This is a genomic window from Leucobacter chromiiresistens (genome assembly GCF_001477055.1).
Taxonomy (GTDB): domain Bacteria; phylum Actinomycetota; class Actinomycetes; order Actinomycetales; family Microbacteriaceae; genus Leucobacter; species Leucobacter chromiiresistens_A.
In genome coordinates, this window is sequence record NZ_LDRK01000038.1 from 1 (window position 1) to 47,843 (window position 47,843).

Genomic DNA, 47,843 nt, shown 5'->3' on the forward strand with positions numbered 1-47,843 from the left:
GTCGACAACACGGTGGCGAATACTGCGGTGAACGGTGCCGACAACTCGGCGGCGAACACCGCGGCGAACACCACGGTGAACGGCGCGAGCAACGCCACGGCGAATGCACAGGCCAACGGCCTCGCAAACGCCGGTGCCGGGGTCTACGACCCCAACGCGCTCGCCAATGCAGGCAACGGGTTCTACGACCCGAATGCCATGGGCAACGCAGGTCCCTCGGGAGCTGGTGCCGGCGCACCTCCGGCCTCGGGCCTGGCCGTCACCGGTTCGCAGCTGTTGCCCTGGATGGTGGCAGGCGGCGCCCTCGCCCTGCTGGGAGCCGCGGCCTTCGCGCTCAGCATGACGAAGCGCAGGAAGCACCTCGCTTCCCCAGCCGCCGATACCGGTTCAGTGGCGGAGTAACCACTTCGCGCAGCACGGTGGCTTGGGGTCGCGAAGACCTCAGGCCACCGTGCTGCGCGGCAGGCTCCCCGCTCAGGGGTGGCCACACAACACCAAACAACTCACCAACGAAACACACAGAAGGAACCCCTGAATGTCTATTCAGAAGAAGATCGCTCGGTTCGGTAAGCAAGCGCTCGGTGGAGCGATGCTTATCGCCGTAACAGCGGGCATGGTCGGCTGCAGCAACAGCGGTCCGACCGAGATCAAGCCAGCTGACCTCGAGACGAAGGTCGCCGCGCTGCTCAAGACCGAATGGAAGCCCGAAGTGACCTGCCCCGACGCCATCAAGGTCGAAGAAGGAGCGAGCACCGCGTGCTCGTTCGTGCGCAATGACGGCGAGGCGAAAGACGTGAAGTTCCCGCTCGACGTCGTCATCGTCTCCGTCGGAGACGACGGCGAACCCCGCTTCGACGTCGAGATCGGCTACCCCGACCAGGGTTGAACCCCGCGAGGGGTGCACCCGGCGACGGAAGTCAGCCGGGTGCGCCCCTCACCCCACCCCACCATCACCGACCTACCCACGAAAGGGCTGCCATGCACGAGACGCAAGATCGCTCGTCAGACACATCGGCGCAATCGCGTTCGACGGCGACTGCGACTTCCGTACCGCAGCGCATCATCACCTGGCTTCTCGTCGCATTCCTCGCGTGGAGCTCACTCGGCGTCATCCTCACCTCCACGAAACCCAACGTGCTGCAAGACGCCATCGGACTCGAGAAGTTCGACTACCTCTCGCCCCTGCTCGACCAGAACTGGGGCGTGTTCGCACCGAGCATCAACACCTCATCGACAGACCTCGTCGTGCGCATCCACTACACCGACGCCGACGGCAGCGAGGTGAGCGACTGGGTCAACACCTCCGAAGCGGAACGCGCGCTCCAGCTCAACCGGCCCGGCGCGACCAGACTCGCTCGCCTGAGCTCGCAGCTCGCGAACGATCTCAGGGCCGCCTACCGCGCGCTCACCCCGGAACAGCAGGCCGCGATCCGCACGGGCACCGGCGTCGACACCTCCGATGCCAATGTACGCGCCTACTTCACCATCGAGACGCGCACACTGCGCTACGCCACTCTCGTCGGCAGCACCATCCACTCCGGTGCCAACGTGGACGCCGTCGATCTCGGACTGCGCATCTGCTCCTCCGTCCCGTTCGAACAGCGCAACACCGGCGCCGACCCCACCTGCGACGAGCCGATCTCACTCGGAACCAAACGGCCCGCAGAACTCCCCGCATCGCAATCGCAAGAACGCTTCGCCGAAGTGTATGCAGACCTGTTCCAGGAGGAACGTTGAGCGCATCGAACACCGCACCAGTGCAGGAAGCCGCTGGCCTCTCGGCAGCGATCACCATCGAGCCCGAGCAACACCCTGAAGAGGCGGCGGCGTCGCGTCCACTCGCTCGACGCGCGTTCGATTGCGTCCTCAGCGTGCCCGCCTGGCTCGCAGAACGCCGACGCTCCGTCTACGGACTCGCAGTCGCGCGCTACATCCTGGGAATCGCGGCACTCGCGACCCTCCTCGCAAACCTGCCGTTCCGCTACGCGCTCTGGGGCTCCGGAGCCGCCTGGATGAACGAATACTACGCCGACAACGCATTCACCTCGCGATGGCTCTTCAGTGCCTTCGAAGACGCGCAGAGCGACTCCCAGTTCACCGCGCTGTACGTCCTCCTCATCGCCCTGACGGTGTGCTTCACCATCGGTCTGAAGTTCCGGATCGTCACCCCGGTGATGTGGGCGCTCTACGTCGGGCTGCTCTTCATGAACAAGCCCGTGATCGGCGAAGTGGGCGACGTCGCATGGCGCATCGCGGTCATGCTCCTCTGGTTCACCGACGCGAGCCAGGTCTGGAGCGTCGACGCGATGCTGCGACGCCGATTCGCCCGCATGTGGCCCGCCTACGCACCGCAGGGCGGCGGCCTGATCTCCCAGTGCTTCGGCAGATCGGAGACGCTCGGTCGGACGCGGAAGCCGGTGCAGATGCTCATCGACGGCCTGGCCCACAGCATGCCCTGGTTCACCGGCTGGCAGCGCGCCACCATCCACAACCTCGCCCTCGCGACGCTCATCGTGCAGATCTGCTGGATCTACTTCTCAGCCGGAACGTACAAAACCGGAGAGGCCTGGGTCGACGGCACCGCCGTCTACTACGCGACCCAGCTCACCGAGTTCCACACCTTCCCCTGGCTCAACGGACTGCTCGGCTCGAGCGCAATCATCGTCGCCCTGCTGACCTTCGGGTCCGTACTGGTGCAGCTCTTCTTCCCCGCGCTGATCATCCACCCGTACTCGCGCGCGGTCGCGCTCGCGGGCATCCTCGCATTCCACCTCGGCATCGGGATTCTCATGAACATCCTGTGGTTCTCGCTCGCCATGGTCGCCATCGACGCGGCGCTCGTCGACGACCGCACCTACCGCAAGCTCGCGGAGAAGTGCCGGGCGCTGTTCCGTCGACGACGAGCCTGAAGGTGAACACGGCGGCGGTCGCGCGCTCGGCTCTGAACGTCAGGTCGTGCGCGCGATCAGCACGTCGATGAGGTCGCCCGCGAGCTTCACGAGGCGCGCGATCTCGTTCTCGTCACGATCCACCCAGCGGCACTCCGGGTCGCCGACGGGCACGAAGTTCTCGTGGCGCTCCCACACCATCAGTGTGCGCTCCGCGCCCAGCACGTACTGCTGCCACCACACCTGACGCAGGTACTGCCGGGGGATCGAGCGCCACTCCTTGTTCGTCGTCTTGATCTCCGCGAGCTCGACGGCGCCGGTGCCGCGGAACGCCAGCCCGTCGGGCGTCGCGAGATGCCTGAGATCGGTCTCGGCGTGGAACAGCGCCTGGCTCGGTTCGATCTCGTACTCGCGCAGCACCCACGACGCGATCTCGGGCTCGCGGAGCTTGCCGTGCTCCGTGTAGACGTTGCCGGTGAACCGGCTTCCATGCAGCTTCTCGTGAGCTGCGGCTGCGATGGAGCGAGAAGTGGAGAGTTTCGCGACGTCGGTGGCGGTGATGCCGCGAGCGCGGGCTCGCATCCACGCCATGCGATCCGACCCGTCGGTCACGATGCGCTGGAGGTGGAGTGGGGCAGGCGCGAACACCCCTCCAGTTTCTCACGGCCCCGCACGCAGACGACGCAACTCGCTGAGAGGGAGCACGGCTGCGGTCTGCGACCGGTGCAGCGTGCGCGGTCGTCGCGGCGCAGACGCAGGGATCGCATAGCTGCTCCTTCGAAAAACGATGGTTTCAGAGGTTTGAATCATGGAAAACGCAGGTGACGTGGCTATTCTGAAGCCCGGAGTTATCGAGGTCGGCTGAGAGGATCATCCCGAGCGTATGGAAGCACAAGGACTGCAGCGCGCGGACGGAAGCAAGATCCGCGCCCTGGTCGTCGACGATGAGGAGTCGATCACCCAGCTCGTCGCGATGGCACTGCGCTATGAGGGGTGGGAGGTCGAAACCGCGGCGACTGGCCAGGAGGCGCTCGACGCGATGCGTGCGTTCACCCCCGACGTCGCGGTGCTCGACATCATGCTCCCCGACTTCGACGGCATGCAGCTGCTCGCCCGCCTGCGATCGGCGGGTCAGATGTTCCCGGTGCTGTTCCTCACCGCACTCGACTCCGTCGAGGATCGCGTCAACGGTTTGACCGCCGGGGGCGACGACTACGTGGTCAAGCCGTTCAGCCTCGAGGAGCTCATCGCCCGCCTGCGCGGTCTCGTGCGCCGCTCGCAGCTCACCCTTGCGCAGCACCCGGATCCGGTGCTGCGCGTCGGGGATCTGACGCTGAACGAGGACAGCTACGAGGTGGAGCGCGCGGGCGAGCCCATCACGGTGACCAACACGGAGTTCGAGCTGCTGCGGTACCTGATGCGCAACCCGAACCGCGTGCTGTCGAAGGCGCAGATTCTGGATCGCGTCTGGGCGTACGACTTCACCGGCAAGTCGACCGTCGTCGAGCTGTACATCTCGTACCTGCGCAAGAAGATCGACGCCGGCCGCGTTCCGATGCTGCACACGGTGCGGGGCGCGGGCTACATGCTCAAGCCCGTGGCTTGAGCATCGCAAGAGCATCGCTCTTGCGCAGCCCGCGGCGCGGCTTCGCCGCGGCTCACGGAGCGCAGCGAGGAGTGGCGGGCTACATGCTCAAGCCTGTGGCTTGAGCATCGCTTTCGTTGCAGCCCCGGTCCCGCCTTTGCGTTCCCGGAGGTGAACTGGTAGAGTCTTCCCTGGCCCAAGACCGCCGGTAGGATCCGCAAGGATCCCGGAACGTTCGCGAGAGCGAAGACCTGCGCAGGTGCAGAACTCCTTGAGTACGGGATCTCGATCCCGATCTTCTGAAGCTCCGTGCATGCGCGCCGGAGCTTTTTCTCGTTTTCGGGAGTCCCGAACGAATCGCTCCGAGCGGCGCGGCCCCCGAGCGGCATCCGCCGCGCGGGTACGACAAGTTAGGGAGCGCCATGGCTACGAAGGACGCTACGGTCACCGATCTTCAGCAGAAGTTTGAAGAGTCGAACGCCGTTCTGCTGACTGAGTACCGCGGTCTTTCGGTTGCTGAGCTGCGGGAACTCCGCGACAGCATCCGCGAGCACGCGACGTACGCTGTGGCGAAGAACACGCTGACGAAGATTGCGGCCAACAATGCCGGGATCACCGCTTTCGATGACGAGCTCGCCGGACCTTCGGCGCTCGCCTTCGTGCACGGTGACACCGTCGCGGTCGCAAAGTCGCTGCGTGACTTCGCCAAGGCACACCCTCTTTTGGTGGTGAAGGCGGGCTACTTCGATGGCAACGCCATGACCGCCGCTGAGGTAGGCAAGCTTGCCGATCTCGAGAGCCGCGAGGTGCTGCTGGCCAAGGCCGCAGGCGCCATGCAGGCTGCTCTGGTCGGTGCTGCACAGCTGTTCGCCGCCCTGCCCGCCAAGGCCGCCCGCGGCTTCGGTGCGCTGCAGGAGAAGCAGGACGCGTAAGACTCGGCTCACGCCGGATCGGTTATACAACCCCGCTCGCGCGCCTCGCGCGCGGGCACACATCAAGGAGAAACATTATGGCTAAGCTTTCCACCGAAGAGCTGCTCGAGCAGTTCAAGGAGCTCACCCTCATCGAGCTCTCCGAGTTCGTCAAGGCGTTCGAGGAGACCTTCGACGTCTCCGCCGCTGCTCCGGTCGCCGTTGCTGCTGCTCCGGCCGCCGCTGCTGAGGCCGTCGAGGAGAAGGACGAGTTCGACGTCGTCCTCGAGTCGGCTGGCGACAAGAAGATCCAGGTCATCAAGGTCGTGCGCGAGCTGACCGGCCTGGGCCTCGGCGAGGCGAAGTCGCTCGTGGAGGAGGCTCCCAAGAACGTGCTCGAGGGCGCGAAGAAGGAAGCCGCTGAAGAAGCGAAGGCGAAGCTCGAAGAGGCAGGCGCGGGCGTCAAGCTCGTCTGATTCGCTGTGATGGGGCTCACGCGCTGAGCCTCGTTTCCTGCGGGGGCAGGTTCACCGAGAGGTGAACCTGCCCTTGCTGTTTCTGCCGGGAGCAACGCTGGAGTTCGCCTCCCGGAAATGGTAACTTGAGGCGGCCGCGCCGGTCGACCCAGCTCTCGAGCGTCGACTGCGGCGCAGCTCGCAGAAAGGATCCACCCGTGGCCCTCATCGCCCTGACGCTTCGACATGCACGGCAGTACTGGCCGTTCATCGTCGCCGTGCTCGTGCTCCAACTGCTGTCGACGATCGCTGCGCTCTGGCTGCCGAGCCTGAACGCCCAGATCATCGATCAGGGCATCGCCCAGGGAGACACGGGGTTCATCTGGAGCACCGGCGGCACGATGCTGCTGGTATCGCTCGGGCAGGTCGCCACTGCAGTGACCGCCGTGTACTTCGGCGCGCGCACCTCGATGGGCGTCGGCCGCGACCTGCGCCGGGAGGTGTACCGCAAGGTCGACTCGCTGAGCACGCTCGAAGCCACGAAGTTCGGGGCGGGCACGCTGATCACCCGCGGCACGAACGATGTGCAGCAGATCCAGATGCTCGTGCTGATGACGCTCAACTTCATGGTCACGGCCCCCATCATGGCCGTCGGCGGCATCATCATGGCGCTCCGCGAAGACGCCGGGATGTCGTGGCTCGTCTGGGCGTCGGTGGCGATCCTCGCCGTCATCGTGGGGTTCCTGGTGTGGATCCTCCTCCCGCTCTTCCGCACCATGCAGACGCGGGTCGACGCCATCAACGGGGTGCTGCGCGAGCAGATCATGGGCATCCGCGTCGTGCGCGCGTTCGTCCGCGAGAACTTCGAGGCCGATCGCTACGAGCGGGCCAACCGCGACATCACCGAGGTGTCGGTGAAGGTCGGCAACGTCTTCGTGCTCATGTTCCCGGTCATCATGATGGTGCTGCACTTCGCGACGGCCGCCGTGCTGTGGTTCGGCGGGCATCGCGTCGACGACGGACTCGTGCAGGTCGGATCGCTCACCGCCTTCCTCCAGTACCTGCTGCAGATTCTCATGGCCGTGATGATGGGCGTCTTCATGACCATGATGATTCCGCGCGCCGTCGTCTGCGCCGAGCGCATCCGCGAACTGCTCGACACGCGCTCCACGCTCTCGTTCCCCGCCGAGCAGACCGTGGCCACCCCCGCATCGGGCCGCATCGAGTTCTCCGGGGTCACCTTCGGATTCCCCGGCGCCGAGAAGCCCGTGATCACGGGGGCGAGCTTCACCGCCGAGGCCGGCAAGACGACGGCCATCATCGGGTCGACCGGCGCCGGCAAGACCGTGCTGCTGAACCTGCTGCTCCGGCTCTACGACCCCCAGGAGGGGTCGATCACGATCGATGGGGCTCCGATCGATGCGCTCACCCGCGAGCAGCTCGCCGAGACCGTGAGCCTCGTGCCGCAGCGGCCGTATCTCTTCTCGGGCACGATCGCCTCGAACCTCCGCTTCGGCCGCACCGACGCGAGCGACGAGGAGCTGTGGGAGGCCCTCCGCATCGCGCAGGGCGCCGACTTCGTGCGCGAGAAGGAGCTCGGCCTCGACGAGCCCGTGTCGCAGGGCGGCACGAGCGTGTCGGGAGGGCAGCGGCAGCGCCTGTCGATCGCGCGTGCGCTCGTCGCCAAGCCGCGCGTGTACCTCTTCGACGACTCCTTCTCAGCGCTCGACGTCGCGACCGACGCGAAGCTGCGGGCAGCGCTGCCCGAGGCGACGGCCGGCGCGACCACCATCATCGTGGCGCAGCGCGTCTCGACCATCACCGAGGCCGACCAGATCCTCGTCGTCGAGGCCGGCGAGATCGTCGACCGCGGCACCCACACCCAACTGCTCGACACCAGCGAGGTCTATCGCGAGATCGTGCGGTCACAACTCGAATCGGCGGAGGCGGCGTAATGGCTCGAAAGCGATCCGCGGCTGAGGCGGCGCCGGCCGAAGACCTCGAGCTGCCCGACGACTACCAGCCCGACAACGACGACTGGACGGGCAGCCAGCCCGTGAAGAAGGCGAAGCACTTCTGGCCGTCGGCGAAGCGCCTCGTCGGTCTGCTCGCACCGCACAAGTGGCAGTTCGCGCTCGTCGTGCTGCTCGTGGTCGGGTCGGTCGTGCTGACCGTCATCGCGCCGAAGATCCTCGGCCAGGCGATGGACGTGATCTTCAACGGCATCCTGGGGAAGCAGCTGCCCGAGGGCATCACCCGCGAGCAGGCCGTCGAGGCGGCCCGCGCAGCGGGCAACGACCAGTTCGCCGAGGTGCTGGCGGGTGCCGACATCGTGCCGGGCGAGGGCATCGACTTCGGGCTGCTCGGGCGGCTGATCCTCATCGTGCTCGGCATGTACCTCGTCGCCTCGGTGCTCATGTGGCTGCAGGGCTTCGTCTTGAACCGGCTCGTGATGAACGTCGTGTACCGGCTGCGCGCCGACATCGAGGCGAAGATCAACCGCCTGCCGCTGAGCTACTTCGACGGGCGGCAGCGCGGCGACGTGCTCTCGCGCGTGACGAACGACGTCGACAACATCCAGCAGGCGCTGCAGCAGGCGCTCTCGCAGCTCGTGCAGTCGCTGCTCATGGTGATCGGCATCGCGGCGATGATGTTCATCGTGTCGTGGCAGCTCGCCCTGATCGCCCTGATCGCCCTGCCGCTCTCGGGCATCATCGCGGGTGTCGTCGGGGTGCGCGCGCAGAAGCTCTTCGTGGCCCAGTGGAAGCACACGGGCGACCTGAACGGGCACATCGAGGAGTCGTTCACGGGTCATGAGCTGGTGCGCATCTTCAACCGCGACGCCGACATGCTCGACGAGTTCGACCGCCGCAACGAGGGCCTCTTCGGCGCCGCGTACCGCGCACAGGCGCTCTCGGGCACCATCATGCCGGCGATGCAGTTCGTGCAGTACCTGAGCTACGTGCTCATCGCCGTGGTGGGCGCGCTCCGCGTGACGGGCGGCCAGATGACCCTCGGCGACGTCACCGCCTTCATCCAGTACTCGCGCGAGTTCTCGCAGCCGATCGCCGAGATGGCCGGCATGGCGAACATGCTGCAGTCGGGCGTCGCCTCGGCCGAGCGCACCTTCGAACTGCTCGACGCCGATGAGCAGGACGCCGACACGGCGTCGGAGCGCCTGCCCGAGCGCACGAGCGGCCACGTGCAGTTCGAGGGCGTAGCCTTCAGCTACGAGCCGTCGCAACCCTTGATCGAGGGGCTCTCGCTCGAGGCGCGCCCCGGGCACACGGTCGCGATCGTCGGGCCGACGGGGGCGGGCAAGACCACGCTCGTCAACCTCGTGATGCGGTTCTACGAGCTGAACCGCGGGCGCATCCTGCTCGACGGCGTCGACATCACCCACCTGTCGCGCGCCGAGCTGCGCAGTCAGGTCGGCATGGTGCTGCAGGATGCCTGGCTCTTCGAGGGCACCATCCGCGAGAACATCAGGTACGGCCGGCTCGACGCCACGGACGACGAGGTGGTCGCGGCCGCCGAGGCGACGATGGTGGATCGGTTCGTGCGCCAGCTGCCTGAGGGCTACGACACGGTCATCTCCGAGAACGGCTCCTCGCTGTCGGCGGGGGAGCGGCAGCTGCTCACGATCGCCCGCGCCTTCATCGCGAACCCGTCGCTGTTGATCCTCGACGAGGCCACCTCGTCGGTCGACACCCGCACGGAGGTGCTGGTGCAGCAGGCGATGCGCGCGCTGCGGGCCGATCGCACCTCGTTCGTGATCGCGCACCGGCTGTCGACCATTCGCGACGCCGACACCATTCTCATGATGGAGCGCGGCAGCATCGTCGAGCAGGGATCGCACGAGGAGCTGCTCGCGCGGCGGGGCGCGTACTACGCGCTGTACCAGGCGCAGTTCGCCGGTGAGGACGCCGAGGAGAGCGCCGGGCTCGACGCCGGCGTCGGATCCATCGCGTCGGCCGGGCACGAGGAGCCCGGCCGCTGAGCGGGCGCTGACCGGTCGACTCGCGGTCGGGGCACGGTCGGGGCGCGCGGTCGGCGTGCGGGAGCAGGAGTCGGCGCGCAGGCCGACGGGGCGCGTACCGAACGAGGTCGAACGTCGGGTAGACTGGTCGGGCTCCCCACGTGGCGCTATCTCAGGGAACTCCCCCAGGTCGGAAACGAAGCAAGGGTACCTGGGCTCTGGCGGGTGCGTGGGGAGTATTTTCGTCTCTCCGGGCGCCGGTGGGAGCGCTCCGAGGCGCGAGCCCGTGAGCGGAGAGTACGATCGGTGCATGCACTCTTCTGAGGGAGCGGCCGTCGTCGGTGCGGGCCCGAACGGGCTCGCCGCTGCCGTGACGCTCGCACGCGCCGGGGTTCCGGTGACGGTGTTCGAAGCCGCCGAGACGATCGGCGGGGGCACGCGCACGACGGAGCTCGTCGAGCCGGGCGTGCTGCACGACGTCTGCTCGGCGATCCACCCGATGGCGCTGGCGACCGGGTTCTTCCGCGCATTCGAGATCGAGCGGCGCATGGAGTTCGTGGTGCCCGAGGCCTCGTTCGCGAACCCGCTCGACGGCCGTGCCGGGGGCGGATCGGATCGCGCGGCGATCGCCTACCACGACCTCGACCGCACCGTGGCCGAACTGGGCCGCGACGGCAGCGCCTACGGGCGCTTCTACCGTCCGCTCCTCGCCCGCATGCCCGAGGTGCTCGACTTCGCGCTGGGCGGCGGCATGCTGCGCTGGCCGGCCCATCCGATCGCCGCCGCCCTCACCGGGCTGCGCGCGCTCGAGCAGGGCACTCCGCTGTGGAACCTGCGGTTCCGAGAGTCGGCGGCGCCGGCACTGCTCTCCGGCGTCGCGGCGCACAGCATCGGGCGGCTGCCGAACCTGGCGACCGCGGGGGTCGGACTGGTGCTCGGGGCCCTCGCCCACACGGTGGGGTGGCCGGTGCCGGTCGGGGGATCCCGCGCCATCACCGATGCGCTCGCCGCCGATCTGCTGGCGCACGGCGGCCGCATCGAGACCGGGCATCCGATCGACGACATCCGCGAGCTCGGCGCGTACCGCGTGCGCCTCTTCGACACCTCCGCCCGCGGGCTGGAGCGCATCGCCGGGTCGGCGCTGCCGGCGCGATACCGGCGGGCGCTGCGACGCTTCTCGTACGGCGACGCCGCGACGAAGGTCGACTTCGTGCTCGACGGGCCGATTCCGTGGAGCGACCCGCGGGTCTCCCAGGCGCCCACCGTGCACGTCGGCGGCAGCCGACCCGAGCTCGCCGCCTCGGAGCGGATCGTCGCCTCGGGAGGGCACCCGGCGCGCCCGTACGTGCTGCTCGCCCAGACCGCCGAGTTCGATCCCGGGCGGAATGCGCCCGGCGTCAACGCCGTCTGGTCGTACACGCACGTGCCCAGCGGATCGACCGTCGACATGGCGGAGCCGGTGATCCGGCAGATCGAGCGCTTCGCTCCCGGTTTCCGCGACCGGATCCGCGCCGTGCGGGTGACGACGGCCGACGAGATGTCGCGCTACAACCGCAATTACCACGGCGGCGACTTCAGCGCGGGGGCCATCACGCTGCCCCAGTTGATCGCGAGGCCCACGGTGTCGGCCGATCCGTGGCGCACCCCCGGGCGCGGCATCTACCTCGCCTCGTCGTCCACGCCTCCGGGCCCCGGGGTGCACGGATTGAGCGGCTGGTACGCGGCGAAATCGGCGCTGCGGCACGAGTACGGGCTGGCGGAGCCGGATCTGCGTCTGCGCTAGCTCCGGCCCCAGCCGGAATGTCGGAGGCCGCCGGTAGCATGGTGTCGTGGTTGCCGCACTCTATCGCCGATACCGGCCAGAAGCCTTCTCCGAGATGATCGGGCAGTCGCAGGTCACCGATCCCCTGATGACGGCCCTGCGCACCGGTCGCATCGGTCACGCGTACCTGTTCAGCGGGCCGCGCGGGTGCGGCAAGACGACCTCGGCGCGCATCCTGGCCCGCTGCCTGAACTGCGCCGAGGGGCCGACCGACTCACCGTGCGGAGTGTGCGAGAGCTGCGTCGAGCTGAGCCGAGACGGGGGCGGATCGCTCGACGTCGTCGAGATCGACGCGGCGAGTCACGGCGGCGTCGACGACGCCCGTGACCTGCGCGAGCGCGCGGTCTTCGCCCCGGCCCGGGATCGCTTCAAGATCTTCATCATCGACGAGGCGCACATGGTGACGCCCGGCGGGTTCAACGCGCTGCTCAAGATCGTCGAGGAACCGCCGCCGCACGTGAAGTTCGTCTTCGCGACGACCGAGCCCGAGAAGGTCATCGGCACGATCCGCTCGCGCACCCATCACTACCCGTTCCGCCTCATCGCACCCGGCACGCTCATCGACTACGTGCAGTCGCTCTGCGACAGCGAAGGGGTGCAGGTCGAGCCCGGGGTGCTCCCGCTCGTCGTCCGCGCGGGCGGGGGCTCGGTGCGCGACACGCTCTCCATCCTCGATCAGCTCATCGCGGGGTCAGAGACCGCGCTCGTCACGGCGGAGCGCGCCGCAGGGCTGCTCGGCTTCACCCACGCCGAGCTGCTCGACGACGCGGTCGCGGCGCTCGGCGCTCATGATGCCGCAGCGGCGTTCCGGGCCGCCGACCGGGTGGTGCAGACCGGGCAGGATCCGCGGCGCTTCGTTGAGGATCTGCTCGAGCGTCTCCGCGACCTCATCGTGGTGAACGCGACGACCGTGGACGGCGCGGCCGCGATCTTCCGCGGTGTGCCGCAGGACCAGCTCAGCCGCATGTTCGAGCAGGCCCGCGCCTTCGGGCGGGGCGAGCTGTCGCGCGTCGCCGACGTGGTGAGCGGGGCGCTCGACAAGATGGCGGGCGCCACCGCGCCGCGGCTGCAGCTCGAGCTCATGATCGCCCGTGCGCTGGTGCACGCTCCGGAGGCCGTCGCGGGCGCGGACTCCGCCGCCCCGCGAATCGCCGCGGCCCCGGCGGGCGCGACGCCGGGAGCGGGCAACGCGAGTGCGGACAACGCGGGCCCGCGCCCTTCGGCTCCCGGCAGCGCGGGCCCGCGCCCTTCGGCTCCCGGCAGCGCGGGCCCGGGCGCTTCGACTGCAGGCAGTGCAGGGCCGGGCGCTTCGGCTCACGGGCCGCAGAGCCAGTCAGATCCGCTCGCCGCCCTCGCTGCGGCCCGGAGCGCCGCCGCGGAGCACACCGCGCCGGCCGCACCGACGCCGACCGTTCCGGCCGCGCCGGTGCCGGCCGCTCCTGCCGGTGACGACTCGAACGGCTCACCGGCCTCGGCGGGGGGCCAGTCGGCACCGAATGCGGCCCAGACCGCAGCCTCGATCCGCGAGTTCCTGACGCAGGACGACGCTGCTGCGCACGCAGCGCCGGGGGGAGCAGCATCGCAAAGCGGCCCCGGAGCAGCTTCCGATGCGCAGCCGGGCCCGCCCGCGTCCCGACCAGGTGCCGACCACGCCGCCGCGAGCGCCGGTGCGCCGCACCCGAACGAGGGCGCGGCGAAGTTCGGTCGACCGATCTCGGCGGTGCTGAGCTCGGCGCAGATCGAGAGCATCGGCAGCGATGCACCCGCTCCACCACCCGAGACTCCGGCAGGCCCGGTTTCCGCGGTGCCGGGTGCTGCCGCAGCGGGTGCTGCCGCAGCGGGTGCTGCCGCAGGGGGTGCTGCCGCACCGCAGGGCGGAGCGGCGGCACCCGCGACGGCCGCCGCCGGTTCGCCCGGAACACCATCGGCGGGAGCGGTGCCGAGCCCCGACTCCGCCGCCGCACCGGCAACCGATGCCGAGGCGACCGGCGTCGACGGTGCCGAGACGGATGCCTCGACGGGCGGGTACGAAGACCTCTTGGAGGTGTGGCCCGACCTGCTCGAAGAGCTGCTCGAGCTCGACCGCGATGCCTGGAACGCCGTGCGCGTCGTCGCACCGCTCGCGCTCGACGGCGACGTGCTCACCGTCGGGCTCTCCTCCGAATCCGATCTCGCCGCCTTCAAATCGACCGGTGCGGGGCCGCTGCGCGAGACCATCCTCTCCGCGGTCGGCATCAGCGTGAAGTACAAGCCCAAGCGCATGCCCGCCGGCGAGGCCGCAGCGGGGCGCGGGGCCGCGCGCGAACCATCCGCCGCCGCCGACGCAGAGGAGCCCCACCAAGCGGGGTCCGCACACGTCCCCACCGAAGCATCAGCGACGGCGCAGGCCGACACAGCGGTGGACGCCGCACGGGCGGCCGAGGCGGCACCGGACGACGACCCGATGGTGCGCGCAGCCGCCCGTCTGAGCGGCCTCGGCCCCGCACTCGCCGCACCCGCCTGGGCAGACCCGCAGCCCGACGCAGCGACGTCGACCGCGAACGGCGGCGCCGCAGCTCCCGCGTCCTCCCCGGAGGAACCGGAACAGGTGAGCAGCGGCGCGCACCCCAGCGCCCCGCACCCGGGCGGGGCCGCGCCCCATGCCGGCCCGCACGCCGCTGGAGCGCCGGACGCGCCGGCACCGGTGCCGAGCGGGGCGGGCGAGCCGGAGGCCGCGGTGTCGCCAAGCAGTACGGGTGCGCTCGACACCGCCGCAGCGTCGAGCGGGGCCGAACCGGGGGAGGCCGCGCCGCGATTCCCCGATCCGGCCGCATTCGGCGACCCGTACGCCGACGACCCCGGCGACGGCCCCGACGACGCGGGGGAGGGGGATCCGTACGCGGATGCCCCCGGAATCGCCGCCCCGGCGGGGCTCGCTCCGACCTCCGGGCCCGCTCCGACCTCCGGGCCCGCTCCGACCGCGGCACCGCACGCGCCTGCACCGAACGCGGCATCGGAACCCGTGGAACCGGCGACATCGCCCGTGTCCTCTGGCACCCCTGGCACCCCTGCCACCCCTGCTCCTCCAGCGGCCCGACCCGCTTTCACGCGGTACGGCGAGGCCATCGTGCGCGAGGTGCTCGGCGCGCGATTCGTCGAGGAGCGTCCGCTCCCGCAGCGATGAGCGGCCCAGCAGTCCCGCGACTAAGGTGTGTGCTGAACGGCGCATGTCACGTCGTCAATCCGAGGAGGACCCAGCGTGTACGACGGCATCGTCCAAGACCTGATCGATGAGTTCGGCCGCCTGCCGGGCATCGGCCCGAAATCGGCGCAGCGCATCGCGTTCCACATTCTGCAGACGCAGAACTTCGACGTCTCGAGACTCGCCGAACTGCTGAGCGAGGTGCGCGAGAAGGTGCGCTTCTGCGAAGTGTGCGGCAACCTCACCGAGCACGAGCGCTGCTCGATCTGCCGCGACCCGCGCCGCGATGAGAGCCTCATCTGCGTCGTCGAGGAGCCGAAAGACGTCGTCGCGATCGAGCGCACCCGGCAGTTCCGCGGGCTCTACCACGTGCTCGGCGGGGCGATCAGCCCGATCGACGGCATCGGCCCCGATGATCTCAGCATCCCCGCGCTCATGCGCCGCATCGGCGAATCGCAGGTGCAGGAGGTGATCATCGCGACCGACCCCAACCTGGAGGGGGAGGCCACTGCCGCGTACCTCTCGCGCCTGCTGACGTCCATCGAGGTGCCGGTCTCGCGACTCGCATCCGGGCTGCCGGTGGGCGGAGACCTCGAGTTCGCCGACGAGGTGACGCTCGGCCGCGCCTTCGAGGGCCGCCGTAAAGTGGAGTAACCCGGTGACATCAGCCGAATACCGGTTCCGGTAGACTGAGCGTTCGGCTCGGAAATTCAGGAGGAACCCGCGTGGCGTTGATCGTGCAGAAATTCGGGGGCTCGTCCGTAGCCGACGCTGAGAGCATCAAGCGCGTCGCCAAGCGCATCGTCGAAGCCCGCCGCGGGGGCAATGAGGTCGTCGTCGCCGTCAGCGCGATGGGCGACACCACCGACGAACTGCTCGAACTCGCCGACGCCTGCACCCCGATCCCGGCGCCCCGAGAGCTCGACATGCTCCTCACTGCGGGCGAGCGCATCTCCATGGCGCTGCTCGCCATGACGATCAAGGGCATGGGCATCGAAGCCCTCTCGTTCACCGGCAGTCAGGCCGGCATGATCACCACGGCCGAGCACGGGTCGGCCAAGATCGTCGACGTCACCCCCGGTCGAGTGCGCGAAGCCCTCGACCAGGGAGCGGTGGCCATTGTCGCCGGCTTCCAGGGCTTCAGCCGAGATTCGCGCGACATCACCACGCTGGGCCGCGGCGGATCCGACACCACCGCCGTCGCACTCGCCGCCGCCCTCGGAGCCGACGTGTGCGAGATCTACACCGACGTCGACGGCATCTTCACGACCGACCCCCGCGTCGTGCCGCTCGCGCGCAAGATCGACGCGATCACCGCGGAGGAGATGCTCGAACTCGCGGCCTCCGGCGCGAAGGTGCTGCACCTGCGCGCCGTCGAGTACGCCCGCCGCCACGGGGTCGTGCTGCACGTCCGCTCCTCGTTCTCAGACGAGCCGGGCACCATCGTCTACGACCCCGCAAAGGGGCATCCGAAGGGAGATCAGGTGGAAGAGCCGATCATCACTGGAATCGCCGCAGAGAAGAGCGAAGCGAAGGTCACCGTCGGCGGCGTCCCCGACATCCCGGGCAAGGCCGCTCAGATCTTCGAGATCGTTGCGAAGACCCATGCCAACATCGACATGATCGTGCAGAACGTCTCAGCCGCGCAGACGAACCGCACCGACATCTCCTTCACCGTGCCGCTCGGCGACGGCCGCAAGGTGATCGAGGCGCTCGAGGCGGAGCGCGAGCAGCTCGGCTTCGAGAGCCTCCAGTACGACGATCAGATCGCGAAGCTCGCGGTCGTCGGCGCAGGCATGCGCACGAGCACCGGAGTGTCGGCGCAGCTCTTCCGCGCGCTGTACGAGGCCGACATCAACATCGAGATGATCTCGACCTCCGAGATCCGCATCTCGGTCGTCACCCGCGCCGACCTCCTCGACAAAGCGGTCCGCGTGCTCCACACCGCATTCGGGCTCGACGCGGAAACCGAAGCGACCGTGTACGCCGGCACCGGCCGGTAACCCCTCGACGAGACACAGAACAGGATTTCGACACACATGGCTGCACAGCAGGGACTCTCGGTCGCCGTCGTCGGCGCCACCGGTCAGGTGGGCGCAGTGATGCGCCGCTTGCTCGAGGAGCGCGACTTCCCGATCGCGAGCATCCGATTCTTCTCAAGCGCCCGCTCGGCCGGGTCGACGCTCGCCTTCCGGGGAGAGGACGTCATCGTCGAAGACGTGGCGACCGCGGATAAGAGCGGCATCGACATCGCGCTCTTCTCCGCGGGCGGAGCCGCGTCGAAGCAGTACTCGCCCGAGTTCGCAGCCGCCGGCGCGATCGTCATCGACAACTCGAGCGCCTGGCGGCTCGACCCCGATGTGCCGCTGGTGGTCAGCGAGGTGAACCCCCACGCGATCGCCGAGGCCCGGAAGGGCATCATCGCGAACCCGAACTGCACCACGATGGCCGCGATGCCCGTCATGAAGGCGCTCGACGCCGAGGCGGGCCTCGAACGGCTCATCGTCACGACCTTCCAGGCCGTCTCCGGCTCGGGTCTCGTCGGGGCACGAGAACTCGCCGGCCAGGCGGAGGCCGCAGTGCGCTCGGGCGAGCTCGAGCAGCTCGTCCACGACGGCACCGCCGTCGACTTCCCGGCCCCGGAGGTCTACACGAAGACGATCGCGTTCAATGTGCTCCCGCTCGCCGGGTCCATCGTCGACGACGGCGAGGGCGAGACCGATGAGGAGAAGAAGCTCCGCAACGAGAGCCGCAAGATCCTCGAACTCCCCGATCTTCGGGTCGCGGGCACCTGCGTGCGCGTGCCCGTGTTCACCGGCCACTCCCTGTCGATCAGCGCCGAATTCGAGCGGCGGATCACGCCGGATCGCGCACGCGAGGTGCTCGAGGCCGCTCCCGGCGTCGAACTCAGCGATGTGCCCACACCTCTCGAAGCGGCCGGCAGGGATCCGTCGTTCGTGGGCCGCATCCGCGCTGACCAGTCGGCCCCGGAGGGCCGCGGGCTGACGCTGTTCATCTCGAACGACAACCTGCGCAAGGGTGCCGCACTGAACGCGGTGCAGATCGCGGAACTCGTCGCGGAGCAGCGCTCGGCCTGACGCGCGCGAGCACAGCGGAACGGCCCCGGGAATCGGTGTTACCGAATCCCGGGGCCGTTCGCGCTTCCCGCGTTCATGCGCGCGCTGCGCCGATGCGCGCTACGCCGATTCGAGGGTGAGCAGAGACGCCTCCGGCCGGCACGCGAAGCGCACCGGGGCGTAGATCGAGTTGCCGAGGCCGGCGCTCACGTTCAGGAAGGCGGCCCGGTGCGCGTCGAACCAGACGCTCAGACCCCGCGCCTGCTCCGTGGGGAGATCGCAGTTCGCGGTGAGCGCCCCGACGCCCGGCACGCGCACCTGGCCGCCGTGGGTGTGTCCGGCGAGGATCACGTCTGAACCGGCCGTCAGCAGGGCGCCCAGCGCCTCCTGGTAGGGCGCGTGCACCACTCCCAGGCGCACGGAGGCCGATTCAGCGGCGGCGACCTCAGCGGCACCGGCGGCACCGTCAGCGGCACCGGCGGCGCCAAGACCGGCGGAGGGCGTCTCCGAGAACGTCCGCGCCGCCGCAGCGCGCATGCGGTCGACGTCGTCGTACCTGATGTGCGGGTCGTTCAGGCCGAGGCACTCGAAGCGCGTGCCGCGGATGGTGAGTTCCGCCGCGCTGTTGTTGAGATCGATGGCGCCGAGGCCGGTGAGCCCCCGCGTGATCGCCGCGTTGTCGAGGTCGGGGGTGCGCGTGCTGCGCCGGCTCGATTCGACGAGGTACTTGAGCGGGTTCTTGAACAGCGGCCCGTAGTAGTCGTTCGACCCGTGCACGAACAGGGTCGGCGTGCCCTCGACGACGGGGCGCAGGGCGTGCAGCAGCGCCGGAAGGGCTTCGCGGTGCCCCATAAGGTCGCCGGTGAGCACCACGAGATCGGGGCGCAGCTCCGCCAAGGACCGTACCCAGTCGACCTTCTGCGCCTGCCAGGGGGCGAGGTGCAGATCGGAGAGCTGCAGCACCCGCACCGGGGTGCGCGACTCCGGCAGCACCGGCAGCGTGTGGCGACGGAGCGTGAAGAGTCTGCGCTCGATCAGGGTGGACCAGGTCAGTACGCCGACGGCGGCCGCTCCGAGAACGGCCGCCGTCGTGCGTGCGGGATGCTGTGCCAAGCTCAATCCTTCTTGCTGCAGGCCAGGGTGAGCGTGACGGTGTCGCTGCGGTTCGCTTCGCTGCCACTGTCGGGGCTCACCGAGACCACCTTGTTCGACTTGGGGTTCGAACTGCTGCCCGTGCCGCAGGCGAACTCCACGCTGCCGAAGCCGGCCCCGTTCAACGCCGACTTCGCGTTGTTGCCCGTCTGGCCGACGAGCCCGTCCGGAATCTTCGAGGCCTTGCCGTTGCTGCGGTAGAGCGTCACGCCCGCACCGAGACCGGCCGACGCGCCCGCCTCCGGGTCCGTGCGGGCCGCGCGGCCCTCGGCCTCGCTGGAGTCGACCTCGCCGCCGTCGCTCACCGAGAAGCCGAGCTGCGTCAGCATGCCCGTCGCCTCCTCGAACGTCTTGCCCTTCACGTCGGGCACGGTGACCATCGTCTGGCGGATCGCGGCCTCATCGGGCTGCGGGAACGGATCCCCGCCGTACTTCGCGTCGGCGGTGTTCATGATCGCGGGCCAGATCGTCTGGTCCGCGTACATGAGGTTGCCGAAGCCCATCGTCGAGACGCGGGCGCAGCTGTCGGGGTTGTTCGGGTCGGAGCAGTACGGGTCGGCGTTGCCCACCCACGTCGCGGTCGCGACCTTCGTGCTCGCCCCGACGGTCCAGTTGTCGATGACGTCGTCGGTGGTACCCGTCTTCGCGAGGTGCGGTACACCGGTCGACGACAGCGCGTGGTCCGCGAGACCGCGGGTCACCGCGTTCTCGAGCGCGAAGGCGACACCGGCGGCCACCTCGGGCGCGATGGCCTGCGAGCACTCGCTCTTCGTGAAGGGCACCTGATTGCCCGCGTCGTCGACGATCGACTCGATCGGCACGGGCGTGCAGACGGTGCCGTCGCCGGCGAACGCGCCGTACGCCGCGGCCATCGTGATGGGGGCGATCTCGTCGACGCCGCCATACGTGTTCGAGGGCACCATCGAGAGGTCGCGCGGGCTGTTGGTCAGCGTGGGCACCTTCGTCTTGCCGAGCTGATCCGGTGCGGCCATTCCCTGATCGATCTCCTCCTGCGACCACACGGGCAGGTCGGAGGCGCGGTGGATGCCGAGCGCGCGGGCCGTCTCGAAGGTGCCGCACAGATCCATCTTCTGCTGCATCGAGACGATACCGCCGTTGATGGAGTTCGCGATCGTCGTCAGCACCGACTGGTTGCCCTTGATGCCCTCGTTGTCGTTCGAGAAGTCGAACGTGCCGTAGCTGTAGACGCCGTCGGGCATGCAGCTCGCCTGGAACGACTGCAGGGGCACGCCCTTGCGGCTGTTCACGTTGACGATGTCGCGCACCGAATGCCCGGTGCGGATCCATTCGGCGAGGGTGATCGGCTTGAACGTCGATCCGACCTGGAAGCCGCTGGAGCCGCCGAGCTCCTCATCCGTGTTGTAGTTCACGGTGGTGTACTCGGGGTGCTCCTTCAAGAACGACTCGGCGTTGTTGAACGGCCGGTTCTGCACCATGGCGCGCACCTTGCCGGTGCCCACCTCGACGCTGCTCGACGCCGAACCGACCTTGATGCCCTCCATGAGCGCGGGCACCGTGTTGCGGGTCGCCTCGTTGCCGGCCGCCTGCATGTCGAGGTCGATCGTCGTGTAGATCTTGTACCCGCCGCGGCTGAAGTTGAACTCGCGCTCGGTGGGGGTGTCGCCGAAGTTGGGGTCGGCCTTGATGTACCGCTGCACGTAGTCGCAGAACGCTCCGAGCCCGTGGTTCTGCTCGGCGACGTTGCAGCCCTGCACGCGCGGGGTGATGTTCGGGGTGACGGCTGTCGCGACGGCCTCGTCGTGCTGCGCCTCGGTGATCTTCCCGTGGCTGAGCATGCTGTCGAGGATCTTGTTGCGGCGCTCCGTGTTCGCCGGAATGTTCTCCTCGACGTCGATCTGCAGCTCCGACGGGTTGTTCACGATCGCGACGAGGCTCGCGGACTCCGCGAGCGTCAGGTCGGCCGAGGTCTTGCCGTAGTAGTACTTCGCCGCCGACTCGATGCCGTAGATCTGACGGCCGAACAGCGCGATGTTCAGGTACCCGAGCAGGATCTCGTCCTTCGGGTACTTCTTCTCGATGGAGATCGCGTACTTCATCTCCTTGAGCTTGCGATCCACATCCTGGCGCATCGCATCCTCGTAGGCCTCCTTCTGCGCCTCCTTGTCGGGGATCGCGATGGCCTCCTGGATGAGCACGTTGCGCACGTACTGCATGGTGATGGTCGAGGCGCCCGAGAGGTTCTGGCCCGCCGCGTTCTGCAGCACCGCTCGCGCCGTCGCGAGCACGTCGACTCCGCCGTGGGTGTAGAAGCGCGGATCCTCCTCGGCGACCGCGGCATCCTTCACGAACTGCGGAATCTGATCCCAGCTCAGCGTCTCGCGATCCTGATCGTAGAACGTCGCGATCTCGATCTGCTTGCCGTCGTTCGCCGTCGCGTAGATCGTCGACGGCTCCGCGAGCTTGCCGGGATCGAGATGGTCGGGGAGGCTCTCGAAGATGCCGACCGCCGATTTCGTGGCGGTGCCGCTCAGGGCCACGACCGGAGTCACCGCTGCGGTGAGGAGCACGCCGGCGATCACGCTCATGGCGAGCGCGCCGAGGAGCCCCGCGAGGGCCCCTCCTGCGGTGCGCGGTTTCTGCGAGCGCACGCGCGAAGACTGAGATGTCTGACGGGTCATAGAATCAAGGGTAAGCGACGTAGCTGACAAAACAGCAACGCGCCCGTCCGCGCTGCGTCGACGCCGATCGTCGGCATGCGCGCAAGAACGCCAACCGAGGGAGATCCGCACGTGAGTGAATCCACCGAAGCCGCCCCGACCTGGGAGTACTTCGTGACGCCCCTGCTGCTGCACAACGAGGCGCAGATTCTGAACAACTGGGGCTCCCAGGGCTGGGAGCTCGTGCAGATCATCGAGGGGCCCGCCGGCGGCAACGTCGCATACATGAAGAAGAGGAAGGCCTGACATGTCATCTGTGATCGAGGATCGGCTGCGCGAACTGGGGCACGAGGTTCCCGAGGTTCCGGCCGCCGTCGCCGCCTATGTGCCGGCGCTGCGCGACGGCGACTACGTCTACACCGCCGGTCAGCTCCCGTTCGTGAACGGCGCACTGCCCGAGACGGGCAAGGTGGGCGCCGGCGACGGGCTCGTGTCGCCCGAGCGGGCCGAGGAGCTCGCGCAGCTCTGCGCGCTGAACGCCCTCGCGGCGGCCCGCGGCGTGATCGGGTCGCTCGACAAGATCTCGCAGGTCGTGAAGGTGACCGCCTTCATCGCGTCAGACCCGTCGTTCACCGGCCAGCCCGCCGTGGCGAACGGAGCCTCGATGTTCCTGGGCCGCGTGTTCGGCGACCTCGGCATCCACGTGCGCTCCGCCGTCGGCGTCGCGGTGCTCCCGCTCGACGCCCCCGTCGAGATCGAGTTCGTCTTCAAGATCGAGGAGTGACGGGCAGCGCGCAGCGCTGACGCCGCGACCGCGCCGGCGTCCGCCCGCGCCGCGTCGACACGGCAGAGGCCGGGCACCCCATCCGGGTGCCCGGCCTCCGCCGTGCGAGCGGCGTGCGACTCGGCGCCGCGCCGCCCGATCAGGCGCCGCGTTCGCTGCGCACGCGATCCGAGATCGTCTGCATCACCGCGGTGTCGGCGAGCGTGGTCGTATCGCCCACATCGCGTCCCTCCGCGGCGTCCTTCAGGAGCCGGCGCATGATCTTGCCCGAGCGGGTCTTCGGCAGCTCGGAGACGATGAAGATCTGCCGGGGCCGTGCGATCGCCCCGATCTGCGCGGCGACGTGCTTCTTCAGCTCGGGCTCCGCGTCCTCGAGCGACAGGATGCTCTGCTGCGTCTTCAGGATCACGAACGCGACCACGGCCTGACCGGTCGTCTCATCGTCCGCGCCGACGACCGCCGACTCGGCGACGGCGTGGTGCTCGACCAGCGCCGACTCGATCTCCGCGGTGGAGAGGCGGTGGCCCGACACGTTCATGACGTCGTCGACGCGGCCCAGCAGCCAGACATCGCCGTCGTCGTCGAGCCGGGCGCCGTCGCCGGCGAAGTAGCGGTCGCCGAACTTCGCCCAGTACGTGTCGATGAACCGCTGATCGTCGCCCCAGATGGTGCGCACCATCGACGGCCAGGGGCGCTGCACCACCAGCAGGCCGCCCTGCCCGTTGTCCACGGGCTCGCCGTCCTCCCCGACGACCGCCACCGAGATGCCCGGCTGCGGCACCTGCGCGCTGCCCGGCTTCAAGTGCGTGAGGCCGGGCAGCGGCGAGATCATGATCGCGCCCGTCTCGGTCTGCCACCAGGTGTCGACGATGGGCGCCGAACCGGCGCCGATGACCTCCCGGTACCAGCGCCAGGCCTCCGGGTTGATCGGTTCGCCGACCGAGCCGAGCACGCGGATCGACGAGAGATCGTACTGCTCGGGCACCTGGCGGCCGACCTTCATGCAGGCGCGGATCGCGGTCGGCGCGGTGTAGAAGATCGTGACGCCGTACTTCTGGATGATGGACCACCAGCGCCCCCAGTCGGGCGTCTCGGGGGTGCCCTCGTAGATGACCTGCGTCGCGCCGTTCGCGAGCGGCCCGTAGACGACGTAGCTGTGTCCCGTGATCCAGCCGATGTCGGCCGTGCACCAGTACACGTCGGTCTCGGGTTTCAGATCGAACACGTCGCGGTGCGTGGTGGAGACCTGGGTCAGATAGCCGCCGGAGGTGTGGAGGATGCCCTTCGGCTTGCCGGTGGTTCCCGAGGTGTAGAGGATGAAGAGCGGGTTCTCGGCCGGGAAGCCCTGGGGCTCGTGCTCGCCGTCGAACGCCGTGATCTCGCGGTGCCACCACAGGTCGCGATCCTCGTCGAAGGCCACCTCGTTGCCGGCGCGCTCGACGACCAGCACTCGGGTGACGGTGCTGCCGCCGCCGTTGAGCGCGAGCGCATCGTCGACCGTGGGCTTCAGTGCCGAGACGCGGCCCTTGCGCCACCCGCCGTCGGCCGTGATCACGAGCCGCGCCTCCGCGTCGTCGATGCGGGCGCGGAGGCTCTCCGCACTGAACCCGCCGAACACGACGGAGTGCGCGGCGCCCAGCCGCGCGACGGCGAGCATCGCGATGACGGTCTCGGGGATCATCGGCATGTAGATGGCGACGCGGTCGCCCGCCTCGACGCCGAGGCTCGTGAGCATGTTCGCGGCCCGCTTCACCTCGTGGGTGAGCTCTGCGTAGGTGAGGGTGCGGGTGTCGCCCGGTTCGCCCTCGAAGTGCAGTGCGACGCGGTCGCCGTTGCCGGCGGCGACGTGACGGTCGAGGCAGTTCGCCGCGACGTTCAGCTCGCCGTCCTGGAACCACTTCGCGAACGGCGGGTTCGTCCAGTCGAGCACCTCGGTGAACGGTCTCGTCCACTGCAGGTTCTGCGCCTGCTCCGCCCAGTACCCCTCGGGATCCTGTGCGGCCCTCCAGTAGACGGACGAGTCGGCGACATTCGCCTGGTCGCGGAACTCGGGACTCGGAGCATAGGTCTCCGGGGTCGCTCCCTCGGGGAGGTGGTGGCTTTCGATACTGCCGGTCTGATCGCTCATTGACGCCCTTATCTTCGATCGATTTCCGGGGCGATCGCTCGCACCCGGCCCCCTTCAGTCGCGCACGGGGTCCGTAACACTCCCGAAACGCAGATCCAGGCTATACCTTCTGTGCGGCTCGCTTCACGTCGGGCCCCGATCGCGGTGGGTCGCGGGGTGGCGGAAGTCGCGGGGTCGCGGGAGTCGCGGGGTGGCTGGCGTCGCGGTGCCGTGCCGTTCAGACGTCCGCTCACATCGTCGGGGATCGCGGCGGGCCGCCGCGTTGCGCACAGATTCCGCGACGCGTCCCCGCGAGGCGGGGCGTGCCTGCTCGAATGGCCGCATGGCTCCAGACGAGAACACGGATCACCCGCCGTCGAGCGGCTCGGCGCACGCGGTCGCCAGCCGATCCGCCGCGCTCAGCCGTGCGGCGAGGCGCTCGTTCGGCGGGCTCCTGCCCCTGCTCGACGACCCCGAGCTGCGGGACCTCGTGGTGCAGGTGCGCGAGGGGGTCGGCCGGTTGTGGCTCGATCGCACCGGCTCCCTCCACGAGGTGCGCGAGTGGCGGGCGGAGCCCGACGCCGTGCATCGACTCGCCACCGGCCTGATCGCTGCGGGCGGGCGGCACCTCGATGAGCTGCACCCCTGCGCGGACGTGCGGCTGGGCGACGGAATGCGCGTGCACGCGGTGCTGCCCCCGATCGCAGTCGGGGGCGCCGCAGTCTCGATCCGGCTGCCGCGCATCTCGCCCCCGAGCTTCGACGAACTCGTCGCGGCAGGCCTGTGCGCGGCGCGCACCGCCTCGATGCTGCGCGAACTGATCGTCGACCGCCGCAACGTGCTCATCACGGGAGGCACGGGGAGCGGCAAGACCACGGTGCTCGCAGCTCTGCTCGACCTCGCACCGCCGCACGAGCGCATCCTGACGATCGAGGACGTCGCCGAGCTGAGACTGCGGCACCGCCACTCGGTCGCCCTGGAGACGCGCCAGGCGAGCGCCGAGGGCATCGGCGAGGTGTCGATCGACCGTCTGCTGCGCGAGGCGCTGCGCATGCGCCCCGATCGCATCGTGCTCGGCGAATGTCGGGGTGCTGAGATCTCGACACTGCTCGCCGCGCTCAACACGGGACACGACGGTGGGGCCGGCACGCTCCACGCGAGCCGCTTGGAGGAGGTTCCGGCTCGCCTCGAAGCCCTCGGAGCGCTCGCCGGGTGGACGCCCGAGGCGCTCGCCCGGCAGGCGGTCGGGGCGCTCCACGCCGTCGTGCAGGTCGAGCGCACCCGTCGCGGCCCGCGAGTGCGTGCGATCGGGGCACTCGAACTGACCGACGATCGGCTGCTGGGCGTGCGCAGGGTGGTGGCCTAGCGCATGGGTGCGAGCCTCGGCGAACGACTGCGCGCACGGGTTCCCGGCCTCACGCCGGCTGCGGCCGCGGAGCAGCGCTCCGAGGCGGCGGTGGCCGCAGAGCGCGCCGCGGCGCTGCTGCGCGGGGGAGTGCCTGCTGCTCGAGCCGTCGCCCTGATCTCCGCGGACGCATCGCCGACCTCCGCGACCGGCATCATCGGCGGGCGAGTCGCCGACGGCGTCCCGATCCCCTCCGCGCTCGCCGCCGCGGAGGAGCCGGAATGGCGGGTGCTCGCGGTCGCGTGGCGCATCGCCGAGGTCTGCGGAGCGCCCCTCGCCCCCGCACTGCAGCGCATCGCGGAGGCCCTGCGCGAACTGGATCAGATGCGCGCACGCCGGTCGGTGCTGCTGGCGGGGCCGCGAGCGACGGTGCGGATGGTGGCGGCCCTGCCGATCCTGGCACTGCTCCTCGGCCTGCTGCTCGGCTTCGACCCGGTGCCGGTGCTGATCGGCCCTGCGGGAGCGGTGATCGCCGCGGTCGGCGCCGGGCTGCTCGGCATCGGGGTGCACTGGTCGCGCCTGCTGCAGCGCCGCGCGGCGCGCGAGGACACGATCGCGGGGCTGCCGAGCGAACTGCTCTGGGTAGCGCTCGGAGGCGGCGCACCGCCCGTCGTCGCGATGCGGATCGTGGTGGACCGCGTCGACGAGTTCGGGGCGGAGTGGGTGCCGTTCGGCGGCTTCTGCGCCGGAAGCCCGCTGCTCGCGACGGTCGCCGCCGCCGAGTCCGCCGGGGTGCCGATGCGCCCGCTGCTGCTGGAGCAGGCCGATGCGGAGCGCGCCGCCGCCGCCGCGCGCCTCGAGCGCGAGGCGGAGCGTCTCGGCGTGCGGGTGCTGCTGCCCCTCGGGGTCTGCGTGCTGCCGTCGTTCATCGTGCTCGGGGTGCTCCCCGTCGTGCTGTCGATGTTCGGGGCCGTGTGACGCGCTTCCCAGCTCAGGCGAGCACGGATGAGGGGCGTTGTGCGCGCTGCTCAGCCGACATGGTGCCTCCCGATGGGCGTCACCAGCGGCTTGCCCGAAACCGGGTCCGCGGTGACCCGGTTGGCGAGGCCGAACACCTCTTCGACGTGCTCGACGGTCACCACCTCCTGCGGAGTGCCGGTGATGTGCACGCGGCCGTTCTTCATGGCGACGAGCCGATCGGAGTACCGTGCTGCAAGATTGAGGTCGTGCAGCACCATGACGATCGTCGTGCCGTGCGCAGCGTTCAGATCGGTGAGCAGATCGAGCACTTCGACCTGGTGCGCGACATCGAGGAAGGTCGTGGGCTCATCGAGCAGGAGAACGTCGGTCTCCTGAGCCAGTGCCATAGCGATCCACACGCGTTGACGCTGCCCTCCCGAGAGCTCGTCCACGCTCCGATCCGCCAGCTCTGCGATTCCGGTCGCCTCGAGCGCGTCGGCCACCACCTCGTAGTCGCGCGGGCTCCACCGCGAGAACATCGTCTGGTGAGGGTGCCGACCGCGCCCCACGAGGTCGGCCACCGCGATGCCCTCGGGAGCGACGGGCGATTGCGGCAGCAGCCCGATGATCCGCGCCACCTCCTTCGTGGGTCTCGCGTGCACCGAGGCGCCGTCGAGCACGATCTGTCCTGAGGAGGGCCTGAGCAGGCGGGCGAGCGAGCGCAGGAGCGTCGACTTGCCGCAGCCGTTGGCTCCGACGATGGTGGTGATGCGGCCCGGAGCGATGTCGAGATCCAGGTCTCGAACAACGGTGCGATCGCCGTATCCGAGGGTGACGGCATTCGCCTGCAGCGCGTGCGCTTCGGTCACAGTGAGCCTCCCGAGCGGTTGGTGCGGATGAGGAGATAGATCAGATAGGGAGCTCCGAGCACGCCCGTGATCACGCCCACCGGGTAGCGCTCTCCGAAGGCGAACTGGCCGATGAGGTCGCTGCTCAGCACCAGCGCGGCACCCACGAGGGCAGTCGGCGCCAGCAGATTCGCTCCCGGGCCGGTGAGCCGAGCCGCGATGGGGCCGGCCATGAACGCGACGAACGCGATCGGTCCGGTGGCCGCGGTCGCACAGGCCAGGAGCGTCACCGCGCCGAGGATGAGGAGCACACGGGTCGGGTTCACGCGAACCCCGAGGCCGGCGGCCGAGTCGTCGCCCAGGCGGAGCGCGCCGAGTGCGCGACCCTGCGAGAGCATCAGAGGAACGATGCAGATCACAGCGAGGAGGAGGGGCGCTGCACGCTCCCACGACGCATTGTTCAGGCTGCCGGCGAGCCACTGCATGGCCGTCTGGATATCCCAGGCCGCGGCGCGCGACAGCAGGTAGGAGATGATGCTCTGCAGCATCGCCGCGATCCCGATCCCGATGAGGATGAGTCGGGTGCCGGCGAAGCCGCCCTTCATCGACAAGAGGTAGATCGCACCCGCTGTGAGCAGAGCACCGCCGAGTGCCAGCAGAGAGACCAGCGGCCCGTCTGCGGAGAGCACGATGATGCCGATGACGGCAGCGGCCCCGGCGCCATTCGAGACGCCGATGATGTCGGGCGACGCGAGCGGGTTGCGCAGCAGCGTCTGGAAGGTCACACCGGCGATGCCGAACGACCCGCCGGCCAGGATGGCGAGCACGGCGCGCGGCAGTCGCAGCTCTCCGACCGTGAACGAGGCCCCCGGGACCGTTTCGCCGAAGAGCACTCGGACGACCTCGTCCAGCGGGTAGAACGTGTTCCCGACCATGAGGGCGACGGTGAAGAGGGCGACGAGCAGCGCACCGAGCAGGATCGTCACTCTCGCGTGACGTCTGCGCCGCGATCGACGACCGGAGATGATCGCGGCCGTGCTGTCGCAGGGCGGGGCCTCGTGCAGGCGGGCGGTCCGGCTCATCGCGTTCACAGTTCTCGAACTCTCTGGCGCCGCACGATCCAGATGAAGAACGGTGCGCCGATGATCGCAGTGATGATGCCGACCTGGATCTCCTCCGAGCCCGGCGACACGACCCGGCCGATGATGTCGCTCGCCAGGAGCAGCCCCGCGCCGGCCAGAGCGGAGAAGGGGAGCAGCCAGCGATGATCGGTGCCGATCAGCAACCGGCAGGCGTGCGGGATGACGAGGCCCACGAATCCGATCGGTCCGGCGATCGCCGTCGCAGCACCCGCGAGGATCACCGCCCCGAGTGCCGAGACCAGGCGCGTGCGGAAGACCTGCTCGCCGAGCCCGCGGGCCATCTCGTCGCCGAGCGCGAGGGAGTTCATCCCTTTCGCGCTCGCGAAGCAGATCAGCGCTCCCAGAGCGAGCACCGGCGCCGTGATCGCGATCCGGGGCCACTCCGCACCGCCGACACCGCCGATCTGCCACGACTGGAATGCGGGCAGGGCGTCGACGCGCGGCAGCATCACGGCGCTGATCAGCGAGGCGAACGCCGCCGACGTCGCAGCTCCCGCCAGGGCGAGCTTCAGCGGAGTCGCGCCGCCGCGGCCGAGCGAACCCACGGTGTACACGAATGCCGCGGCGAGGGCGGCCCCGACGATCGCGAGCGTCATCTGGCCGTAGGGATTCCTGATGCTGAAGAAGGCGATCCCGCAGACCACGGCGAGCGATGCTCCATTGGAGACGCCGAGGATGCCGGGATCCGCTACTGGATTGCGCGTGACGGCCTGCATCGTCGCACCCGAGAGCGCGAGGCTCGCGCCGACGAGCAGCGCGAGCACCGTGCGCGGAATCCGCTTGATCACGGCAGCCTGCGCAAGCGTGTCGTCGTGACCTCCGAGCGCGGCGACGATGTCGCCGAACCCGACCTCACGGACGCCGAAGCTCACCGAGAGCGCGCACAGCACGACCAGTACGGCGGAACCGACGAGCAGCCAAGAGGCGCGGGCCCATGCCGGTCGCTGCAGACTCGCGACGACCGGCATGGGTGAGATGAGAGCGGACACCATGTCAGAGCGAGAACCCGACGCCGAGCGTCACTGCTCGAGCGGAGCTGCGAGCATCCCGAGGTAGTCGTCGAGCCCCCAGGGAATCGACAGCGGAGACGGGTTGGCGGAGGCGGCGATCGGCGTCGCATCCGGCAGGATCGCGATGCGTCCCTCGGCGATCGCGGGAATCTTCGACAGCAGCGGGTCGGCCTGGAGGGTGGCGATCAGCGAGTCGTCGCCGTACGTCACGAACACATCGACATCGGAGAACTTATCGGCGTCCTCCGCACTCGCGGTGAGATAGAACTCCTCGCTGTCCGCGTTCTCCTCGACGATCGAGGGGAGCGGCAGGCCGAGATCGTCGTGCAGATAGCCGGGGCGCGTGTCGGCCGCCGTGTAGTAGCCCACCTGGCTGAGATCGGAGGGGTCGATGTAGGCGAACAGGATCTTCTTGTCCTTCAGGACGCTGTGCGCTTCGAGCGCTGCGTCCGCGTCGGAATCGAGCTGCTCGATCAGGGCATCGCCTTCGGCGCCGAGGCCGAGAGCCGCGGAGTTCATCTCGATCATCTCGTCGACCGGAGTGCCCCAGGCGACGTCGGGGTAGGCCACGACGGGAGCGATCTTCGAGAGCGTGTCGTACTCCTCGCGGGTCAGCCCGGAGTATGCCGCGAGAATGACGTCGGGCTGCGTGTCTGCCACGGCTTCGTAGTCGATGCCGTCGGTCTCGTCGAAGAGGGCGGGCTCATCGGCTCCGAGCTCGTCGAGCTTCTCCTCGACCCACGGCAGAATCCCGTTGTCGTCATCATCGCCCCAGGTCGCCTTGCTCATGCCGACGGGCACGATGCCGAGGGCGAGCGGAACCTCGTGATTCGCCCACGCGATGCTGGCGACGCGCTCGGGCTTCTCGGTGATCGTCGTCTCGCCGTAGGCGTGCTCGATCGTGACGGGGAAGGCGCTGTCGTCAGCGGGATTGCCCGCTGCGGATGAGGCGGGGTCGGAGGAGGAGGGGCTGCAAGCGGTGAGCCCGATTGCGAGGGCCGCGGCGACGCCGGCGGCGGCGAGGAGACGGGAAGTGCGCACAAGCGCTCCCTTCGTGTGGGAGTAGGGTCATGGCGCCGAAAAGCGCCAGCGGCTGAGAAGGCCTCCGTCAATCTAGCAGAAAGTTAGGCAAGCCTCATCTAGATCAGTTCATTCGCTGCGGTGCCGGTGTGCTACGGGTGCGGCGCGAACTGCGCGCCCGTGCCCACGGCGCGACTGCCGAGGATCCGGGAGTCGCGTGCATTCTCCACAGGCAGTGAACCACGCGCGTCGTCCGGACTTCTCCACAGTTCTCGGTTGCCGGGCGCTGCGCCTTGCTGCATTCGGTGAGGATGAGTGCACCGGCGACCGCCGGGGCCGTGCGAGGTCAAGGAGAGTTCCGATGCAGCCCACACTTCAGCTCGTGTCCGACCGAGGAATGACATCCGAGCGCACCGATCGACGGCTGCGACGAGCGCGCTCGACGCGTCGTCGCCGCGCAGCCCGGGGCGGGGGCCGCGCGTACGCTCCCGTTTCCGGGATGCGAGCACTCGTCGACGACGAGCGCGGAGCCGTGACGGCGGAGTACGCGATCGTCATCATGGCGGCGGTGGCCTTCGCCGGCCTGCTCGTCGCGATCATGCGTTCGAGCGAGATCCGCGCGATGCTCGTCCAGCTCGTCGAGAACGCCCTCGGCACGGCATCCTGATGCTCGCGGCACTGCGGCACGACGATCGCGGCACGGTGACAGCTGAATTCGCGATCGTCGTGCCCGCCGTGCTCGCCGTGCTCGGGCTCGTGATCGGCGGGATCCTCCTCGCTGCGCACCGGATCGCACTCGTCTCCGTCTCGGCCGAGATCGCGCGGTTCGAGGCGCGCGGAGACCGGGATCTCGCCGAGGCGCGACTGGACGGGCTCGGCGGGCGGGTGGAGGTCGAACGCGAGGACGACGGCGCGCTGCACTGCGTCACCCTGCGTTCGAGGCCGGCCGGAGGACTGCTGACTCACGTGACGATCACGTCGCGCTCGTGCGCCGCGCGTTCCACTGAGGGCGCGCACGCGTGAGCGCCCCCGCCACCCTCGTCTGCGCGGCCGCCGCCCTCTGCCTCGGTATTCCCGTGATCACAGCGTCATCGCACCTCGAAGCCGGACATCGCGCGGCCGCGACGGCCGACGCGGCTGCGCTCGCCGCAGCCGATGCCGCAGCGGGATTCATCTCCGGCGAGCCCTGTGCGCTGGCCCAGGAGATCGCAGCATCCGCGAACACCGAGATCGCGAGCTGCGAGCTCGACGCAGCGCTCGCCGACGCGCGGGTCGACGTGACGGCGGGCGGCCCGTTCGGCGCGGTGAGCGCCTCCGCGCACGCCGGACCGCCGCCGGCCGCCGAGGCTCCGGGCGGCGCAGTCGGTGCGAACGGATGGGCGTGGCCGAGCGCGGAGCCCGGCATCACGCAGGGGTTCCACGACGGGTACTCCATCGATCTCCGCACCACCGAGGGCTCCCCGCTCTACGCGCCTTACGACGGCGTGGTCGTTCTCGCCGGAGCCGACGGGGCCGGGCCGCCAGCGAAGTGCATCGCCGAGCCGACCTGGTGGCGCGGACCGAACTACACCGTGCTGATCCGGCACGAATACCGCGGCCGGGTGCTCTACAGCTCGCACAACCACGTGGCCCCGGGTTCCCCCGCGGCCCTCGGAGTCGCGCCGGGCACCTCGGTGCGCGCCGGCCAGACCGTCGCGCTGGCCGGCATGAGCGGGTGCACCTCCGGGCCCCACTCCCACTTCACGCTTTCGACCCGCCCCTCCAACGCGTACCCCGACGTGAATCCGTACCTCTACATCGGCGGCGGCGAGGGCGCATGAACGGGTGCGGCAGCGGTCGATGCGAGAAGTCATCGGAACGACGGACATAATGAGAGGAGAACGCGCGTGGAATCCGGGAGGTGGATTCTCACGCGAGAATGTGTATCGTGTCGGAGCAGAACCCTCGGCCGGTCCTGGCGGAGCAGCCCTGCACTGCGTGAAGCAACGAAGGAGACCCGTGAAGGGTACGAAGAAACTCGTGATCGTCGAGTCGCCGACCAAGGCGAAGACGATCGGCGGCTACCTCGGAGACGAGTACGAGGTCATCGCCTCGGTCGGCCACGTGCGCGACCTCGCGGAGCCGTCGGCGCTGCCCGCGGAGCTGAAGAAGGGCGCCTTCGGCAAGTTCGCGGTCGATGTCGAGAACGACTTCGCACCGTACTACGTGGTGAACGACAACAAGCGCAAGACCGTCTCCGAGTTGAAGCGAGCGCTGAAGGGAGCCGACGAGCTCTGGCTCGCAACCGATGAGGACCGCGAGGGCGAGGCCATCGCATGGCACCTCCTCGAGGTGCTCCAGCCGAAGGTTCCCGTGCACCGCATGGTGTTCCACGAGATCACGCAGGATGCGATCGAGCAGGCGAAGCAGAATACGCGCGACCTCGACACGGCTCTCGTGGATGCGCAGGAGACCCGGCGCATTCTCGACCGCCTCTACGGCTACGACATCTCACCCGTGCTCTGGCGCAAGGTCGCCCCGAAGCTCTCCGCCGGTCGCGTGCAGTCGGCGGCGACACGGCTCGTGGTCGACCGCGAGCGCGAGCGCCAGGCGTTCCGCGCCGCGGAGTACTGGGACCTCACGGCCACGTTCCGGCCGGAGGCGGACGCAGCGGACAGCACGGCGTTCGAAGCGCGACTCGTGCGGCTGGACGCGCAGCGCGTCGCGACGGGCGGCGATTTCGGCGACGACGGCAAGCTGACGGCGCGCGCGGCGAAGGCCGGGGTCATCCCGCTCGAGCAGGACCGCGCGGAGCGCATCGCCGCCCTCCTCGCCGAGCATGCGCGCGGCAAGGTGGTGTCGGTCGAGACGAAGCCGCACACCCGCCGCCCGGCGGCCCCCTTCACGACGTCGACGCTGCAGCAGGAGGCCTCCCGCAAGCTCCGGTACAGCTCGCGGCAGACCATGTCGTTCGCGCAGTCGCTGTACGAGAACGGCTACATCACCTATATGCGCACCGACTCGCCCTCGCTCTCGAAGCAGGCCGTGCAGGCCGCGCGTGCGCAGGCCTCCGAGCTGTACGGCGCCCACACGCTGCCCGAGAAGCCGCGCGTCTACACGGGAAAGGCGAAAGGGGCGCAGGAGGCCCACGAGGCCATCCGCCCCGCGGGCGAGGTGTTCCAGCGGCCGACCGCGCTGAAGGGGAAGCTGACGCAGGGCGAGCACGCGCTGTACGAGCTGATCTGGAAGCGCACCGTCGCCAGCCAGATGGCCGATGCCAAGGGATCGACCGATACGGTGACGCTCGCCGCTCAGGTGCCCGAGAACGCGAACGCGGCGCCCACCGCAGCGGAATTCACGACCAGCGGAACGGTCATCACCTTCCCCGGCTTCCTGCTCGCGTACGAGGAGGGGCGCGACGAGAACCGCGGCGACAAGAGCGGCGATCAGAACGCGAAGCTGCCGCAGCTCACCTCCGGCCAGGCGCTCGGCATCGAGGCGCCGTCGGCGAAGGGCCACGAGACGAGCCCGCCGCCGCGGTACACCGAGGCGAGCCTCACGAAGCGCCTCGAGGAGCTCGGCATCGGCCGACCCTCGACGTACGCGGCGATCATCAGCACCATCATGGATCGCGGCTACGTCGCGAAGAAGGGCCAGGCCCTCGTTCCGAGCTGGATCGCATTCTCCGTAGTGCGTCTGCTCGAGGAGCACTTCAGCGAGCTCGTCGACTACGACTTCACCGCCGAGATGGAGAACGACCTCGACCGCATCGCCTCGGGCGAGGCGGATCGCGGCAAGTGGCTCGGCGAGTTCTACTTCGGCACCGACGCCCACCCCGGGCTGCGCGGCGTCGTCGACAACCTCGGCGAGATCGATGCCCGAGCGATCAACACGATCAAGATCGATGACGAGATCTCGCTCCGCAACGGCAAGTACGGCCCGTACCTGGAGGTCGTCGACGACAAGTGCGAGGTCGGAGACGACGGCGTGGTGAAGCCCCGCAGCGTCAACATACCCGACGGCCTCGCGCCCGACGAGCTGACGCCCGCGAAGGCGCACGAGCTCGCCGACGCGGAGCCCGCCGAGGATCGCGTCGTCGGTCTGCATCCCGAGACCTCGAAGCGCATCGTCGCGAAGAACGGAAGATTCGGTCCGTACGTCACCGAGCTCCCCGACGAAGGTGAAGAACTGCCCAAGGGGCAGAAGCCGCGCACCGCCTCGCTGTTCAAGAGCATGGACCCGGCCACCATCGACCTCGACACGGCAGTGGCCCTGCTGGGGCTTCCCCGCGTCGTCGGCTTCGACCCCGAGTCCGAGGCCGAGATCACCGCGCAGAACGGGCGCTACGGCCCGTACCTCAAGAAGGGGAGCGACACCCGATCCCTGCCGAGCGAAGACGCGATCTTCTCCATCGACCTCGCAGGAGCGCAGGAGCTGTTCGCGCAGCCGAAGTACGGGGCGAAGCGCGCTTCGAGCGCGCTCAAGGAGTTCGAAGCCGATCCGGTCAGCGGCAAGCCGATCAAGGTGAAGGACGGGCGCTTCGGCCCGTACGTCACGGACGGCGAGACGAACGCCACCATTCCGCGCGGCGACAGCGTCGAAGACGTCGACTTCGCGCGAGCCGTCGAACTGCTGGCGATCAAGCGAGCGAAGGGGCCGGCGAAGAAGAAGGCGCCCGCCCGCAAGGCCGCCGCGAAGAAGCCTGCTGCGAAGAAGACGACCGCCAAGAAACCAGCCGCCAAGAAACCCGCAGCTAAGACGTCGGCAGCCAAGACGTCGACGTCTGCATCGAAGACGGTCGACCCGGCGCGATCGGCGGCGGCGAAGAAGGCCGCCGCGACGCGAGCCGCCAACCGAGCAGCCGCAGAAGCGCAGGCGTAGTACGAGCGCGGCTCCGGCCGCTGAGGAGCAAATGAGCGGGACCTTCATCACCCTCGAAGGGGGAGACGGCGCGGGCAAGACCACGCAGGCCGACATGCTCGGGCAGTGGCTCGACGGGCGCGGCCTCGAGGTCGTGCGCACCCGAGAACCCGGCGGTACGCGGCTCGGCGCCGAACTGCGACGCCTGCTGCTGCACGGCGGCGACGAGATCGGTGACGTCGACGCGCGCGCCGAAGCACTGCTCTACGCCGCCGACCGCGCTCAGCACGTCGCGAAGGTGGTGCGCCCGGCCCTGGAGCGCGACGCGGTCGTGGTCCAGGATCGCTACATCGACTCATCGCTCGCCTACCAGGGCGCCGGTCGCGTGCTCGACGTCGAAGAGGTGCGCCGCATCAGCGAGTGGGCGGCCGGTGGACTCTGGCCGCACCTCACCATCCTGCTCGACCTCGATCCCGAGACGAGCGCGGGCCGCCGCCGAGCCCGCGGAGGATCAGCAGACCGGCTCGAAGCCGAGGACACCGCATTCCACGTCGCGGTGCGCGAGGGTTTCCGGGCACTCGCCGCAGCCGACCCGCACCGGTACTTCACCGTGGACGCCACGCTGCCGGTCGACGAGATCCACACCCGCATCATCGGCCGCGTATCGGGGTACCTCACGCGCTGACGAGCACCCGCTCCAGCCGGCTCCGGCGCGCCCGCGGTCACGCACGCGCTCGCGCCGCGCACGCGCACGCGCCCGCGTTCGCGCCGCTCCTCAGTACGAGATCGGGCTTCGGTGAGAAGAATTCCGCAGAAACCCTCTCACCGAAGCCCGATCTCTCACCGAAGCCGGCCGGCACCGAAGCCGGCCGGCACCGGAGCCCTCTCCGGCTAGGCGGATTCGCCGATCACCGCGCCGAAGCGCTCCGGAAGGGTCGCGCGCGACGCAGCCCCGAGCTCGGAGAGGGGCAGCGTGAAGCGATCCTGCACCTCGATCGCGGCGTCGGCGCCGGAGCCGTCGGTCACGCCGATGCGCAGCACGGGGAAGTCGCGACCCGAGCAGAGCCCGCGGAACTTGACCTCTTCCTCGTGCGGCACGGCGACGAGCACGCGCGCCTGCGACTCCGAGAAGAGCGCCGCGGTCGCGTCGACCCCGTCGCGCGAGATGATCTCCTCGATCCACACGCGAGCCCCCACGCCGAAGCGCAGCGCGCCGTCGGTGAGCGCCTGCGCGAGGCCGCCCTCGGAGAGGTCGACGGCGCCCGAGATGAGCCCGCCCTGCGCGCCCGCGTGGAGCAGCTCGGCGAGCGCCCGCTCGTCGGCGAGCGAGGCGATCGGGGGGCGGCCGCCGAGGTGCTCGTGCACGGTCTCGGCCCAGGCCGATCCGTCGAGCTCGTCGCGGGTGACGCCGAGCAGGTAGAGGTGCTCGCCCTCGTCCTGCCAGCCGCTCGGAACGCGCCGGGCGACGTCGTCGATGATGCCGAGCACGCCCACGACGGGCGTCGGGTGGATGGGGGTGTCACCGGTCTGGTTGTACAACGAGACGTTGCCGCCGGTGACGGGAACCTCGAGCTCGAGGCAGGCGTCGGAGAGCCCCTCCACGGCGCGCGAGAACTGCCACATGACCTCGGGGTTCTCGGGGCTGCCGAAGTTCAGGCAGTCGGTGACCGCGGTCGGCACCGCACCCGACGTGGCGACGTTGCGGTACGCCTCGGCGAGCGCGAGCTGCGAGCCGACGTACGGGTCGAGCTGGCAGTAGCGGCCGTTCGCGTCCGTCGCGATCGCGACGCCGAGGCCGCTCTCCTCATCGACGCGGATCATGCCGGCGCCGTCGGGGAACGCGAGGGCGGTGTTGCCGAGCACGTACTTGTCGTACTGGTTGGTGACCCACGACACGTCGGCCTGGTTCGGCGACGCGGCCACGGCGATCATCTGCGCGCGCAGGTCGTCGCCGCTCGCGGAGCGGGCGAGGCCCGAGGCGTTGACGCCCGATGCCTGCAGCTCGTCGATCCAGGAGGGGTACGCGACGGGGCGCTCGTAGACCGGGCCGTCGACGGCGACCGTCGAGGGGTCGACGTTCACGATCTCCTCGCCGCGCCAGTTGATGACGAGGCGGCCGGTGTCGGTGACCTCGCCGAGCACGCTCGTCTCGACGTCCCACTTCGCGGTGACGGCGAGGAACGCGTCGAGCTTGTCGGGGTGCACGACCGCCATCATGCGCTCCTGGCTCTCCGACATGAGGATCTCCTCGGCGGTGAGCGAGGGATCGCGCAGCAGCACGCTGTCGAGCTCGATGAACATGCCGCCGTCGCCGTTCGCGGCGAGCTCCGACGTGGCGCAGGAGATGCCCGCGGCCCCGAGATCCTGAATGCCCTCGACGAGTTCGTCGCGGAAGAGCTCGAGGCAGCACTCGATGAGCACCTTCTCGGCGAAGGGATCGCCCACCTGCACGGCGGGGCGCTTCGTGGGCCCGCCCTCGCTGAAGCTGTCGGAGGCGAGGATCGACGCGCCGCCGATGCCGTCGCCGCCGGTGCGGGCGCCGAAGAGCACGACCTTGTTGCCGGTGCCCGAGGCGTTGGCGAGGTGCAGATCCTCGTGGCGCAGCACTCCCACGCCGAGCGCGTTCACGAGCGGGTTCGCCTGGTACACGCCGTCGAAGACGGTCTCGCCGCCGAGGTTCGGCAGGCCGAGGCAGTTCGCGTACGACGAGATGCCCGAGACGACGCCGTGCACCACGCGCGCCGTGTCGGGATCGTCGATGGCGCCGAATCGCAGCTGATCCATCACGGCGACGGGACGGGCGCCCATCGAGATGATGTCGCGGATGATGCCGCCGACGCCGGTGGCGGCGCCCTGGAACGGCTCGATGTAGGAGGGGTGGTTGTGGCTCTCGACCTTGAAGGTCACGGCCCAGCCCTCGCCGATGTCGATGACGCCGGCGTTCTCGCCCATGCCCACGAGCAGGCGCTCGCGCATCTTGTCGTTGACCTTCTTGCCGAATTGGCGCAGGTAGACCTTCGACGACTTGTAGGAGCAGTGCTCGGACCACATGACCGAGTACATGGCCAGCTCGCCCGAGGTGGGGCGGCGGCCGAGGATCTCGCGGATCCGCTCGTACTCGTCGGGCTTCAGCCCGAGCGCGCCGTAGGGCTGCTCCTTCTCGGGCGTCGCGATCGCATCGGCGACCGTGTCGGGGCGGGGACCGCTCTGGGTGGCGTCGATGTCTGTCACGCTCGATGTGCTCCGTGGCTCGGGGGCGATTTCGGCGCACGGGAGCGCCGAACGTACGGGCTTCAGTCTACGCGGTCGCGTGGCGCGCCCGGTGCCGGTGCGCTCCGACCGCGGCGGCTTTCCCAGGGGTCTGCGCGCTGACGGTCTAGGCTGGTGATCGTCAACAGATCAGGGGAGACTGAACGCCATGAGCGATCCGAACACTCACGCATCAGACCAGACGCCCGCGCCGCGGCAGAGCGAGCAGGCCTCGGCCCCGTCGTACTCGCCGGACGGCGCGCGCCAGACGCCGCAGCAGGGCCAGCAGCGGCCCGCTCGGCAGGCCGATCGGGCGGGTGCCCCGCAGCGCAAGCTCTCGACCTTCCTGAAGGTCAGCATCATCCTGCTCGCCGGGCTCACCGTGGCCTCCATCTCCCTGCTCTTCATCGGCGACTTCCAGGGCAAGTTCGAGCGCGTGTTCTCGACGTTCGCGCTGTTCGCCGTCTTCGTGATCTTCACGGCGCTCGATACGCGACGCGAGCAGAAGTCGGACTGGTACGCGCCGGTCGCGCTCATCGCCAACGCCTACATTCTGGGCCTCCTGATGATCGTCATCTGGATGACTCCCTACAGCCCGTACTCGCTGCTCTGGGAGATCTTCTGGAAGTCGCTGTTCGTGATCGTCGTGACGCGCCTCGTGATCCTCTGCGCGCAGCTCCTGCTGCGGGTCGGCGCGCAGCACTCCGAGACCGTCACGCGCTTCGCGTTCGTGACGAGCGTGCTGGCGGTGCTCTCGGGCATCCTGTTCACCGCGCCCGTCGGCATCGACGCCTTCGAGCTGAACGTGCCCGACATGTACTGGAAGATCGCCACCGCGATTCTGATCCTGACGGCACTGGGCCTCTCGATCACGCTCCTGCTCCGCTGGTTCTTCGGCGCAGACGAGCGGGAGGCCGCCCGCGCCGCCCGCGGCGCGCGCCAGGTCGGCCCCGCTCCGTACGTCGCGCAGCAGTCGCGCGGTCGCGCCGAGCAGCACCCGCAGGCGCTCGCGCAGCACCCCGCGCCCGCGCAGCAGCAGCCCGCGCCCGCGCCCGCGCCGCAGCCCGCGCCCGCGCAGCAGCAGCAGCAGCCCGCGCCCGCGCCGCGGCAGGGGCTGCCCCCGCAGGGTCAGGCGGGCGGGGCCTCAGGTCTGCTGCCCTGGCCGACCTTCGCCGACGGCCGCCCGATTCCGGCGGGCCCCGATGGGCAGCCCGATTTCTCGGTGCCCGGCGCCCCGCGTCCGCCGCATCTGCAGTAGCCGATCGCAATCGCACGATCGCAGTCGCACGATCCACGCGCATCTCCCGGGTCCGCTGTTCGGATCCGGGAGATGCGCGCGTATGGAGTGCGTAAACGACCGCTTCGACTACTGCATTTCGCGCTTCGGCATGCGCAAAATCGCTCGGGCGCTACTGAACGAGCCTCGATTCTTGAACATCAGATGAAAGGATGGCTAGGCTAACTCGGGGCAGTCGGCATACGCCGCGGCCCTGCGCCACGCTGACCTGCGCGGCGCAGATCGATGAGACCCGAGACGAAATGAGCAGCCACGTGTCCACCCTGAAGCTCCGCAGTGCAGCCCTCACGGCCCTCGCTGCGACCGCCGCATTCGCGCTCTCCGCGTGCGCCCCCGCCGCGGAGGCGGAATCCGAGCCGGCCGCGTCCGGCGCGACCGCCGTGACCATCACCGACAATCACGGCGAGGTCGAGGTGCCGGTGAACCCCGAGCGCGTCGTCGCACTCGACAACCACGTGTTCGAGACCCTCGACGAGTGGGACGTGCCGCTCGTCGCCGCCCCGAAGGGCATCATGGGCACGGCGTGGCCCGACTACACCGACGACCCCGAGATCGCGGACGTCGGCACGCACCGCGAGCCGAACCTCGAGGCGATCGTCGCGGCGCAGCCAGACCTCATCATCGGCGGCTACCGGTTCTCCGAGTCGTACGACACCATCGTCGAGCAGAACCCCGACGCGACCGTCATCGAGATCGACCCGCGCGACGGCGAGGATCCGATGGACGAGCTCAAGCGCGAGACCGAGATCCTCGGGCAGATCTTCGACCGGGAGGACGAGGCGGCGGAGCTCGTCTCCGAGCTCGACCAGTCCATCGCCGACGCGAAGCAGGCGTACAACGGATCGGATTCCGTCATCGGCCTGATCACCTCCGGCGGCAAGATCGAGTTCGCCGCCCCGGTGACCGGCCGCAGCGTGGGTCCCGTGTTCTCGGCACTCGACCTTCGGCCCGCGATCGAGCAGGAGGCCGAAGACACGTCGCACGGCGACGACATCAGCGTCGAGGCGATCGCCGAGGCGAATCCCGACTGGATCGTCGTGCTGGATCGCGACGCGTCGTTCGCGGAGCCCGAGCCGGGCGCCGTGCCCGCAGACGAGCTGATCGCCGGCTCCGAGGCGCTCCAGGGCGTGACGGCGGTCGCGAAGGATCAGGTCGTCTACCTCGACTCCGACTTCTACCTCACCGAGGACATCCAGGCCTACACCGAGCTGTACGAGCAGATCCAGGAGGCGTTCGCGGGCGCATGAGCGCGACGCAGCAAACCGCTCCGGCGGTTCCGGGCGGGGCCCGCACCCACGGTGCCGGCCCCGCCCGTCGTTCCCGCTGGAGGGGGTCGATCACGCTGATCGTCGCGATCGTGCTGGTCGCCGCGCTGCTCGTCGCCTCGCTACTCGTCGGCGCGTACGACATCGCGGGCGGGGAGCGCGGCGGCGAGATGTTCTGGATCACGCGGGTGCCGCGCACGCTCGCCCTCGTACTGGCGGGCGCCGCCCTGGCGACGAGCGGGCTCGTGATGCAGATGCTCACGCAGAACCGTTTCGTCGACGCGACGACCTCCGGTACGACGGAGTGGGCGGCGCTCGGGCTGCTCCTCACCGTGCTGGTCGCGCCCCAGGTGGGTCTCGTCGGGCGCATGGTGATCGCCAGCCTCTCGGCCTTCGTCGGCACGCTCGTGTTCATGGCGATCCTGCGCCGCATCGTCATCCGCACGACGCTCGTGGTGCCGCTCATCGGGATCATGCTGGGCGCCGTCGTGAGCGCGCTCACCACCTTCCTCGCCGCGCAGTTCAACCTGCTGCAGATGATCGGCACCTGGTTCATGGGCAGCTTCACCTCGGTGGTGCGCGGCCGCTACGAGGTGCTGTGGGTCGTCGGCATCGTCACCCTGCTGGTCTTCGTGCTCGCCGACCGCCTCACCGTGGCGGGTCTCGGCGAGGAGATCGCGACGAGCGTCGGCGTGCGGTACGAGCTCGTGCTCGTCGCTGGCACGGCGCTCGTCGCGGTCGCCGCCGGGGTCACGACGGTGGTGGTCGGGTTCCTGCCGTTCCTCGGGCTGGTCGTGCCGAACGTCGTCGCGATGATCCGCGGCGATCACGTGCGCAGCAATCTGCCCTGGGTGTGCCTCGGCGGGATCGCGCTCGTCACGGCGTGCGACCTGATCGGCCGCACGGTGCGCATGCCCTTCGAGGTGCCCGTGTCGATGGTGCTGGGCATCGTCGGGTCGGTCGCCTTCATCACGATCCTTTTGCGGCGGCGCAGTGCGTAGCGCCGAGCAGCGGCAGGATCCGGCGGGGGAGCCGAGTGCGCGCCCCGAGCCGCCCGAGACCAGGGTGCGCGATGGTCTGCGCTCCCCGCTCGCGTGGTGCGGCGAGCATCGGGCGCTCCTCGTCGTGGGGTGCGCGGCGGTCGTGCTCGCCATCGCGATCCTCGTGTACGGCAACCCCGCCGAGCCGGGTTCCGACGGGTTCTGGATCATCGTGCGGTCGCGGCTCGCCTCGCTCGGAACGATCGTGCTCGTGTCGGTGTGCCAGGCCGTCGCGACCGTGCTCTTCCACACGGCGACCGCCAACCGGATCCTCACCCCCTCGATTCTCGGGTTCGACGCGCTGTACGTGCTCTCGCAGACGGCGCTCGTCTTCGTCTTCGGCATGGCCGCGGTCGGTATGGAGGGGATCCCGAAGATCGTCGCGCAGAGCCTCCTCATGATCTCGTTCGCGACCCTGCTCTACGGGTGGCTGTTCTCGGGGAAGCGCGCGAACCTGCACCTGCTGCTGCTCGTCGGGGTAGTGCTCGGCATCGGCTTCGGCTCGCTGTCGACGTTCATGCAGCGACTGCTCACCCCCAGCGAGTTCGACGTGCTGAGCGCCCGCCTGTTCGGCAGCATCGGCAGGGGCAACCCCGACTACCTGCCGATCGCGGGCGCGATCGTCGCGATCGTGCTGGTCGTCGTGTGGCGCCGGCGGCACGTGCTCGACGTCATCGCACTCGGCCGCGACGTGGCCACCGGGCTCGGCGTCGCATACCGCCGCGAGGTCGTGCTGATCCTCGTGACCGTGGCGGTGCTCATCTCGGTGTCGGCGACGATGGTCGGCCCGATGACGTTCTTCGGCTTCCTCGTCGCCACGATCGCCTACCAGTTCACCCGCGAGGATCGCCACTCCGACACCCTCCCGCTCGCCATCGGCGTCGCGCTGGTGACGCTGCTCGGTGCGACGTTCGTGCTGAAGCACGTGTTCGCCGCCGCGGGGCTCGTGACCGTGATCATCGAATTCGCGGGGGGCCTCCTGTTCCTCGTCATCCTGTTGAGAAAGGGGCTCCGATGATGAGCCGTTGCCGCCTCCGTCCCGTCCGCGCGATCCACGGGGGTCGCTCGTGATCGCACTCACCGGAGTCGAGAAGCACTACGCCGGTCGGCGGGTACTCGGCCCGATCGACCTCGCGATCGAGCGCGGCGGCGTCACGGCACTCATCGGGCCGAACGGGGCGGGCAAATCGACCATGCTCACCATCATCGGGCGGCTGCTCGACGCCGACTCGGGGCGGGTCGTGATCGGCGACCTCGACGTGCGCGCCGCGAAACCCCGGGACCTCGCGCGGGCGGTGTCGATCCTGCGGCAGGAGAATCACTTCATGTCGCGCCTCACGGTGCGGCAGCTCGTCACGTTCGGGCGCTTCCCGCATTCGGCGGGCCGCATCACCGCGGCCGACGCGGCGGCGATCGACTCGGCCATCGCGTTCCTCGACCTCACCGCGATGGAGCACCGCTTCATCGACGAGCTCTCGGGCGGGCAGCGGCAGCGGGCGTTCGTGGCGATGGTGCTCGCGCAGGACACCGACTACGTGCTGCTCGACGAACCGCTGACGGGGCTCGACATGCGGCACGCGGTCTCGATGATGGGGCAGGTGCGGGCGGCCGCCGATGCGCTCGGGAAGACCGTCGTGCTCGTCATCCACGACGTGAACTTCGCGGCGGCCTACGCCGACCGCATCGTGGCGCTCGCCGATGGGCGCGTGGTGGCGTCGGGCACGCCCGACGAGATCTTCACCCCCGAGGTGCTGCAGCGCGTCTTCGATACGCCGGTCGAGGTCGTCGAGCACGGCGGCTCCCGCGTGGCGGTCTACTACCGGCCGTAGTGGGCCCGCGGCCCCGGGTCCGGTCAGCCGCGGTCGGCCGACTCCAACCCGAACAGGGCGGAGAGCGCGTCGGAGGCCTCGGAGGCCCGGCCCTCGCGCCCGAGCGAGCGGATGCGCGTGGTGGGCGCGTGCAGCAGGCGGCCGGTGAGTCGGCGCAGCGCGGCTTCCACGTCGGCGGAGGTGGCGTCGTCGGCGTCGTCGCCGCGTCGGGCGCGGCAGAGCTCCTCCTCGAGGATCGCGTTGACGTGCCCGCGCAGCGCGAGCAGCACCGGCAGCGTGTCGCGCTCGGCCTGCGAGGCGCCGAACTCGACCGCGGCGTCGTGCACGATCTCGAGCGCCTCGTGCTCGGTGCCGAGTTCGGTGATGGGGGCGTGCTTCGCGATGGTCTCGAGATCGAGCAGTTCGATGCCGTCGATGCGCGCGACGGCCGGGTCGATGTTGCGGGGCATGCCGAGGTCGATCAGCAGCCGCGAGGAGCGCGAGGCTTCGGGCTCGGCGCCGCCGCGATCCGCCGCTGCATCGTCCGCCTGCGCGAAGTCCGCCTCCGAGAGCAGGGGCTCCTCGGTGCGGCTGCAGGCGATGATGACGTCGGCGGCGTCGAGCGCTCGGCGCAGCTCGCCAGGGTCGACGGCGGTGAGTTCGTGGCGCTCGGCGTAGTCGGCGGCCCGGCCCGAGGGGGAGTGGACGCTGATGCGCTCGGCCCCGCGGGAGCGCAGCGCGGCGATGGTCGCGCCGGCGTAGGCGCCCGTGCCGATGAGGAGGATGCGCGCATCCTCCCAACTGGGCACGCGGATCTCGGCGAGGCGCAGCGCGAGCCGCACGAGCGAGCGCCCCTGCGAGTGGATCTCCGTGCGGTGCTTCACCGTGCGCGAGGTGCGCGTCGCGGTCTGGAACAGGCGCTCGAGGTGATGGGTCACCGTTCCGCGCTCGCGCGCCTCGACGTGGGCGCGGCGCACCTGCCCGGCGATCTCCTCCTCGCCGACCACGGCCGACTTGAGGCCGGAGGCGACGGCGAAGAGGTGCTCGGCGGCGCGGTGGTCCACCTCGACGTCGGCGGCCATCGAGAGCGACGACGCCGGCACACCCGCCGTGCGGGAGATCTGCTCGACGAGCTCAGCGCTGGTGTCGCGCGGCGCCTGCGCGTAGACCTCAAAGCGGTTGCACGTCGACAGCACGACGACGCCCTCGGTATCGGGCGCGGCGGTCAGTGCCTCGGTGATCTCCCGGGTACGCCCGGTAAGGCGCTCCAGCAGAGGGAAGGAGCACCCGCGGTGATCGAAGGAGAGGCACAGCAGCATAGATTATCGATACGTTTTCTGATCAGGGATTCGTGGATGTTTCGCGCGGCGTTTCGCTCGAACCTGAGCACATCAGATGTGACACATCAGATCTATAAGCTAGCATCTCGACCGATGAACTTCCTCCCAGCTTCGCACCCGCTCGTCGACGGCCGAACGGGCGACGCGCCATTGATCCGAGCCCTGAGGGGCGACCGCCCCGAGTCTACGCCGGTCTGGTTCATGCGTCAGGCCGGCCGCTCGCTGCCCGAGTACCGGGCGATCCGAGCCGACCACCGCATGCTCGACGCCTGCCTGACCCCCGACCTCGCGAGCGAGATCACCCTGCAGCCGGTGCGCCGGCACGGCGTCGACGCCGCGGTGTTCTTCAGCGACATCGTCGTGCCGATGAAGCTCGTGGGGGTGGACGTCGACCTCGTGGCGGGCCGCGGGCCGGTGTTCGCGAACCCGGTGCGCACCGCCGCCGACGTGGCCCGGGTGCGCGAGGAGTTCACGCCCGAACGTCTCCACGCGGCACTCGATCCCGTTCGCGATGCCGTGCGCCTCACCGCCGACGCGCTGGGCGGCACGCCGGTCATCGGATTCACGGGAGCCCCGTTCACCCTCGCCGCCTACCTCGTCGAGGGCGGCCCGTCGCGCGACCACCTGCGGGCGCGCACGCTCATGCACTCCGATCCCGAGACCTGGGCGGCGCTGCTCGACTGGGTCGCCGACCTCTGCGGCGTCTTCCTCAAGGCTCAGGTCGAGGCCGGCGCGAGCGCGGTGCAGCTGTTCGACTCCTGGGCCGGCTCGCTGTCGCCCGTCGACTACCGCGAGCGCGTTGCGCCCGCGTCCCGCCGCACCCTGGAGCCGGTGCGCGAGCTCGGCTTCGCCGCGGGCGAGGGGTACGCGGCCCGGCCCCGCGCCGTGCCGATCATCCACTTCGCCGTCGGGTCGGGCCATCTGCTCGAGGAGCTCGCCGATGTCGGCGTCGATGCGCTCGGCGTCGACTGGCGCACCTCGCTGGAGGAGGCGAACCGCCGGCTCGGCGGCGGGATTCCGCTGCAGGGCAACATCGACCCCGCCTTCCTGGGCGCCGCGCCCGAGGTGCTCGAGGCGCACGTGGCCGATGTGCTGCGGCAGGGCCGGAGCGCCCCCGCCCACGTGCTGAACCTCGGGCACGGCGTGCCCCCGGAGACGGACCCCGATGTGCTCACCCGCATCGTCGCACTCGCGCATGGAGCCTGACTCACTGCGGCCCCGCATCGCGGTCGTCGGCGGAGGCGTCTCGGGCCTGGTTGCGGCCCGGGAGCTCGCGCTCGCGGGCGCCGACGTCGTCGTGATCGAGGGCGCCGATCGCCTCGGCGGCCGCATCCGAGGTGCGGCGCTCGCCGGCGTCACCGTCGACATCGGCGCCGAGTCGTTCGCCACGCGGGGCGGCACCGTCGCGGCGCTGATCGGCGAGATCGGCATGGCCGATCAGATCGTGCGGCCCGCGCCGCTCGGCTCCTGGGTGATCGACGGGCCACGGTCGATTCCGCTGCCGGCGGCCGGCACCCTCGGTATCCCGGCGACGCCGCTCTCCGCGGCGACGGTGCGCGCCCTCGGGCTCCCCGGCGCGCTGCGCGCCGCGGCGGAGCCGCTCCTGCCGCGACGCGTCGGCCGCGACGCGGAGTCGCTCGCCGACCTCGTTCGGGCCCGGCTCGGCTCGCGCGCGCTGCACCGCCTCGTGCGGCCCGTCGCGCTCGGCGTCTACTCCGCAGACCCCGACCGTCTGGGAGTGACGACGGTGCCGGGTCTCGCCGACGCCTATGCCCGGCGCGGGTCGCTCATCGCCGCCGCGCGCGACGTGCGCGACAGCCAGGCGGCGGCGATGAGCGACCCGCGCCGGGCATAGGCGTCGGCGAGACCCGGCACCGTCGTCACTCCCAGACGGTCGGGGTCTGCGGAGTAGACGCCGAGCGCGACGGGCCGCACGAGGCGGTGCAGCGCGCGCGAGCCGAGCCGGGCCCGAACGAGGTCGGCGAGCGACTCCGCGTCGCGGCCGACGCGTCGCGGCAGGAGCCGCTCCGCCGCGGCGCGCCGCGCGCCGGGGAACCCGGGATGTCCCTTCTAACCCTCTCCGAGCCCAAGAGACTAGGA

At 69.8% G+C, this 47,843-nt stretch carries 40 protein-coding genes and 1 other RNA gene; 31 read left to right on the plus strand and 10 right to left on the minus strand.

What is annotated here, in order from left to right:
• From NS354_RS07245 to NS354_RS07260, 4 genes are all read left to right on the plus strand, one after another.
• On the plus strand, nucleotides 1–402 hold a 402-nt coding region (locus NS354_RS07245; RefSeq protein WP_430735998.1), incomplete at its 5' end, for a hypothetical protein.
• A gap of 187 nt (nucleotides 403–589) precedes the next feature.
• Complete coding sequence (locus NS354_RS07250) at nucleotides 590–886, plus strand: DUF4333 domain-containing protein (RefSeq protein ID WP_193750727.1); 297 nt, start codon at nucleotides 590–592, stop codon at nucleotides 884–886.
• Between the two features lie 92 nt (nucleotides 887–978).
• Entirely contained in the window at nucleotides 979–1,737 is a 759-nt protein-coding gene (locus NS354_RS07255) for a DUF5819 family protein (RefSeq protein ID WP_058593903.1), read from the plus strand.
• Nucleotides 1,734–2,909: an HTTM domain-containing protein gene (locus NS354_RS07260; protein WP_153002143.1), complete on the plus strand. Its 1,176-nt coding sequence runs from the start codon at nucleotides 1,734–1,736 to the stop codon at nucleotides 2,907–2,909. Before NS354_RS07255 ends, NS354_RS07260 begins: the two co-directional genes overlap by 4 nt.
• 39 nt (nucleotides 2,910–2,948) lie before the next feature.
• On the opposite strand, the gene NS354_RS07265 is transcribed toward NS354_RS07260, so the two are convergent.
• The gene (locus NS354_RS07265) at nucleotides 2,949–3,479 is read right to left on the minus strand and encodes a YqaJ viral recombinase family protein (RefSeq protein ID WP_241490415.1); all 531 of its coding nucleotides are present in this window, start codon (nucleotides 3,477–3,479) and stop codon (nucleotides 2,949–2,951) included.
• Between the two features lie 292 nt (nucleotides 3,480–3,771).
• Between NS354_RS07265 and NS354_RS07270 the strand changes: the two genes are divergently transcribed.
• The 11 genes from NS354_RS07270 to NS354_RS07315 all read left to right on the plus strand — a co-directional run bounded on the left by NS354_RS07270 (nucleotide 3,772) and on the right by NS354_RS07315 (nucleotide 17,919).
• Nucleotides 3,772–4,494, plus strand: coding sequence for a response regulator transcription factor (locus NS354_RS07270; protein ID WP_058593906.1), 723 nt, complete (start codon nucleotides 3,772–3,774; stop codon nucleotides 4,492–4,494).
• Between the two features lie 401 nt (nucleotides 4,495–4,895).
• The gene (gene rplJ, locus NS354_RS07275) at nucleotides 4,896–5,405 is read left to right on the plus strand and encodes a 50S ribosomal protein L10 (protein ID WP_058593907.1); all 510 of its coding nucleotides are present in this window, start codon (nucleotides 4,896–4,898) and stop codon (nucleotides 5,403–5,405) included.
• Between the two features lie 77 nt (nucleotides 5,406–5,482).
• Nucleotides 5,483–5,860 carry a 50S ribosomal protein L7/L12 gene (rplL, locus tag NS354_RS07280; RefSeq protein ID WP_010154996.1) on the plus strand — a complete coding sequence of 126 codons (378 nt, stop codon included), beginning with the start codon at nucleotides 5,483–5,485 and terminating at the stop codon, nucleotides 5,858–5,860.
• A gap of 197 nt (nucleotides 5,861–6,057) precedes the next feature.
• Nucleotides 6,058–7,794, plus strand: a complete 1,737-nt coding sequence (locus NS354_RS07285; RefSeq protein WP_058593908.1) for an ABC transporter ATP-binding protein — start codon at nucleotides 6,058–6,060, stop codon at nucleotides 7,792–7,794.
• Nucleotides 7,794–9,839, plus strand: coding sequence for an ABC transporter ATP-binding protein (locus tag NS354_RS07290; protein ID WP_058593909.1), 2,046 nt, complete (start codon nucleotides 7,794–7,796; stop codon nucleotides 9,837–9,839). Before NS354_RS07285 ends, NS354_RS07290 begins: the two co-directional genes overlap by 1 nt.
• A gap of 130 nt (nucleotides 9,840–9,969) precedes the next feature.
• Nucleotides 9,970–10,060, plus strand: an RNA gene (gene ffs, locus NS354_RS13145) — signal recognition particle sRNA small type.
• A gap of 68 nt (nucleotides 10,061–10,128) precedes the next feature.
• Nucleotides 10,129–11,601, plus strand: coding sequence for a phytoene desaturase family protein (locus NS354_RS07295; protein WP_058593910.1), 1,473 nt, complete (start codon nucleotides 10,129–10,131; stop codon nucleotides 11,599–11,601).
• Between the two features lie 46 nt (nucleotides 11,602–11,647).
• Nucleotides 11,648–14,803 (plus strand): DNA polymerase III subunit gamma and tau, encoded by a 3,156-nt coding sequence (locus NS354_RS07300; RefSeq protein ID WP_241490412.1) that lies wholly within the window; start codon nucleotides 11,648–11,650, stop codon nucleotides 14,801–14,803.
• Between the two features lie 75 nt (nucleotides 14,804–14,878).
• Nucleotides 14,879–15,475, plus strand: a complete 597-nt coding sequence (recR, locus tag NS354_RS07305) for a recombination mediator RecR (RefSeq protein ID WP_058593912.1) — start codon at nucleotides 14,879–14,881, stop codon at nucleotides 15,473–15,475.
• Nucleotides 15,476–15,546: 71 nt separating this feature from the next.
• Nucleotides 15,547–16,824, plus strand: coding sequence for an aspartate kinase (locus NS354_RS07310; RefSeq protein WP_010154987.1), 1,278 nt, complete (start codon nucleotides 15,547–15,549; stop codon nucleotides 16,822–16,824).
• 36 nt (nucleotides 16,825–16,860) lie between these two features.
• Nucleotides 16,861–17,919, plus strand: a complete 1,059-nt coding sequence (locus tag NS354_RS07315; RefSeq protein ID WP_058593913.1) for an aspartate-semialdehyde dehydrogenase — start codon at nucleotides 16,861–16,863, stop codon at nucleotides 17,917–17,919.
• Nucleotides 17,920–18,018: 99 nt separating this feature from the next.
• Here the strand turns inward: NS354_RS07315 and NS354_RS07320 are convergent, their stop codons facing one another.
• Together NS354_RS07320 and NS354_RS07325 are read right to left on the minus strand one after the other, a co-directional pair.
• Nucleotides 18,019–19,011 carry a metallophosphoesterase gene (locus tag NS354_RS07320; protein ID WP_058593914.1) on the minus strand — a complete coding sequence of 331 codons (993 nt, stop codon included), beginning with the start codon at nucleotides 19,009–19,011 and terminating at the stop codon, nucleotides 18,019–18,021.
• A gap of 2 nt (nucleotides 19,012–19,013) precedes the next feature.
• Nucleotides 19,014–21,680: a transglycosylase domain-containing protein gene (locus NS354_RS07325; RefSeq protein WP_058593915.1), complete on the minus strand. Its 2,667-nt coding sequence runs from the start codon at nucleotides 21,678–21,680 to the stop codon at nucleotides 19,014–19,016.
• 141 nt (nucleotides 21,681–21,821) lie between these two features.
• On the opposite strand from NS354_RS07325, the gene NS354_RS13380 reads away from it, so the two are divergent.
• Together NS354_RS13380 and NS354_RS07330 are read left to right on the plus strand one after the other, a co-directional pair.
• A complete protein-coding gene (locus NS354_RS13380; RefSeq protein WP_010154983.1) occupies nucleotides 21,822–21,995 on the plus strand; it encodes a DUF4177 domain-containing protein in 174 nt (57 codons plus the stop codon).
• 1 nt (nucleotide 21,996) lies between these two features.
• Nucleotides 21,997–22,473, plus strand: a complete 477-nt coding sequence (locus NS354_RS07330; RefSeq protein WP_058593916.1) for a RidA family protein — start codon at nucleotides 21,997–21,999, stop codon at nucleotides 22,471–22,473.
• A 139-nt stretch (nucleotides 22,474–22,612) separates the two neighbouring features.
• On the opposite strand, the gene acs is transcribed toward NS354_RS07330, so the two are convergent.
• On the minus strand, nucleotides 22,613–24,601 hold the full coding sequence (gene acs, locus NS354_RS07335; protein ID WP_193750728.1) for an acetate--CoA ligase: 1,989 nt from the start codon (nucleotides 24,599–24,601) through the stop codon (nucleotides 22,613–22,615).
• Nucleotides 24,602–24,923: 322 nt separating this feature from the next.
• Between acs and NS354_RS07340 the strand changes: the two genes are divergently transcribed.
• Together NS354_RS07340 and NS354_RS07345 are read left to right on the plus strand one after the other, a co-directional pair.
• Nucleotides 24,924–25,946 carry a CpaF family protein gene (locus NS354_RS07340; RefSeq protein ID WP_058593917.1) on the plus strand — a complete coding sequence of 341 codons (1,023 nt, stop codon included), beginning with the start codon at nucleotides 24,924–24,926 and terminating at the stop codon, nucleotides 25,944–25,946.
• A gap of 3 nt (nucleotides 25,947–25,949) precedes the next feature.
• Entirely contained in the window at nucleotides 25,950–26,903 is a 954-nt protein-coding gene (locus NS354_RS07345; protein ID WP_058593918.1) for a type II secretion system F family protein, read from the plus strand.
• Nucleotides 26,904–26,953: 50 nt separating this feature from the next.
• Here the strand turns inward: NS354_RS07345 and NS354_RS07350 are convergent, their stop codons facing one another.
• Genes NS354_RS07350 through NS354_RS07365 form a run of 4 tightly spaced genes read right to left on the minus strand, consistent with a single transcriptional unit; the run spans nucleotide 26,954 to nucleotide 30,926 of the window.
• On the minus strand, nucleotides 26,954–27,754 hold the full coding sequence (locus NS354_RS07350) for an ABC transporter ATP-binding protein (RefSeq protein ID WP_058593919.1): 801 nt from the start codon (nucleotides 27,752–27,754) through the stop codon (nucleotides 26,954–26,956).
• Nucleotides 27,751–28,815, minus strand: a complete 1,065-nt coding sequence (locus NS354_RS07355) for a FecCD family ABC transporter permease (RefSeq protein WP_058593934.1) — start codon at nucleotides 28,813–28,815, stop codon at nucleotides 27,751–27,753. The genes NS354_RS07350 and NS354_RS07355 overlap by 4 nt, the downstream gene beginning before the upstream one ends.
• A 5-nt stretch (nucleotides 28,816–28,820) precedes the next feature.
• Nucleotides 28,821–29,843, minus strand: a complete 1,023-nt coding sequence (locus NS354_RS07360) for a FecCD family ABC transporter permease (RefSeq protein ID WP_241490413.1) — start codon at nucleotides 29,841–29,843, stop codon at nucleotides 28,821–28,823.
• Nucleotides 29,844–29,894: 51 nt separating this feature from the next.
• On the minus strand, nucleotides 29,895–30,926 hold the full coding sequence (locus NS354_RS07365; protein ID WP_058593921.1) for an iron-siderophore ABC transporter substrate-binding protein: 1,032 nt from the start codon (nucleotides 30,924–30,926) through the stop codon (nucleotides 29,895–29,897).
• A 478-nt stretch (nucleotides 30,927–31,404) separates the two neighbouring features.
• On the opposite strand from NS354_RS07365, the gene NS354_RS13805 reads away from it, so the two are divergent.
• The 5 genes from NS354_RS13805 (at nucleotide 31,405) to tmk (ending at nucleotide 36,429) form a co-directional block, all read left to right on the plus strand.
• A complete protein-coding gene (locus NS354_RS13805) occupies nucleotides 31,405–31,572 on the plus strand; it encodes a DUF4244 domain-containing protein (RefSeq protein WP_241490414.1) in 168 nt (55 codons plus the stop codon).
• Nucleotides 31,572–31,928, plus strand: a complete 357-nt coding sequence (locus NS354_RS07370) for a TadE/TadG family type IV pilus assembly protein (RefSeq protein ID WP_058593922.1) — start codon at nucleotides 31,572–31,574, stop codon at nucleotides 31,926–31,928. Before NS354_RS13805 ends, NS354_RS07370 begins: the two co-directional genes overlap by 1 nt.
• Complete coding sequence (locus NS354_RS07375) at nucleotides 31,925–32,725, plus strand: M23 family metallopeptidase (protein WP_058593923.1); 801 nt, start codon at nucleotides 31,925–31,927, stop codon at nucleotides 32,723–32,725. Before NS354_RS07370 ends, NS354_RS07375 begins: the two co-directional genes overlap by 4 nt.
• Before the next feature lie 178 nt (nucleotides 32,726–32,903).
• Nucleotides 32,904–35,765 carry a type I DNA topoisomerase gene (gene topA, locus NS354_RS07380; protein WP_058593924.1) on the plus strand — a complete coding sequence of 954 codons (2,862 nt, stop codon included), beginning with the start codon at nucleotides 32,904–32,906 and terminating at the stop codon, nucleotides 35,763–35,765.
• 31 nt (nucleotides 35,766–35,796) lie between these two features.
• Complete coding sequence (gene tmk / locus NS354_RS07385) at nucleotides 35,797–36,429, plus strand: dTMP kinase (protein WP_058593925.1); 633 nt, start codon at nucleotides 35,797–35,799, stop codon at nucleotides 36,427–36,429.
• A 206-nt stretch (nucleotides 36,430–36,635) separates the two neighbouring features.
• Here tmk and purL read toward each other — a convergent pair whose 3' ends face one another.
• Nucleotides 36,636–38,975, minus strand: coding sequence for a phosphoribosylformylglycinamidine synthase subunit PurL (gene purL / locus NS354_RS07390; RefSeq protein WP_193750730.1), 2,340 nt, complete (start codon nucleotides 38,973–38,975; stop codon nucleotides 36,636–36,638).
• Nucleotides 38,976–39,162: 187 nt separating this feature from the next.
• Between purL and NS354_RS07395 the strand changes: the two genes are divergently transcribed.
• The 5 genes from NS354_RS07395 (at nucleotide 39,163) to NS354_RS07415 (ending at nucleotide 44,424) form a co-directional block, all read left to right on the plus strand.
• Entirely contained in the window at nucleotides 39,163–40,251 is a 1,089-nt protein-coding gene (locus tag NS354_RS07395; protein ID WP_058593926.1) for a hypothetical protein, read from the plus strand.
• 293 nt (nucleotides 40,252–40,544) lie between these two features.
• Nucleotides 40,545–41,537 (plus strand): siderophore ABC transporter substrate-binding protein, encoded by a 993-nt coding sequence (locus tag NS354_RS07400; RefSeq protein ID WP_153002144.1) that lies wholly within the window; start codon nucleotides 40,545–40,547, stop codon nucleotides 41,535–41,537.
• Nucleotides 41,534–42,556: an ABC transporter permease gene (locus NS354_RS07405; RefSeq protein ID WP_058593928.1), complete on the plus strand. Its 1,023-nt coding sequence runs from the start codon at nucleotides 41,534–41,536 to the stop codon at nucleotides 42,554–42,556. The genes NS354_RS07400 and NS354_RS07405 overlap by 4 nt, the downstream gene beginning before the upstream one ends.
• Entirely contained in the window at nucleotides 42,549–43,613 is a 1,065-nt protein-coding gene (locus NS354_RS07410) for an iron chelate uptake ABC transporter family permease subunit (RefSeq protein ID WP_082677964.1), read from the plus strand. The genes NS354_RS07405 and NS354_RS07410 overlap by 8 nt, the downstream gene beginning before the upstream one ends.
• Nucleotides 43,614–43,662: 49 nt before the next feature.
• Nucleotides 43,663–44,424 (plus strand): iron ABC transporter ATP-binding protein, encoded by a 762-nt coding sequence (locus NS354_RS07415; protein WP_058593929.1) that lies wholly within the window; start codon nucleotides 43,663–43,665, stop codon nucleotides 44,422–44,424.
• 23 nt (nucleotides 44,425–44,447) lie between these two features.
• Here NS354_RS07415 and NS354_RS07420 read toward each other — a convergent pair whose 3' ends face one another.
• Nucleotides 44,448–45,722: a glutamyl-tRNA reductase gene (locus NS354_RS07420; RefSeq protein WP_058593930.1), complete on the minus strand. Its 1,275-nt coding sequence runs from the start codon at nucleotides 45,720–45,722 to the stop codon at nucleotides 44,448–44,450.
• 114 nt (nucleotides 45,723–45,836) lie between these two features.
• Between NS354_RS07420 and hemE the strand changes: the two genes are divergently transcribed.
• Both hemE and NS354_RS07430 read left to right on the plus strand, forming a co-directional pair.
• Nucleotides 45,837–46,949, plus strand: a complete 1,113-nt coding sequence (gene hemE, locus NS354_RS07425) for a uroporphyrinogen decarboxylase (protein WP_058593931.1) — start codon at nucleotides 45,837–45,839, stop codon at nucleotides 46,947–46,949.
• Nucleotides 46,939–47,598, plus strand: a complete 660-nt coding sequence (locus NS354_RS07430) for a protoporphyrinogen/coproporphyrinogen oxidase (protein ID WP_058593932.1) — start codon at nucleotides 46,939–46,941, stop codon at nucleotides 47,596–47,598. Before hemE ends, NS354_RS07430 begins: the two co-directional genes overlap by 11 nt.
• The last annotated feature ends 245 nt before the right edge of the window (nucleotides 47,599–47,843 follow it).

What these genes read in the sequence shown, in the direction of transcription:
- NS354_RS07430 (WP_058593932.1), top strand. Translation starts at nt 46,939, where the DNA reads ATGGAGCCTGACTCACTGCGGCCCCGCATCGCGGTCGTCGGCGGAGGC.
- NS354_RS07330 (WP_058593916.1), top strand. Translation starts at nt 21,997, where the DNA reads ATGTCATCTGTGATCGAGGATCGGCTGCGCGAACTGGGGCACGAGGTT.
- NS354_RS07405 (WP_058593928.1), top strand. Translation starts at nt 41,534, where the DNA reads ATGAGCGCGACGCAGCAAACCGCTCCGGCGGTTCCGGGCGGGGCCCGC.
- tmk (WP_058593925.1), top strand. Translation starts at nt 35,797, where the DNA reads ATGAGCGGGACCTTCATCACCCTCGAAGGGGGAGACGGCGCGGGCAAG.
- NS354_RS07290 (WP_058593909.1), top strand. Translation starts at nt 7,794, where the DNA reads ATGGCTCGAAAGCGATCCGCGGCTGAGGCGGCGCCGGCCGAAGACCTC.
- rplL (WP_010154996.1), top strand. Translation starts at nt 5,483, where the DNA reads ATGGCTAAGCTTTCCACCGAAGAGCTGCTCGAGCAGTTCAAGGAGCTC.
- NS354_RS07420 (WP_058593930.1), bottom strand. Translation starts at nt 45,722, where the DNA reads ATGCTGCTGTGCCTCTCCTTCGATCACCGCGGGTGCTCCTTCCCTCTG.
- NS354_RS07395 (WP_058593926.1), top strand. Translation starts at nt 39,163, where the DNA reads ATGAGCGATCCGAACACTCACGCATCAGACCAGACGCCCGCGCCGCGG.
- NS354_RS07315 (WP_058593913.1), top strand. Translation starts at nt 16,861, where the DNA reads ATGGCTGCACAGCAGGGACTCTCGGTCGCCGTCGTCGGCGCCACCGGT.
- NS354_RS13805 (WP_241490414.1), top strand. Translation starts at nt 31,405, where the DNA reads ATGCGAGCACTCGTCGACGACGAGCGCGGAGCCGTGACGGCGGAGTAC.
- rplJ (WP_058593907.1), top strand. Translation starts at nt 4,896, where the DNA reads ATGGCTACGAAGGACGCTACGGTCACCGATCTTCAGCAGAAGTTTGAA.
- NS354_RS07370 (WP_058593922.1), top strand. Translation starts at nt 31,572, where the DNA reads ATGCTCGCGGCACTGCGGCACGACGATCGCGGCACGGTGACAGCTGAA.
- NS354_RS07345 (WP_058593918.1), top strand. Translation starts at nt 25,950, where the DNA reads ATGGGTGCGAGCCTCGGCGAACGACTGCGCGCACGGGTTCCCGGCCTC.
- NS354_RS07265 (WP_241490415.1), bottom strand. Translation starts at nt 3,479, where the DNA reads ATGGCGTGGATGCGAGCCCGCGCTCGCGGCATCACCGCCACCGACGTC.
- NS354_RS07255 (WP_058593903.1), top strand. Translation starts at nt 979, where the DNA reads ATGCACGAGACGCAAGATCGCTCGTCAGACACATCGGCGCAATCGCGT.
- NS354_RS07360 (WP_241490413.1), bottom strand. Translation starts at nt 29,843, where the DNA reads ATGCCGGTCGTCGCGAGTCTGCAGCGACCGGCATGGGCCCGCGCCTCT.
- NS354_RS07340 (WP_058593917.1), top strand. Translation starts at nt 24,924, where the DNA reads ATGGCTCCAGACGAGAACACGGATCACCCGCCGTCGAGCGGCTCGGCG.
- NS354_RS07295 (WP_058593910.1), top strand. Translation starts at nt 10,129, where the DNA reads ATGCACTCTTCTGAGGGAGCGGCCGTCGTCGGTGCGGGCCCGAACGGG.
- hemE (WP_058593931.1), top strand. Translation starts at nt 45,837, where the DNA reads ATGAACTTCCTCCCAGCTTCGCACCCGCTCGTCGACGGCCGAACGGGC.
- NS354_RS07270 (WP_058593906.1), top strand. Translation starts at nt 3,772, where the DNA reads ATGGAAGCACAAGGACTGCAGCGCGCGGACGGAAGCAAGATCCGCGCC.
- acs (WP_193750728.1), bottom strand. Translation starts at nt 24,601, where the DNA reads ATGAGCGATCAGACCGGCAGTATCGAAAGCCACCACCTCCCCGAGGGA.
- NS354_RS07355 (WP_058593934.1), bottom strand. Translation starts at nt 28,815, where the DNA reads ATGAGCCGGACCGCCCGCCTGCACGAGGCCCCGCCCTGCGACAGCACG.
- NS354_RS07250 (WP_193750727.1), top strand. Translation starts at nt 590, where the DNA reads ATGCTTATCGCCGTAACAGCGGGCATGGTCGGCTGCAGCAACAGCGGT.